This window comes from Aequorivita sp. 609, assembly GCF_014212065.1.
GTDB classification, from domain to species: Bacteria; Bacteroidota; Bacteroidia; order Flavobacteriales; family Flavobacteriaceae; genus Aequorivita; species Aequorivita sinensis.
Genome location: NZ_JACJVM010000004.1, coordinates 1 through 57671, shown reverse-complemented (window position 1 = coordinate 57671; position 57671 = coordinate 1). Strand labels below are relative to the sequence as shown.

At 35.8% G+C, this 57671-nt stretch carries 43 protein-coding genes, 5 tRNA genes and 1 pseudogene (1 of these 49 running past the window's edge); 42 read left to right on the top strand and 7 right to left on the bottom strand.

Annotated elements, in window-relative coordinates; translation table 11 throughout:
- The 3 genes in view from H4O20_RS02380 to H4O20_RS02370 are tightly spaced (each overlapping or abutting the next) and all read left to right on the top strand, a layout consistent with a single transcriptional unit that may run on beyond the window.
- Window positions 1–968: the 3' portion of a GNAT family N-acetyltransferase gene (locus H4O20_RS02380; protein WP_185098163.1), read on the top strand. It extends 40 nt beyond the left edge of the window; 968 of the gene's 1008 nt are visible here — the last part of the coding sequence; its start codon lies off the left edge, out of view; it ends in the stop codon at window positions 966–968.
- Entirely contained in the window at window positions 965–2065 is a 1101-nt protein-coding gene (locus H4O20_RS02375; RefSeq protein WP_185098162.1) for a DegT/DnrJ/EryC1/StrS aminotransferase family protein, read from the top strand. The genes H4O20_RS02380 and H4O20_RS02375 overlap by 4 nt, the downstream gene beginning before the upstream one ends.
- Window positions 2066–3358 (top strand): O-antigen translocase, encoded by a 1293-nt coding sequence (locus H4O20_RS02370; protein WP_185098161.1) that lies wholly within the window; start codon window positions 2066–2068, stop codon window positions 3356–3358.
- On the opposite strand, the gene H4O20_RS02365 is transcribed toward H4O20_RS02370, so the two are convergent.
- Window positions 3355–4494, bottom strand: a complete 1140-nt coding sequence (locus H4O20_RS02365) for a glycosyltransferase (RefSeq protein WP_185098160.1) — start codon at window positions 4492–4494, stop codon at window positions 3355–3357. The genes H4O20_RS02370 and H4O20_RS02365 overlap by 4 nt on opposite strands.
- A 92-nt stretch (window positions 4495–4586) precedes the next feature.
- On the opposite strand from H4O20_RS02365, the gene H4O20_RS02360 reads away from it, so the two are divergent.
- The gene (locus H4O20_RS02360) at window positions 4587–5423 is read left to right on the top strand and encodes a glycosyltransferase family A protein (protein ID WP_185098159.1); all 837 of its coding nucleotides are present in this window, start codon (window positions 4587–4589) and stop codon (window positions 5421–5423) included.
- Window positions 5407–5814 (top strand): FdtA/QdtA family cupin domain-containing protein, encoded by a 408-nt coding sequence (locus tag H4O20_RS02355; protein ID WP_139856245.1) that lies wholly within the window; start codon window positions 5407–5409, stop codon window positions 5812–5814. Before H4O20_RS02360 ends, H4O20_RS02355 begins: the two co-directional genes overlap by 17 nt.
- Here the strand turns inward: H4O20_RS02355 and H4O20_RS02350 are convergent.
- Window positions 5805–6743: a glycosyltransferase family 2 protein gene (locus tag H4O20_RS02350; RefSeq protein WP_185098158.1), complete on the bottom strand. Its 939-nt coding sequence runs from the start codon at window positions 6741–6743 to the stop codon at window positions 5805–5807. The two genes, H4O20_RS02355 and H4O20_RS02350, sit on opposite strands and share 10 nt — an antisense overlap.
- A complete protein-coding gene (locus H4O20_RS02345) occupies window positions 6736–7629 on the bottom strand; it encodes a glycosyltransferase family 2 protein (RefSeq protein ID WP_185098157.1) in 894 nt (297 codons plus the stop codon). The genes H4O20_RS02350 and H4O20_RS02345 overlap by 8 nt, the downstream gene beginning before the upstream one ends.
- 111 nt (window positions 7630–7740) lie before the next feature.
- Here H4O20_RS02345 and H4O20_RS02340 point away from each other — a divergent pair, with 111 nt between their 5' ends.
- Entirely contained in the window at window positions 7741–9372 is a 1632-nt protein-coding gene (locus tag H4O20_RS02340; protein WP_185098156.1) for a S8/S53 family peptidase, read from the top strand.
- 92 nt (window positions 9373–9464) lie between these two features.
- On the opposite strand, the gene H4O20_RS02335 is transcribed toward H4O20_RS02340, so the two are convergent.
- Together H4O20_RS02335 and H4O20_RS02330 are read right to left on the bottom strand one after the other, a co-directional pair.
- A complete protein-coding gene (locus H4O20_RS02335; protein WP_139856241.1) occupies window positions 9465–10148 on the bottom strand; it encodes a cell division ATP-binding protein FtsE in 684 nt (227 codons plus the stop codon).
- Window positions 10149–10258: 110 nt separating this feature from the next.
- A complete protein-coding gene (locus H4O20_RS02330; protein WP_139856240.1) occupies window positions 10259–10720 on the bottom strand; it encodes a hypothetical protein in 462 nt (153 codons plus the stop codon).
- Window positions 10721–10949: 229 nt separating this feature from the next.
- On the opposite strand from H4O20_RS02330, the gene H4O20_RS02325 reads away from it, so the two are divergent.
- The 4 genes from H4O20_RS02325 to H4O20_RS02310 all read left to right on the top strand — a co-directional run bounded on the left by H4O20_RS02325 (window position 10950) and on the right by H4O20_RS02310 (window position 18067).
- Window positions 10950–13964: a tetratricopeptide repeat protein gene (locus tag H4O20_RS02325; protein WP_185098155.1), complete on the top strand. Its 3015-nt coding sequence runs from the start codon at window positions 10950–10952 to the stop codon at window positions 13962–13964.
- Window positions 13965–14065: 101 nt separating this feature from the next.
- Window positions 14066–15781: a TonB-dependent receptor gene (locus H4O20_RS02320; protein ID WP_185098154.1), complete on the top strand. Its 1716-nt coding sequence runs from the start codon at window positions 14066–14068 to the stop codon at window positions 15779–15781.
- Between the two features lie 84 nt (window positions 15782–15865).
- Window positions 15866–17503, top strand: a complete 1638-nt coding sequence (locus tag H4O20_RS02315) for an amidohydrolase (RefSeq protein WP_185098153.1) — start codon at window positions 15866–15868, stop codon at window positions 17501–17503.
- A gap of 69 nt (window positions 17504–17572) precedes the next feature.
- Complete coding sequence (locus H4O20_RS02310) at window positions 17573–18067, top strand: YkgJ family cysteine cluster protein (protein WP_165150434.1); 495 nt, start codon at window positions 17573–17575, stop codon at window positions 18065–18067.
- 84 nt (window positions 18068–18151) lie between these two features.
- Here H4O20_RS02310 and H4O20_RS02305 read toward each other — a convergent pair whose 3' ends face one another.
- Window positions 18152–19429, bottom strand: coding sequence for an exo-beta-N-acetylmuramidase NamZ domain-containing protein (locus H4O20_RS02305; protein WP_185098152.1), 1278 nt, complete (start codon window positions 19427–19429; stop codon window positions 18152–18154).
- Window positions 19430–19438: 9 nt separating this feature from the next.
- On the opposite strand from H4O20_RS02305, the pseudogene H4O20_RS15095 reads away from it, so the two are divergent.
- From H4O20_RS15095 to H4O20_RS02155, 31 genes and pseudogenes are all read left to right on the top strand, one after another.
- A pseudogene (locus tag H4O20_RS15095) lies at window positions 19439–19594 on the top strand (ABC transporter permease); the annotation flags it as partial.
- 142 nt (window positions 19595–19736) lie between these two features.
- Window positions 19737–20900 (top strand): C10 family peptidase, encoded by a 1164-nt coding sequence (locus H4O20_RS02300; protein ID WP_185098151.1) that lies wholly within the window; start codon window positions 19737–19739, stop codon window positions 20898–20900.
- Window positions 20901–20904: 4 nt separating this feature from the next.
- A complete protein-coding gene (locus tag H4O20_RS02295) occupies window positions 20905–21387 on the top strand; it encodes a hypothetical protein (RefSeq protein ID WP_139856233.1) in 483 nt (160 codons plus the stop codon).
- Between the two features lie 230 nt (window positions 21388–21617).
- A complete protein-coding gene (locus tag H4O20_RS02290) occupies window positions 21618–22853 on the top strand; it encodes an ABC transporter permease (RefSeq protein WP_139856232.1) in 1236 nt (411 codons plus the stop codon).
- A gap of 80 nt (window positions 22854–22933) precedes the next feature.
- Window positions 22934–23923 (top strand): PLP-dependent cysteine synthase family protein, encoded by a 990-nt coding sequence (locus H4O20_RS02285; RefSeq protein ID WP_185098150.1) that lies wholly within the window; start codon window positions 22934–22936, stop codon window positions 23921–23923.
- Between the two features lie 235 nt (window positions 23924–24158).
- Window positions 24159–24536 (top strand): DUF202 domain-containing protein, encoded by a 378-nt coding sequence (locus tag H4O20_RS02280; RefSeq protein ID WP_185098149.1) that lies wholly within the window; start codon window positions 24159–24161, stop codon window positions 24534–24536.
- A 39-nt stretch (window positions 24537–24575) separates the two neighbouring features.
- A complete protein-coding gene (locus tag H4O20_RS02275) occupies window positions 24576–25871 on the top strand; it encodes a DUF2851 family protein (protein ID WP_306785636.1) in 1296 nt (431 codons plus the stop codon).
- A 60-nt stretch (window positions 25872–25931) separates the two neighbouring features.
- Window positions 25932–26162: a PspC domain-containing protein gene (locus H4O20_RS02270; RefSeq protein WP_139856226.1), complete on the top strand. Its 231-nt coding sequence runs from the start codon at window positions 25932–25934 to the stop codon at window positions 26160–26162.
- Window positions 26159–27166 carry a TrkA family potassium uptake protein gene (locus H4O20_RS02265; RefSeq protein ID WP_139856225.1) on the top strand — a complete coding sequence of 336 codons (1008 nt, stop codon included), beginning with the start codon at window positions 26159–26161 and terminating at the stop codon, window positions 27164–27166. The genes H4O20_RS02270 and H4O20_RS02265 overlap by 4 nt, the downstream gene beginning before the upstream one ends.
- Before the next feature lie 102 nt (window positions 27167–27268).
- Window positions 27269–28894, top strand: a complete 1626-nt coding sequence (locus tag H4O20_RS02260) for a sodium:alanine symporter family protein (protein ID WP_139856224.1) — start codon at window positions 27269–27271, stop codon at window positions 28892–28894.
- An 11-nt stretch (window positions 28895–28905) separates the two neighbouring features.
- Window positions 28906–29790, top strand: a complete 885-nt coding sequence (locus H4O20_RS02255; RefSeq protein ID WP_185098148.1) for a helix-hairpin-helix domain-containing protein — start codon at window positions 28906–28908, stop codon at window positions 29788–29790.
- Between the two features lie 116 nt (window positions 29791–29906).
- A complete protein-coding gene (locus H4O20_RS02250; RefSeq protein WP_185098147.1) occupies window positions 29907–31070 on the top strand; it encodes an acyl-CoA dehydrogenase family protein in 1164 nt (387 codons plus the stop codon).
- 244 nt (window positions 31071–31314) lie between these two features.
- Window positions 31315–32733: a carboxypeptidase-like regulatory domain-containing protein gene (locus H4O20_RS02245; RefSeq protein ID WP_185098146.1), complete on the top strand. Its 1419-nt coding sequence runs from the start codon at window positions 31315–31317 to the stop codon at window positions 32731–32733.
- A gap of 176 nt (window positions 32734–32909) precedes the next feature.
- On the top strand, window positions 32910–33104 hold the full coding sequence (gene rpsU, locus H4O20_RS02240) for a 30S ribosomal protein S21 (protein WP_139856220.1): 195 nt from the start codon (window positions 32910–32912) through the stop codon (window positions 33102–33104).
- Between the two features lie 180 nt (window positions 33105–33284).
- Entirely contained in the window at window positions 33285–34169 is an 885-nt protein-coding gene (locus H4O20_RS02235; protein WP_185098145.1) for a tyrosine-type recombinase/integrase, read from the top strand.
- A gap of 57 nt (window positions 34170–34226) precedes the next feature.
- Window positions 34227–34529, top strand: coding sequence for a ribosome-associated translation inhibitor RaiA (gene raiA, locus H4O20_RS02230; RefSeq protein WP_185098144.1), 303 nt, complete (start codon window positions 34227–34229; stop codon window positions 34527–34529).
- Window positions 34530–34653: 124 nt separating this feature from the next.
- Window positions 34654–34727, top strand: a tRNA-Thr gene (locus H4O20_RS02225).
- Window positions 34728–34971: 244 nt separating this feature from the next.
- Window positions 34972–35053: transfer RNA gene (locus tag H4O20_RS02220), tRNA-Tyr, on the top strand.
- A gap of 199 nt (window positions 35054–35252) precedes the next feature.
- Window positions 35253–35325, top strand: a tRNA-Gly gene (locus tag H4O20_RS02215).
- A 108-nt stretch (window positions 35326–35433) separates the two neighbouring features.
- Window positions 35434–35505: transfer RNA gene (locus tag H4O20_RS02210), tRNA-Thr, on the top strand.
- A gap of 56 nt (window positions 35506–35561) precedes the next feature.
- Window positions 35562–36749, top strand: coding sequence for an elongation factor Tu (tuf, locus tag H4O20_RS02205; protein WP_185098143.1), 1188 nt, complete (start codon window positions 35562–35564; stop codon window positions 36747–36749).
- A gap of 135 nt (window positions 36750–36884) precedes the next feature.
- A tRNA-Trp gene (locus H4O20_RS02200) sits at window positions 36885–36957 on the top strand.
- Between the two features lie 89 nt (window positions 36958–37046).
- On the top strand, window positions 37047–37235 hold the full coding sequence (gene secE / locus H4O20_RS02195) for a preprotein translocase subunit SecE (protein ID WP_139856216.1): 189 nt from the start codon (window positions 37047–37049) through the stop codon (window positions 37233–37235).
- Window positions 37236–37238: 3 nt separating this feature from the next.
- Window positions 37239–37793, top strand: a complete 555-nt coding sequence (gene nusG / locus H4O20_RS02190; RefSeq protein ID WP_139856215.1) for a transcription termination/antitermination protein NusG — start codon at window positions 37239–37241, stop codon at window positions 37791–37793.
- Between the two features lie 64 nt (window positions 37794–37857).
- A complete protein-coding gene (gene rplK, locus H4O20_RS02185; protein WP_139856214.1) occupies window positions 37858–38295 on the top strand; it encodes a 50S ribosomal protein L11 in 438 nt (145 codons plus the stop codon).
- 20 nt (window positions 38296–38315) lie between these two features.
- Window positions 38316–39011 (top strand): 50S ribosomal protein L1, encoded by a 696-nt coding sequence (rplA, locus tag H4O20_RS02180; RefSeq protein ID WP_139856213.1) that lies wholly within the window; start codon window positions 38316–38318, stop codon window positions 39009–39011.
- A gap of 12 nt (window positions 39012–39023) precedes the next feature.
- Window positions 39024–39545, top strand: a complete 522-nt coding sequence (rplJ, locus tag H4O20_RS02175; protein WP_139856212.1) for a 50S ribosomal protein L10 — start codon at window positions 39024–39026, stop codon at window positions 39543–39545.
- Window positions 39546–39602: 57 nt separating this feature from the next.
- Window positions 39603–39980 carry a 50S ribosomal protein L7/L12 gene (rplL, locus tag H4O20_RS02170; RefSeq protein ID WP_139856211.1) on the top strand — a complete coding sequence of 126 codons (378 nt, stop codon included), beginning with the start codon at window positions 39603–39605 and terminating at the stop codon, window positions 39978–39980.
- A 147-nt stretch (window positions 39981–40127) separates the two neighbouring features.
- On the top strand, window positions 40128–43940 hold the full coding sequence (rpoB, locus tag H4O20_RS02165) for a DNA-directed RNA polymerase subunit beta (RefSeq protein WP_185098142.1): 3813 nt from the start codon (window positions 40128–40130) through the stop codon (window positions 43938–43940).
- A 92-nt stretch (window positions 43941–44032) separates the two neighbouring features.
- A complete protein-coding gene (gene rpoC, locus H4O20_RS02160; protein ID WP_185098174.1) occupies window positions 44033–48331 on the top strand; it encodes a DNA-directed RNA polymerase subunit beta' in 4299 nt (1432 codons plus the stop codon).
- A gap of 94 nt (window positions 48332–48425) precedes the next feature.
- Window positions 48426–48743, top strand: coding sequence for a DUF3467 domain-containing protein (locus H4O20_RS02155; RefSeq protein WP_139856208.1), 318 nt, complete (start codon window positions 48426–48428; stop codon window positions 48741–48743).
- Between the two features lie 98 nt (window positions 48744–48841).
- Here H4O20_RS02155 and H4O20_RS02150 read toward each other — a convergent pair whose 3' ends face one another.
- On the bottom strand, window positions 48842–50458 hold the full coding sequence (locus tag H4O20_RS02150) for a peptide chain release factor 3 (protein WP_185098141.1): 1617 nt from the start codon (window positions 50456–50458) through the stop codon (window positions 48842–48844).
- A 998-nt stretch (window positions 50459–51456) separates the two neighbouring features.
- On the opposite strand from H4O20_RS02150, the gene H4O20_RS02145 reads away from it, so the two are divergent.
- Window positions 51457–57671 (top strand): DUF11 domain-containing protein (locus tag H4O20_RS02145; RefSeq protein ID WP_221442684.1); only part of this gene is annotated, 6215 nt, incomplete at its 3' end.

Genomic DNA, 57671 nt, shown 5'->3' with positions numbered 1-57671 from the left:
TTACCGTAAAAAAATATGCGCCTGAAGATAAAGCTTTGTGGAACAACTTTGTGATGTCTTCAAAAAACGGCACATTTCTATTCCATAGAGATTTTATGGACTATCATTCCGATCGTTTTGAAGACTACTCGCTTATTGTTTACAAGAAAAACAAAGTAGTAGGCGTATTCCCTGCCAATGTGATAGAAAACAAAGTTTACTCACATCAAGGGCTAAGTTACGGCGGGATAATTCTCAAGACTTCGGTTAAGTTTAAAGAGACGGCTCTTATTTTTAAAAGTATTTTAAAGTATTTGTATGAAGCGGAGATTGTTGAGGTTGTCATAAAGCAAACGCCTAGAATATATCATCGGGTGCCTTCAGACGAATTAGATTGGTTGTTTAATATTGTGGAAGCAAAGCCTTATCGCGTAGATTTACTTTGTGTAATTGATAATAGAAACCCGATTAAAATTGCGTCTAATAGAATGGAAGGGGTTAAAAAAGGAATTAACCAAAACCTTAAAATTGAAGAGACTGATGATTTTGAAGGGTTTTGGAATCAAATTCTTACTCCAAACCTCTCACTGAAACACGGAGCTTCGCCTGTTCATAGTTTGGCGGAAATTAAATTATTAGCTAATTCTTTTCCTAAAAACATTAAGCAATTTAATGTTTATAAAGATACTGTAATTGTTGGCGGCGCAACTATCTTTGAAACAGATACAGTTGCACACGCGCAATATATTTCGGCTAATCAGGATAAACAACAACTGGGCACTCTGGATTTTTTATTTGAATACTTGTTGCGAGAGCGCTTTGCTAAAAAGTTGTATTTTGACTTTGGAGCTTCCAACGAAAATCAAGGAAAAAATATTAACGAAGGTTTACTTTATTGGAAAGAATGTTTTGGCGGTAGAAGTATCGCGCAATCTTTTTATAAAGTGAAAACTTCAAACTATAAAAACTTAGAATCCATTTTTGTATGATTCCATTTCTAGATTTAAAAAGTATAAATCAACGCTTTGAAACAGCCTTTCAGAATAGCTTTCAAAAGTTTTTAGATTCAGGCTATTATATTTTGGGAAGCCAAGTAAAGCTCTTTGAAGCCAATTTTGCGCGCTATTGTGGTACAAATCATTGTGTGGGTGTAGGAAATGGATTGGATGCCTTACGATTGATTTTAGAAGGGTACAAGGTTCTTGGGAAGCTAAAAGAGAACGATGAGGTGCTAGTAGCCTCCAATACATATATAGCCACGATACTCGCCATTAAGCAAGCGGGATTAAAACCTGTACTTGTAGAAGCAGATTTAGACACTTACAATTTTGATTTAATTTCCTTACAAAATTCAATTTCAGGTACCACAAAAGCAATTATGCCTGTGCATCTTTACGGGCAGATTTCAGCTATAGATGAAATTTTAACGATTGCTAAAGAAAACAATCTTTTGGTGATTGAAGATGCTGCCCAAGCCCATGGGGCAATAGCAAATAATGGAAAGCGAGCTGGGAATCTTGGGGATGCTGCGGGGTTTAGTTTTTACCCAACCAAAAATCTTGGCGCTTTAGGCGATGGGGGAGCGGTTACCACGAACGACGATGCCTTAGCCGAAGTAATTACTAAACTTCGTAATTATGGCGCTACCACTAAATATGTAAATGAAATTTCAGGGTTCAATTCTCGACTTGACGAGCTTCAAGCCGCTTTTTTGAATTGTAAGTTACCTTACTTAGACGATGATAATGAACGCAGAAGAACGATTGCGAAAAAATATACAGCTGAAATTAGCAATAAAAAGATAGTCCTTCCAAAATACGACGGAAGTGATAGTCATATTTTTCACTTGTTTGTTGTTCGCGTTGATAATAGAAACGGATTTATAGATTACTTGGATAGAAATGGAATTGGTCATTTAATACATTACCCAATTCCACCCCATAAGCAAGAAGCCCTTTCAGAATATTCACATTTGAGTTTTCCAAATACTGAAAAGATTCATGACGAAGTGATAAGTATTCCAATAAGTCCGATAATGACTGATGCTGATGTGGAAAAGATTATAAAAACTTTAAACGCATACTAGTTGAAGATTCCAGGTTTTATAAAGAGGAATTTATTGTTGAAGATGACCTCTTTGAATGCAGGGGTGATCTTTATTAGATTGGTTGTTTCTGCTATCATCCAACGATTATTGACCGAGTATGTTGGGCCTGTCGGGCAGTACAAAATAGGGCAACTCAGAAGTTTCTCGCAGCTTTTAACTTCGGTTACTTCATTAGGGACATTTAATGGAATTGTAAAATACATTGCAGTATATAAAAATGAGGAAATAAAGTTACAACGTTTATTTTCTACGGTTTTTGTATTTTTAATTATAGGTGTTTCGACAACAAGTACAGTACTGTTATTGTTTTCTTCAGAAATAAGCACGTATTTATTTTCAACTACAGAGTTTTCATTTTTAGTGAAATTAATTGCTGTAATCGTTCCATTTATAGCTGTTCAAAGAATCTTTAATGGTATAATCAACGGTCTTTCCGAATATAAGAAATTTGCTAAAATTGAATTGTTTAGCTATCTGTTAAGTACAATTTTAACAGTTTTTTTTCTCTTTCAGTTCAATCTAGAGGGGGTTTTAGTGTCAATTATAATTACTCCTGTTATTCAGGTTTCGGTAATGTTGTTTTTTTTTATTAAGGTTCTCAGGGAATATATTCAGTTTAAAAGCTTGAGAATAAAAGCTCCCATGGCAAGAGCACTCTTGGCTTTTACCTTAATGTCTTTTGTTTCGTCAGTTCTAATCCCTCTAGTAGATATTGATATTCGCGCCATGCTGGAAGATAAAATTTCGGGACGGGAGTCTGGTATCTGGACTAATATGACTTTTATTTCCAATAATTACATGGTTTTTTCAGCTTCAATTTTTACCCTGTACGTAATTCCGAAATTTGCTGGAATTCACAGTGCCGAAAATTTTAAAAAAGAAGTGCTGTCTATTTATAAAGTGCTTCTGCCTCTTTTTGCAGGAGGGATGGTATTGGTTTTTTTATTTAGAAATATAATTATAGAGTTAATTTACCCGGGGCAAGTCGAAATGGCCGAACTTTTTAAATGGCAATTGATGGGTGATTTTGTTCGGTTAGCTTCTTTGGTTTTGGCACATCAATTTTTGGCTAAAAAACTAGTAATAAACTATGTATTCACTGAAATACTCTCCATTGCTTTGTTTTATGGATTTGCCAATTATTTGGTTAATAGTTATGGAATGGAGGGGATTGTTATGGCACACTTCTTTAGATATGTAATTTACTTTTTGGTAGTTTTATTTTTAATAATACGTTATTTCAGAAAAAATAAAATAAAAGCTGAGGTTTAAGTAGATTTCCAAACATCGAGATATTTTTCAGCAACTATTATATAGTTGTGTTCTTTTTCAATAAACTTCCTTGCATTAAACCCAATGCTTTCAATTTTGTCAGGATTTAAAACTAGATATTCAAGTTCTTCAGCAATTTTTTTAGCATCGGGTAGTGCATTTATGGCTACTCTTTCCTTAAGCTTAAAATGCTCCATAAATTCTTTTTCGGCTCCTCCAAACACTACTTTACCACGAGACATAGCTTCCAGGGCATTATAACCCTGATCGTAAGCGTAAACATTGTCCATTAAAATATCACAATGCTCTAATTCTTTTACATATTGGCTAAACGGCAAGTTTTTGGAGCGTTTAATTTCAACTAGATCAGGATATTTCTCTTCGATTATATCTAATGCTTCATCAAAAAATCGATATCCCTTCTTCTCATAGTTCATTGTGTTTATTCCAAACAGGATTCTAATTTTTCTGTTTTCAATTTTAATGGGAGTATATTCTTCTGAAATTATAATTGGATTCGGAATAAGTGCTGCAACCTTGTCCCAACCTCGCCAGGGAATCACATAATCCATATCGCTTGGGATAACAGCTTTTGCATTTTTATATACAAAGTGAAACAGTTCTTTGTAGGGTTCGGTAAGGTATTTTAAGGCAAAATCTGCCTTCATTTTTGAATTTGGCTCTAAATAGGGCGTAAGCATATGGTAGCGCATACTGCCTTCTAGATATGAATTTATAACCGGATAATCATCGCCACAACCCATTAAAAACACCTTTCCATTCTGTGCAAATAGTGTTTTTAGAAGCTTTATTTCAGATTCAGGATAGGTGCCAATACTATGCGAATTTATGAGTTGAACAACATCATAATCTTTAAGTTTCGGCAGTAATTTTTTAAAACGATAGCCTATTTCCCATTGTGCGGGATCTTTTTTAAAGAGACGTAACCATATTTTTCTAAACAATAAAGGGAAAGTTTTATCACTTAGCCATTCTGCTCTAATGCTTTCATCTACAGGAAATTTTTTAAACATATCGCCAGTACCCACAAGCGTTACTTCGTGTCCTAAAACCTCTAATCCTTTTTTTAATGAATTGTGCAGTCGGCTATATTCACCTATTAATAAAACTTTCATCGGTATGTAATATTCTCTATTTTATTATTTCGATTTCGATTTCAACTTCGATTTCGATTTCATTTTCGATACATTTGCTTAAACGAAAATTGATGCCCGAATATACATATAAAACCACAGATTTGGAGATTTTGGTGGCGACCATGCGCCGAACATCCTTGGACTTTCTAAATGCTATGTTTGCGGAATCTGGAATGGACGGGTTTAAAGTGTTGATTGTTAATCAAACGGATGAAAACTCAATTTTAGAATCTAGTAACCCAAACATTCGTGTAATCAATTCTTTTGAAAAAGGACTTTCAAAAAGTAGAAACCTAGCCATTCAAAATGCAATTGGGCCATTGTGTTTTAATACAGATGATGACGTAGTGTTTATGAAAGGCTTTGCAGCAGTAATTGTAAAAGCTTATAATACACATCCAAATCCAATTATTACGTTTAAAACGCTTACCACCGAAGGAAAAGATTATTGGGAGTATCCTAAAAAAGGGATGGATCATAACAGGTTTGTAACTCAGAAAACACTGTCTATTGAAATATCATTTAAGCTTTCTGAGGTCTTAAATAAAAAATTGTTTTTTGATGAACGATTTGGACTAGGAGCACAATTTGAAGATGCTGAAAACTTTGTTTTTCTTACCGATGCAAAAAAGCTTGGATTAACGCCATTTTTTTATCCTGAATATATAACCATACATCCTCCACTATCTTCTAGTGATGATGTAGAAAGTGATAGACTGCTGTATGCTAAGGCGGCCATTAAAACATATGACTATGGAATTTTCAGTTATATTTGGGTGTTCAAATTTGTGTTCTTTATCTATAGAAAAAAATATATTTCACTGTCGGAGATTCCTCATAAAATAAAAGTTGGATTCAAAAGTATAGCCGATTACAACAAAACAAAACCAAATGAAAAATACAATTGATAATTGCCAGGTGTTAGATATTCCTAAAATTGCCGATCATCGTGGAAATTTGGCGGTTATAGAAGGAGACACCTTACCTTTTGATTTTAAGCGTGTGTATTATTTGTATGATGTTCCTAGTGATGCCCATAGAGGAGGACATGCCCACAAAGAACAACAAGAGTTCCTAATAGCAGTTAGCGGAAGTTTTGAGGTAATACTGGACGATGGAATAAATAAGAAAACAGTTACTTTAAACAAGCCCAATAAAGGATTGCTTATTCCTACAGGTATTTGGCGTGAACTTGGCGATTTCTCTTCAGGAGCGATTTGTGTGGTGTTTTCTTCAGATGTTTTCTTAGAGTCGGATTACATCCGTGAATATTCAGAATTTGAGAAATTTTACCGATAAGTACTGAAATAGAAGCCAGATTGATGTAAAAACTCTTTAAACGCTTTCGACTTTATTAAAACTTGCCTTGGTAGGGAAAGTAATAATTTTTGTTTGGCGTTTAATTCTTCCAAAATCAATTTGCTTTTATACTTTTCAAAATTTGCTTTATCTCCTGCTAGCTTATACTGCATTGCAATAGAATATCTGTGTACATTTAAATATTGCTTTAGTGCCGGATTGGTTTCTGCTTCTTTGTCATAAAGATCGAAGTCTGGGTAAATTCGTGATTTTAAGCTACTGTGATTAAGGCGATTGTTCGAATCTAAATTTATAACAGTAGATACTTTATTTGAAAAAGCCAAAGGTGCTTTTAATGCAGCTCGTATCCATAAATCGGTATCTTCAGAGAAAGTTATATCGGTATTATGACCTCCAAGGCTCTGAAAAAACCGCTTTTTAAACCCGACACTTGAAGGATGTGCTGCAGAATCGGCTAGGCTATATTCAAAAAAGTTTACCTGCCCAATCCAATCATCAGTCATATCAGAAAAAGGAGTGATTATTCTTCTTTTTAATTTGGTGTTGTATTTTACTTCGTGAGCAGTTGAAAACCACATAGCATCAGGGAACTTAGCTAAAATAGCATCTATATTTTCTAAGTGCCAAGGCAACCAATAGTCATCTGCATCTATCCATACAACATTTTCTGAAGTGGCTTTTGCTACAGCATAATTTCGTGTGGCTGCTAGACCTTCATTTTCTTTGCTATATATTTTTATGCGACCATCTTTAATGGATTCTGCTACTGCTAAACTGTTATCTGTAGAGCCATCGTTAACTATTATCACTTCAAAATCTTTGAAGGTTTGACTCATAACGCTTTTTAGAGTGGATGGAAAATCCTCTTCTTTGTTATATAGTGGTATAATTACAGAAAATCTAGGCATTTTGCTCTTTCTTAAGTTGAATGTAATAGTTTAATCTATAAAGATCGAACCAGAATAAATTTGGATTATCAGAATTGAAATTACGCTCCATGGTTTTTCTAAACCTAGAAACTATGAAACTAAAACTATTTACTAAATGATACTTTTTTAGTTTTATAAATGCTTTTTGAATTGGCATTATATCATTTTCTAAAAACGCTTTCTTTTCAAGTGTAACAATAGTTTCAACGGCTTGTAGTGCTTTCTTAATGAATTTGCCATTATCTTCTAATCCATAATGAATTACAGGGTTGTCTATATGTATAACTTTTATCTGCTTTTTCTTAATGTTACTCGATAACACTAAATCATCTCCGTAAAGGTTATCCAGCATTGTATTAATTTCTAAAAAGCATTTTTTTAAAATAAGAATATTAGCAGATACTATAAAATGCGATTCATTTTGTCTTTTAGAAACAGATTTTTGTTCTCTATTTACACCATAAATATAACGGAGGTTCTCGTTTTTTTTAGGTTTTACTCCATCGTAAGTAATTCCCCCACATATTATCTCTGCATCTAGATTTAACTTCGAAATATATTCATCAATAAAGTCAGGCCTCAAAGGCATTACATCTGCATCTAGAAATAGTAAACTTTCAGCAGCTGCATTTTGAGCTAATAGATTGCGTATTGCGCTGCGTCCAATGTTTTTCTCTAAAGTTTGAAATTTACAGTTTCTTAAGAGATTAATTTTTAAGTTTTCTTGTAAATATTGCTTGTCGGTAGAAGCGTCATCCATTACCAAGATTTCAAAATCAATATTTGACTTTTCGCACTGTAAATACAAGTTGTTTACTAATGGAAATATATTGCAATTGAATGTAGGTATTAAAATGGATATCATTTCGCTAATCGCTTTTCAACTTGCTAAAATACGCTAAAGACTTTTAGAAATTAAGTAACTAACGGCAAAAGTCAAACGAACTTCTTATCTTGTCACTAATTTTGCTAAACTATGAAACATTACCTGATAGTTATATTTTGTTTAATCATCTCCATACCCTCCATAGCGCAGAGTGATTCTTGGTTTTATTTAACCGCAAGAGATTCTACCGTTGAGGTGCCTTTTGTAAAAGAAGGGAATTATTTAAAATATAGCGGCAACAATTCAAGGTTGAAATCTGTCCTCAAAAACTATAAGATTTCTGAATTCAAAAAAACCTATCGAAAAGCTAAAAAGGAAGATTTGAATGCAACATTTTTTGTAATTGCAGACAATTCGTTTTTACTTGAAGATTTACTTCAAACTTCTGGAGGTTTATTTAAAAGAGGGGAAATAATTCCTGACGAACAAAAGAAAATTTTTGAACCTAATGATTATGGGCTTACAAGTACGATAGGAGGGAATGAGGGGTTTGCGGTTAACCTTGATTATTTAGATTTTCTCGGCTTGCCCGAAGCTTGGTACTATACTACAGGAGATAGTAAAACTGTTATTGGTATATCAGATGGAGCTATTGATACCACTAATATAGATTTAAAAGATAAAACAACGATATTCCACAAATCTCCCGATGTTGATGGTCATGGTACTTCGGTAGCAGCGATAGCCGCAGCCCAAGGGGATAACGGTTACGGTATTCCAGGCGTTTGTTATGATTGTGCTATCTACGGCACTACTTATGGCAGATTTAGAACTTTTGAAATACTGCAAGAGTTATCAAAAGCAGGGGCAAAAGTTATTAATTGTAGTTGGGTAGGTAGTTATAACACGCCAGAAGTGCAAGATGAGGTTAATGAAATGTTTGCGCGAGGTACCATACTAGTTGCAGCTGCCGGGAATCGTGGATGGGAAAGAAATAAAGGCGAAATGAGTTACTTTCCAGCTTCCTATGATAATGTTATTTCAGTTTCTTCCGTAAATTATAAATACGAAAATATTGAAGACAATATTTTAAAAAGCGATAATAATAAATTTTATATTGAAAACATTCGTGGATATGTAGGGAGAACAGGAGGGTTTAAAAATAACGACATTACTCAAGCCGTTAGCACTTACCCTGTTTCAGTAACTACTTTAAATAAGGATGTGGATATTTTAGCGCCATCTAATGGGCAATTGCGTTTTACTCATAGTATTAAAGAAGGAAAACCTGTTTATATTACTATTGAAGCAACTTCACCTGCAGCGCCATTAGTTTCAGGAACTATAGGGTTGATGTTTTCGCTTTACCCTTGTTTACCAGTTACAGAAGTTGAAAGTATTTTAAAGATGACATCTACTAATATCGATCATATTGAAGCTAACAAACCTTTTGCCGGAAAATACGGAGCAGGGATGCTACATACTGGACGGGCTGTAAAAATGGTATTTGATATGTTTGCTGAAAAAGGCCCTGTTACAATTGAAAACCAAAGTTTTAATCGATGGGATTTTAAACTCACTTCTCACGCTGAAGTAATACTGCAAAATCAAACTTTTAAAGAGGATGCCAGTTTAAACTTAACGTCTAAAAAAGGAATTACAATTGGAAAAAATACTGTGCTAAAGCCAAATGCGAAAGGGAAAATCCACCTAAAAATAGATCCAACACTTCAAAAAGAGTGTGAGCTTCAATTACGCGATCCAAGTATTCTGAAGGATTGAATTTGAATTGACGTTTTGTATAACGTCGTTGAGAACCATGACTTTTACCCGAAACTTTACTTCCAACTAAAGACTACCAACTACCAACTTTTTTATACTGTTTTCTGCACAACTTCAAAAATCTGATTTTCGTCGCATTTTAGCGTTTTTGAAGGGTATTTTAGTAGTAAGGCATAATCGTGAGTTGCCATTAAAATAGTATTTCCGTTTTTGTTTATTTCACGTAAAACCTCCATCACTTCAACACTTGTTTGAGGGTCTAAGTTTCCCGTAGGCTCATCGGCAAGAATTAGTTCAGGGTCGTTTAAAAGAGCTCGAGCAATTGCAATACGTTGCTGCTCTCCACCAGAAAGCTGATATGGGTATTTAAAAGCTTTGGTTTTCATCCCTACTTTGTCAAGCACTTCGTTTATTCTATTTTCCATAGCAGCCTTATCCTTCCAGCCGGTTGCTGTAAGTACAAAATGCAAATTGGCGTTTACCGTACGGTCGTTTAACAACTTAAAGTCTTGAAAAACTACCCCTAACTTTCTTCTTAAAAATGGAATGTCTTTTTCTTTTAAAGTAGCCAAATCGTATCCAACAATATCACCCTGACCTTCCTTAAGCGGTAGATCTCCGTAAAGTGTTTTCATAAAACTACTCTTTCCTGTCCCTGTTTTTCCGATTAGGTAAACAAATTCACCTTTATCTACAGAAACAGTAACGTCTGAAAGCACCAAATTATCTCCTTGATAAATTACGGCATCTTTTAATTGTAATACGTGGTTGGACATTTTTAAGTTGTATGTTAAGCGTTAAGAGTAATAAGTGTTTAAGGTTTCCCATTGAAGCCGAGAGACAAAAGTAATTTGAATTACCGCAAACTGCAACAGATTACTACTACTTATTTATTATCTGAAATTTTTTCTTTTAAAGCATCAATTTCTTTTTGCTGCTGAAGTGTGTACAGCGTTAATTCCTCAATTTTTTGAAGAAGTAGCAAGTTCATTTCTTTTAACGAAATGCCTTCCGCTTTCATTGTATCGGCTGATGGGATATTTGGCAAGTGGTTGTTTTCTTTTAAATACAATTCTAATTCTTCTAATGAAATTAAGTTGTATTCTGGCATCAAGCTAGAAGTGCCTGTAAAGTATTTTTCAAAAACATAATCAGGTGCGACCGCTCCATCCAAATCTACTAAAACCTCTTGGGTGTGTATTTTTCCTTTTACAGTTAATAATTCGTCTGGATTTGAAGTGCCAATACCTATTTTGCCGTTTTTCTCGGTTAAATTCTTAAAAGGATTGCGTTGGGCAGTGGCGGAAACTGTCAATAAAACCACACTTATAATTAATAACTTCTTCATAACAACAGGATTAATGATTTAAAAAATTTAAAATTACAGTATTTTTTTCAAGTGTTTTAATCAATGTTAAATTCTCTTTTAGCTTTACATACTTATTTCTCATTTACTGCGTTATCTTCTAAGGAAAATCACTCTTAAAATTATTCGTTAATTAAACCTTAAAAGTTACAGTATAGAAGAAAGCTACACTTAAAGTTAAATATCTTTACGCATTCAAAAACTGTAAATAATGATTAAGAATTTTCTAGTCTTTTCGCTTTTTCTATTCCTTTCATTTTCATCTTTTTCACAGCAAACAGCCGTGTTTACAAATCACCTGGCAGAATTCAACCAGGCTTTGGAGATGTATAATAATGGGCAGTACTTAGCAGCCCAAAGTCTTTTCGACAAAATAAAAAATAGTTCAGATGATGAAACAGTGCAAAGCGACTGTGCTTACTACATTGCTAATGCAGCTGTTCGCTTAAATCAACAAAATGCCGATCAATTAATGGAGTCGTTTGTCGAAAATCATCCTACTAGTTTAAAACGAAACTCTGCGTATATAGATGTTGCAAATTACTATTTCGACAATGGAAAATATTCTCACGCTCAAAAATGGTACAACAAGGTTGATGAATTTAGTTTAAGCCGAAGTGAGAAAGAGCGTTTTAACTTTAATAATGGATACGTTTATTTTAAAGCGAAACGTTACGACGAGGCAAAAAACTACTTCAATAGAGTGATTACATCACAAGAATACGGTTCGCAAGCAAAATACTATTTAGGGTTTATCGCTTATGAAGGTGATGATTACGAGGAAGCAAATAAAAACTTTGAAGATGTAAAAGGGGAGGAGCGCTATTCGGAAGACTTAAGCTACTACCAAGCCGATATGAACTTCAAACTTGGCAACTTTCAGAAAGCAATAGATATGGGAAAGGAGCAATTTAATAATTCTTCTCCTGCTGAAAAAAGCCAACTTTCAAAAATTATAGGTGAAAGCTATTTTAACCTAGGGCAATATTCCGAAGCTATTCCTTATTTAAAGGAATACAAAGGAACCCGTGGTAAATGGAATAATACAGATTATTACCTGCTAGGTTATGCGTATTACAAAGAAGGAGATTTTGAAAAAGCTATTGGTGAATTCAATAAAATTATTGACGGAAAGAATGCAGTTGCACAAAATGCTTATTACCATTTAGCTGAGAGTTATTTAAAACTGAACAAAAAACAAGAAGCATTAAACGCTTTTAAAAATGCTTCAGAAATGGATTTCAGTGCCGAAATTCAAGAAGATGCGTATTTAAACTATGCAAAACTGAGTTACGAAATCGGGAATAGCTACAAAAGCACGCCACAAGTTATTCTTTCTTTTATAGAAAAATATCCAAACAACGCTAATAACGATGAGCTTAAAAAATTACTGATAGACAGCTACATCACTTCAAAAAACTATAAAGAAGCGCTTGAGTTATTGGAAAACAACAAGAATTTCGCAGATAAGGCGGCTTACCAAAAAGTTGCTTTTTTTAGAGGAATAGAGCTTTATAACGAATCGAATTACAACGAAGCTATCGTCTATTTCGATAAGAGTTTGAAAGAACCACAAGCCCAAGATTTCACTGCTCGCGCAACATATTGGAAGGCAGAAAGTGATTATCAATTGGCAAACTATGAAAAGTCTTTAAGTGGTTATAATAAGTTTGCAAAGTTAGCAGGCTCTCAAAATACTTCAGAATATAAAAATTTGAAGTACAATGTGGCTTACAATCAATTCAAACTAAAAAATTATGCTGATGCTATCTCAAACTTTAAAAGTTATGTAAGTTCATCTTCGACCGAAAATGTAAGAAAGAAAGATGCTTATTTACGTTTGGGAGATAGTTATTTTGTTACAAGCCAATACTGGCCGGCAATGGAAAATTACAATGCTGCAGTTGAATTAGGCGGTAACAACGACTATGCAGAATTCCAAAAAGCTATAAGCTATGGTTTTGTAGATAGAAGCGAAAAGAAAATAGAGGAGTTAATTGCCTTTTCTAAGAAATATCCAAAGTCGGTTTACCGTGATGATGCTTTATACGAATTAGGAAATACGTATGTAGCTCAAAATAAAAACGCAGAAGCTATTTCGGCTTACGATCAAATGATTCGCGATACGCCAAACAGTATCTTCGTTCCGAAGGCATTGCTTAAAAAAGCGCTTATTTACGACAACACCGGAAGGAGTAATGAGGCCTTAGCTATTTTTAAACGAGTAGCGAAAGATTTTCCATCTACACAAGAAGCTTTACAAGCAGTATCATCTGCAAAAATCATTTATATAGACCAAGGTAATGTAGATGAATATGCACGTTGGGTAAAAGATTTAGAGTATGTGCAAGTTGGCGATACAGAACTTGACGATGCCACTTATCTCGCAGCGGAACAACCTTATCTAGAAAACAAACAGTCACAAGCACAAGGTCGTTTTCAAGAATATTTAAAGGAGTTTCCAAATGGTCAACACGCTTTAAAAGCGCACTTCTATTTAGGTCAGATTTATTTTGCAAACAAAGCTTCAGAAAAAGCTATTCCACATTTTGAATATGTTGTAAATCGTGAGAGAAGCGAATTTACAGAACAGGCATTATCGAGAGTTTCAGAATTGTATTTAGGGAAGCAAGATTATAAGAGTGCTTTAAAATACTTAACAAGATTAGAGGCTGAAGCAGATTTTCCACAGAATATCATCTTTGCGCAGACTAACAGTATGAAGGCTTCTTACGAGTTGAAGAAGTATGCTGAAGCAGTAAACTATGCTGAAAAGGTTTTACAGAATTCAAAAATTGATAACTCTATTAAGAGTGATGCGCAAGTAATTATTGCACGTTCTGCGATGAAAACAAACAACGAAACTAAAGCTAAAACAGCCTACGCCGAAGTTCAAAAAATTGCAACAGGCCAGCTTGCTGCTGAATCATTGTACTTCGATGCCTATTTCAAAAACAAAGAAAGAAATTATGAGGCTTCAAATGCATCGGTTCAGAAATTAGCTAAAGATTATTCAGGATATAAGCTTTATGGAGCAAAAGGTTTGGTGCTAATGGCTAAAAACTTTTATGCGCTAAACGACGCGTATCAAGCAACTTATATTTTGGAAAGCGTTACTAAAAACTTCACTGAATATCCAGAAGTAGTTGAAGAAGCAAAAGCAGAATTAGCACTGATTAAAAACGCTGAAGCAAAAACAAATTCATCTGTAGAAACCGGAAACTAAAAACCTCTGCGCTTTCTGCGACTTTGCGGTGTAATTTTTACCGCTGAGACGCCAAGGACACAAAGAAATCATTAAAACAATAAATATAAATTTTTGCAAATATGTCCATAAAACAAATAGTTTTATTTTCAATCCCAGCATTATTTCTTTTTCATTTTTCTGCAAATGCACAGGAAAAGGAATTAGATCCTGAAGTGGTGAATGTTGTAAAACCATATACTCCAACTATATCAGATGCTTTTAAAGTAAAGGAAACCCCGTCCTTAAACGATTCGGTTTCTACCGCTAAAAAAGATGTGAAGTATAGTATATTTTCTGTTCCTGTAGCATCAACATTTACTCCTGCAAAAGGAAAAGCTACAAATGTAGAAAAAGCGAAACCTGTTAAGTTGTATGATAATTATGCCACCTTAGGTTTTGGGAATTACACTTCAATTTTAGGGGAATTATACAGTAATTTCGAAATAAGCCGTACAGATAATGCTGGTTTCTTTTTCAGACATAATTCTTCACAAGGAGATATAAAAGACGTGAAATTAGACAACCACTATTACGACACTAGCCTTGACGCAAATTACACAAGTAGGCAAAGGGATGTTACCTATAGATTGGATGCAGGAGTTGAACATCAATTATTCAACTGGTATGGAGTTCCAAAAGGATATTATTCAGATGAAGACCTTGCTAGAATTGATACGAAACAAAACTATTTAAGCGGATATGTGGGAGGTAGTATTGCTTTAGACGATTCATTTTTTGATAAAGCAGCGGCTTCTATACGTTATACCGGAGATTCGTTTTCTTCTTCTGAACTAAATGCTAAGTTGAAACCAGAATTCTCTTTTCCTTTAGAAAATGTAACCTTCAAACTTGATGGGGATTTAGATTATTTGATGGGGAGTTTTGATAGAGATTATTCAAATTCAACCGATATAAAGTACAGTTATTTAAATGTAGGACTAGCACCATCTATCAACTTTGTAAATAACGAGCTTAGTGTTTCTTTGGGGGTTGCAGGATATGTGAGTTTAGACACTGAAAATAGCGACACCAACTTTTCACTTTATCCAAAGGTGAATGTTTCGTATAGATTGCTTGACGAAACTGTAATTGCATATGGTGGTGCAGAGGGTGGAATTAAGCAGAATACCTATTATGATTTTAAAGAGGAAAATCCATTTGTTTCCCCAACCTTAAATATTGCACCTACTAAAAAATTATATGAAGCATTTGGAGGGGTTAAAGGAAAGCTTTCTAATGCTTTCGCTTACAACGCGAGAGTATCTTATGGTAAAGATGAAAACAGTGCTTTATTTCAATCAAACGATATAAACTTTACTACTTCACAAAATGAAGGATATCATTATGGAAATTCATTTAATGTAGTTTACGACGATATAAATACATTAGCGTTTTTTGGAGAAGTTAAGGTTGATGTTTCAGGACAATTTTCTGTTGGGGTTAATGCTAACTACTACAGTTATAGTACCGATGTGCAAAGTGAAGCATGGAATTTACCAAGTTTAAAAGCTTCTGTATTCTCTAATTTTAATATTACTGAAAAACTGTATGGTAGTGCATCCTTATTTTATGTTGGAGAGCGCAAGGATATATCAAACGCCGGATTCATAGGAGAGGAAATTACCTTAGACGGATTTGTTGATGCTAACCTTAGTTTTGGCTACAGATTTACAGATAGGCTTTCAGCCTTTGTAAAAGGAAGCAATTTATTTGGCGACAACTATAAAAAGTGGATGAATTATCCAGTTCAAGGAATTCAAGGCCTAGCTGGAGTTACGTATAAATTTGATTGGTAATCACTTTTAAAATAACACTTTGAAAACATCCGTCTTTGGCGGATGTTTTCTATTTTTACAGCTTTACTAAAACACTTCATTCCGATGAAAAAACTATTACTTCTTTTACTTACCGTCTCAATTTTTTCCTGTGCGCCTGAGAAAATCCCTGCCGATTTACTCATTAAAAATGCGACAATTTACACAGTAGATAAAGATTTTAGTGTGGCGAACGCGCTAGTTGTAAAGGATGGGAAAATCTTAGAGATAGGCCTAAAGCCTGAACTAGAATTAAAATATAAAATCAAGGAAACCTGCGATGCAAAAAACAATACTATTGTTCCTGGGTTAATCGATGCACACGCACATTTATATGGTCTAGGTTTAGGCTTACAAAGAGTAGATTTAATTGGAACTAAGAGTTATGATGAGGTGTTGGAACGAGTTGTTACATTCCAATTGGAGCAGAAAGTAGATTACATCATTGGACGCGGATGGGATCAAAATGATTGGGAGGACAAAAACTTTCCAACTAAGGAAAAATTAGATTCACTTTTCCCAGATACTCCTGTGGCATTACGACGAATTGATGGTCACGCCCTTTTAGTAAACTCTAAAGCATTGAAATTGGCTGGAATTACAGCAAAAACTAAAATGCCAGGTGGGGAAGTTATTTTAGAAAATGGCCAGCCAACTGGAGTGTTGGTAGATAGCCCAATGGAATTGGTTTTTAAAACGTACCCAGAAATAACAAAAGAAGTTTCCATTGAAGCGCTTTTAGATGCAGAAAAAGAAGCTTTAAAATATGGGCTAACTACTGTAGATGACGCAGGCTTAGATAGAAATATTATTGAATTGATTGATACACTTCAAAAGCAAGGAAAATTTAAGCTTAGAATGTACGCAATGGTGAGTAATAGTCCAGAGAATTTAGATTATTATTTAGATAAGGGGACCTATAAAACCGACAGGCTAAATGTGCGTTCGTTTAAAATCTATTCCGATGGAGCATTAGGTTCAAGAGGAGCTGCAATGCGTGAGCCTTATAGTGATATGCCGGGCCATTACGGAGCAATGATGACTTCTTCTGAACAGTTAGACTCTATAGCAACCAAGTTGGCTAATTCAGAGTTTCAAATGAATTCACACGCAATCGGTGATTCGGCAAATATTGCTGTTCTACGTGCCTACAAAGAGGCATTAACTGGAAAAAATGATAGGCGTTGGAGGGTAGAACACGCTCAGATTATTTCGATGGAAGACTTTGAATATTTCAACGACCATAATAATGTACTTCCTTCTGTACAGCCAACACATTGTACAAGCGATATGTATTGGGCAGAAGATAGAATAGGAGCAGAGCGAATGCAAGGGGCCTATGCTTACAAAGGTTTGTTAGACAAAGCTGGAAGTATTGCTTTAGGAACCGATTTTCCTGTTGAACACGTAAATCCGATGTATACATTCTATTCGGCTGTAGCGAGAAAAGATTTAGAACACTTTCCAGAAGAAGGTTTCCAAATGAAAGATGCGTTAACACGTGAGGAAGCGTTAAAAGGAATGACTATTTGGGCAGCTTTTGCAAATTTTGAAGAAGATGAAAAAGGAAGTATAGAGGTAGGTAAGTTTGCAGACTTTACGATACTAGATAAAGACATAATGACTGTTGATGAAAAAGAATTACCAAACACTAAGGTGGTTGCAACTTTTATTAATGGCGAATTGGTTTTCGAAGCTGAATAAATAAAGACTATGCGGTAAGAATGCACCGCAGAGGCGCAAAGAGTGCAAAGAGCGCAAAGAAACATTGAAATGAAGAACATTCTAAATCAACTTCCACAAAAAGCAAAGGAAGCCGAAGCCGAAAACAAGAAGTTTTTTGCCAAACTAAAAAAGAAGCCACCCAAGCATCTCGATACTTTGATGCAAGAGCTACACGAGGAAGAGTTTGAACGAACAGATTGTCTTACTTGTGCCAATTGCTGTAAAACCACAGGGCCGCTTTTCACCGATAAAGATATCGAGCGTATTTCTAAGCATTTTAGAATGAAACCGCAACAGTTTATTGAAACCTACTTGCGGATTGATGAAGATAAAGATTACGTACTGCAAAGTGTTCCCTGTACCTTTTTAGGTGCGGATAATTACTGTAGCATCTACGACGTACGCCCAAAAGCCTGTCGCGAATTTCCACATACCGATAGAAAAAAGTTTCAGCAGATTTCTAACTTAACAATGAAAAACGTAGCTATCTGTCCAGCAGCTTTTAATATTGTAGAGGAAATGAAGAAACGCTTGCCTAAGTAAATAGTGGCTTCGACTTCGCTCAACCACCAAAACCGGCCTTTTAACGGAGATTGAATAGGGTCATTGATCGGAGTCGAAATAAAATTATTTATACAACAAATACTTCTCTCTTACTTTTCCAAATTCATTAAGTCCTTCCTTCCAAGTTGCTCGAATTTCTTCGGCAGTAAGACCTTGTTCAATTTGTTGTTGTAGTTTTTTAGTACCTGCTAGTTTTACGAAAAATGAATTAAAAAAATCTTTCTTTCGGCCATTGGCATTGTAGGCATCAATCAACCACTCTAAGTTGATTTTTTCAAGTTTAGGCTCATTTCGTAAGTCTTTCCCGTAACAAAGTTCTCCTTTAAATTTTGGGTTTTTTGCACCTTCATTAGATTGTGGAGTATATGTGAAATTATATTTTGAAGCAGGTAAGCTCGGCGCTCCAAATATTTGAAATTGCATATCGGTACCGCGACCAGCATTTATAAATGTACCTTCAAAAAAACAAAGACTAGGGTAGAGGTTTATGGACTGAGCATTCGGTAAGTTTGGTGAAGGTTTTATAGGAAGTGAATACTCCATTTTATGATTGTAATTTTTCATAGTTACCACACTCAACTCACATTTCACACTGTTTTTTAACCAGCCCTCGCCATTTATCATTTTTGCGTATTCGGCTATTGTCATTCCATGTACAATAGGAATTGGGTGCATCCCTACAAAACTTTGATTTTCCGCTTCTAAGATTGGGCCGTCAATAAAATGTCCATTAGGATTTGGGCGGTCGAGAACGATTACTGGAATTCCTAACTCCGCGCAAGCTTCCATTACATAATGTAGCGTAGAAATGTAGGTGTAGAACCGCGCGCCTACATCTTGTATATCAAAAACCACAACGTCAATTCCTTTTAATTGTTCCTGCGAAGGTTTTTTATTGCTGCCGTAAAGTGAAATTAAAGGAACGCCAGTTTTAGAATCCACGCCATCCTTCACGTGTTCGCCGGCATCTGCAGTACCTCGGAAACCGTGCTCTGGTGCAAAAACTTTTTTTACAGAGACTTTTTTCGAAATTAAAAAATCTACTAAATGGGTGTTTAAAACAAGATAACTTATATTTCCGGTAATCTCTGCGGGATTTGTTTTTTCGTGAACAATAGAAGTCTGATTTGCAACCACGCCCACGTTTTTACCTTTCAAAATTTCAGAATAAAGCTGAAATTGCTCCGCACCAACGATGATTTGTCCGTCTTGAGTCTTGAGTTCTGTTTCTAGTCCCTCTTTTTTCTTTCCTCTTTCTTCTTTCTTCTCTGTAGAACTTCCGCAGGAAAAAATAGTCAAAACAACCAATAAAACTGTATTTTTGAAAAAAGTTAAGCCCATAAAATCATAGTGAATTTCGAATTTTTCATCGCCCGGCGCATTATTGCTTCCAAGGACTATAAAAGTAGTATTTCGGCACCGATAATAAAAATTGCAATTACTGCAATTGCGCTCGGTATTATTATGATGTTAATCTCTATTGCTACGGGCGTTAGGCTTCAAAAAAATAAGTTTTAAAAATTTAACTAAAAAATTTCCTACAATTCGTTTTTTTTTTTTTCATTTACACCGTATTAGTAAATGTACTGGTGCGCACCTACTTTACGGTACAAAAATTTTACCTACCATCCTTTTAAATTTTTGTATTATGAAAATCAAACCCCGAATCTGGCAATATACTTTCATATTGCTTTTTATCTTTACATTATTGTCTTGTCAAAAGGAGGAAGCTTATGATAAGTCGCCCCTGCAATACCAACAGATTGAGCATTTCATTGATCAATCAAAAGCTACAAAAATTGGATCGGAGATTATTCCTAATTTATTTGAAGGGAGTTCAAAGGGAATTGGAAACTCCGCTAATATCCAAATTAGTCAAATTGTACCTATTAATGACAAAAGGAATGTTGCTGCATTCTATGTTATAAATTATCAAAATGGAGGGTTTCTTTTACTCTCGGCAGACAACAGAGTTAAACCTATTTTAGCTTATTCTGAAAGTGATTTTTTTGACGTAGATTTAGATGATAAGCCATTAGGTATAATTGATTGGCAAACAAATGTTACTAAGAATATTGAATACATTCGAGAAAACAATTTGGTACAATCAAATGAAATAAAATACCAATGGGATCATTTAGTATATTTTAACAAAGAAGACCCAGATGACGGTTGCGTAAACGAAAATTATCAATTTGGACCTTTAATTAATACAACTTGGGGGCAGGGTTGCGATTACAATACATATATGCCATATTCTTCCTGTACGGGTCAATGCAATAGATATTTAGCGGGTTGTGTTCCCATTGCTGTTGCACAAGTGATGAAATATCATCAGTATCCCACAAACTATAATTGGTCAGCAATGCTTCCAGGAAATGGAACCAACACCACAGCATTATTTATCAAAGATATTCATAATGCTATTCCAGTAATTACATATAATTGTAATGCCACTAGTGTAGTCAATACTTTTAATTTTGTCGGAATTTTTAAAAACTCTTTCGGTTATTCAACTGCAAACCAAGCAAATTATAATAAAGATATAGTTAAGCAAGAATTGCAATCCAGTAGACCAGTTATACTTTCCAGTACCGGAGGCACAAATACAGGAGGTCACATGTGGGTGTGTGAAGGAACTAAAAGTACTAAAATCTGTATTCCTGGTGGTGGTGCCGCTTGGTATCTGCAATTTAGAATGAATTGGGGGTGGAACGGAACATATAATGGCTGGTATTCATTCGATGATTTCAGTCCAGGGCCTTATAATTTTACTAATGAGTTAAAAATGATATATAATATAAAACCTTAAAATTATGAAAGCAATTGTAACTTTAATAGTGTTAACCTTTTTAACGGCATGTAGTAAAGACAATGAGACCGAAAAGGTGGCTGTTTTTTTTGATACGGCTGTAGAGATTTCCTTGAAAGACCACAGTGGAATAGATATGCTAAACCCAAATAATCAGAATGCCTATAGAGCCGACGAAATTAAAATTTACTACTTAGTAAATGGAGAAAAGCAGGAAATTTTTGATCCAAATATGGATTATCCTCGAAATTTTTTAATTTATCAAAATGAAAATGAGTATAGAATAAGAATATTTCAAAACAGTGTCGAAACGGAAGAGCTACCAATAACATATGTTGAATGGAATGAAAATGAAACCGATACGTTGCAAGCAGAATATGACAGGACTTATAATAATCAACCAAGGGTTCAGAAAGTTTGGTTTAATGGAGAGTTGAAATGGGACGGACAAAATGGAGAGAAAGGTTTTTTCACAATTATTAAATAAATTCCTATCTAAGCTTAAGCAGTATATTAAAGACCCCAAAGGTTTCTGATAACCTTTGGGATTTTTTTTTGCAATAAATTATATCCCCATCTTTCATATTTCAATACTTTGCGGAGAAGCTTCTTTTAAAAAAAACTATGTAATGCTCATAGTATGAACTTGTAAAATTAAACTATAAGATTGTCAAAGAAAACCGTATTTTTGAAAAAAGTTAAGCCCAAAAAACTTCCGTGAATTTCGAATTTTTCATCGCCCGGCGCATCATTGCTTCCAAGGACTATAAAAGTAGTATTTCGGCACCGATTATAAAAATTGCAATCACTGCAATCGCCATCGGGATTATTATGATGCTCGTTTCAATCGCCACGGGCGTTGGACTTCAAAAGAAAATCCGCGAAAAGGTTTCTGCATTTAACGGCGATATAATTATTACGAATTTTGACACCAATTTTTCCAACGATTCGCAGAATCCCATTTCCAAAAACCAAGATTTTTATCCCACATTTAAAACTATTGAAGGAATAAAACACGTGCAGGTTACGGCTTCAAAAGGTGGCGTAATACGTACCGAAAATGATTTTGAGGGGGTCGTGGTAAAAGGTGTTGGCAGCGATTACGATTGGAGTGCTTTCGAAGATTTTTTGGTTGAAGGGAATTTACCCGATTTTAAAGGTGATTTGAATGAAGATATTTTAATTTCGGAATATTTGGCAAATCGGCTTCAATTGAAGTTGGGTGATAAAGTGACCACTTTTTTCTTAAACGATGAGGTTTCAAAAACGCCACGGAGTCGTGGTTTCGATATTGTTGGAATTTACAACAGCGGCTTTCAGCAGTTTGATGAACAGTTTATTATAACAGATATTCGCCACATACAACGTTTGAATAAATGGGAAGATGACCAAATTGGCGCTTTCGAAGTCTTTGTAAACGATTTTGATAATATAGTTCCTATCGGAAACGAGGTTTATAATGAAACCAGTAGCACGCTAGACACACAGACTATCCGTCAGAAATACGCCTCTATTTTTGAATGGCTTGATCTTTTCGACTTTAATATTATTATGATTATCGGGATTATGATATTGGTGGCGGGCATTAATATGATAACAGCTTTATTGGTCTTGATATTAGAACGCACCCAAATGATAGGAATTCTAAAAGCGCTGGGTAGCAGCGATTGGAGTGTTAGGAAAGTTTTTCTTTACAACGCGATGTATTTAATAGGGGTTGGTCTTTTCTGGGGAAATGTGATAGGAATTGGCTTACTGCTAATTCAGAAGTATGGTAAAATCTTCAAATTAAACCCGGATACTTATTACGTAAACGAAGCTCCCGTTTATTTAAGCTTAGACTATATTCTTATTTTAAATGCAGGTACTTTTCTACTGTGTTTAATAATGCTTTTAATTCCTTCATTTATTATTTCAAAAATATCTCCTGTGAAGGCTATTCGGTTTGAGTAAAGTTTTGAATTATTTAATTAATATTTCATAATTCTGATTTCTGAATTAAGAATCTTACCTTTGCACTCTTAAAATTTGTTATGGAATACGCAGAAAATATACTAGGTACTATTGGGAATACACCCATGGTAAAAATCAACAAAATAATTGGAGACATTCCTGCTTTGGTACTTGCCAAATACGAAACTTTTAACCCTGGAAACTCGGTAAAGGATAGAATGGCATTAACCATGATTGAAGATGCTGAGGCTGATGGTAGGTTAAAACCAGGCGGAACAATTATAGAAGGAACTTCTGGAAACACCGGAATGGGTCTTGCACTTGCCGCAATCGTTAAAGGCTACAAAATGGTTTGTGTAATTAGCGATAAACAGAGTAAGGAAAAAGTTGATATTCTTAGAGCGGTAGGTAGCGAAGTGGTAGTTTGTCCAACAGATGTTGCTCCCGAAGATCCACGCAGTTATTATTCTGTTTCAAAAAGATTAGCAGAAGAAACACCTAATAGTTGGTATGTAAACCAATACGACAACCCAAGTAATGCAAAAGCACATTACCAAAGTACAGGGCCGGAAATCTGGAATCAAACGGATGGAAAAGTGACTCATTTTGTAGTTGGTGTTGGTACTGGCGGAACAATTAGTGGTGTAGGTAAATACCTAAAAGAGCAAAATCCAAATGTGAAAGTTTGGGGAATTGATACCTACGGAAGTGTTTTCAAAAAATATCACGAAACGGGGATTTTTGACGAAAACGAAATCTATCCGTATATAACCGAAGGAATTGGTGAAGACATTCTACCGAAAAATGTAGACTTCAGTATTATCGATGGTTTTACGAAAGTAACCGATAAGGATGCGGCAATTTATACTCAGAAACTTGCTAAAATGGAAGGTTTCTTTTTAGGGAATTCTGCTGGAGCAGCGATTAAAGGGTTGCTTCAATTAAAAGAGCATTTTACAAAAGATGATGTGGTTGTAGTTCTTTTCCACGATCACGGAAGTCGTTACGTTGGGAAAATGTATAACGACGAGTGGATGCGTGAGCAAGGCTTTGTGGAGGACGAGGGATAAGTAGCTAAGATTATTCCTTGATTATAACTGATTAATCGGTTTTAAGGCTATAAGTTTTATTTTTGTATCTTAACTGAACTGCTCTAGAGAGTCTACTTAAGTAATCACCATAAAGAGATTCCTTTTAGGTGTGAACTATTGTGGATTAGGAAAAAGCCTACGACTAAGTATATCTTGACAAAGTTCAGGCAAACGGAATTCTCGGAGTAGAAAAAATTAAACTTTAACTGTAATAATGAAAAACGAAGCTAAAAAACTTTTCCGCTTTCTACGTACTAAGCCTGTGCCAAAAAATACCAATGAGATTTTAGCATTGGAGCGCACAAAGTTAGCCAACGAGCGAACGTTACTTTCATATATACGCTCCTCGTTATATTTGCTAATAGGGGGGATTGGAATTTTACAGTTAAAAGATTTTGAGAGTATAAAGTGGTTGGGATACGTAGCCCTTGGAGTATGTGTTATTTTTTTAGCTGTTGGTATAATCCGGTATATGCTACTTATGCGTAGGCTTTATAAATGGAATCGTATTTTGTTTGTCGATACAATTCCTGAACCAGTAGAGAAAAAGCAACAACCTAAAGACTCTAGGGTTGAAGTGGAAGCCAAGTAATATTTCAGTATATTTACTAAGGCTTATTTAAAATTCTTAATGATTTTTGAAATGAACGAGGACTTTCTACATTATTTGTGGAAATTTCAGAAGTTCGATACATCTAAGTTTTACACTTCGACGAATGAGAAATTACACATTGTAAATCAAGGGAGCCATAACTTTAATTCAGGCCCCGATTTCTTTAATGCCCAAATTGAAATAGATAATCAACTTTGGGCTGGCAATGTTGAAATTCATATCAAATCTTCAGATTGGTATGCGCACAATCACGAATTGGATCCCGCTTATGACAATGTAATTCTCCACGTTGTTTGGATTCACGATGTTGAGGTTCATAGAAAAGACGGTTCAGTGATTCCGACTTTTGTAATTAAAAACCACACTCCAAAAAGTGCAATAACACAATATCAAAAGCTGTTTTCAAAATCTAAGAAATGGATTAATTGTGAAAACGACTTTGCTGATGTAGATGAGTTTGTGATTGAAAATTGGTTGGAGCGGCTTTATTTCGAAAGGCTACAAAAGAAAGAAACCTTAATTATAAGTGAGTTGGAAGATTCTCAAAATCATTGGGAAAGCTTGCTGTTTAAAATGCTGTGTAAAAACTTTGGCCTAAAAATTAATGGCGATTCGTTTTTTAGCATTGGAAAGTCGGTAAACTTTTCAGTTGTAAAAAAATGTAGTCAGGATTTAGAGAGTTTGGAAGCGTTGCTGTTAGGGCAGGCAGGAATGCTTGAGGGCGATAAGGAAGATCATTACTTTAAAGCTTTAAAAAGTAAATACGAATATTTGAAACACAAATTTAAACTTGAAAATAGTAGTGTGATAATACCAAAATACTTCAGGTTAAGACCTCCTAATTTTCCAACTATTAGGCTATCGCAATTGGCTAATTTGTATGCTAATAAAACAAATCTTTTTTCAAAGGTAATTGCTTCAGAAAAGCTAGATGAGTTATATAGGCTCTTCGATATTCAGGCAAGTTCCTATTGGAATAATCATTATAACTTTGGAATTCCTTCCGCTAATAGAAAAAAGCAAATAACCAAAAGTTTTATAGATCTTCTTATTATCAATACTATTATTCCTATTAAGTTCTGTTATGCTAGACGAGAAGGAAGGGATGCATCAGAGGAGATAATAAATTTAACTTCTGAAATTGCTTCAGAAGAAAATTCCATTGTAAAAAAGTTTAATTCTTTAAAGTCTGTTTCCATAAACGCTTATCAAAGCCAAGCCTTACTTCAGCTTAAAAATGAATACTGCGATAAAAATAAATGTTTACAATGCGCAATTGGAAACTCGATTATGAATTCAGAAGAAGGGAAATAATAAACTTTTAATTTTGATTCCGTACTACTGTATTTAACTACAAAATTGTAATTTGCGAATATGTTGCAAGCCGTTTATAAATTACGTCACTACCTTGAAAAAAGAGGTTTTTATGTGTCTTCACGATTGGCAGACCGTTTAGGGATGCGTGCCAAAAGCGTTAGGCTATTCTTTATATATGTTTCGTTTGCCACATTAGGTGTTGGCTTTGCTATATATCTTACCATGGCATTTTTATTAAAACTTAAGGATCTTGTTAATACTAAGCGTACTTCAGTATTCGATTTATGATTAAAAAATTCAATTCAAAAATAACCGTCGCCCTGCTTTTGCTACTTATCGTTTTTATGTCGGGTGTTTTTGGATTTCATTTTATATCTGAATACAGTTGGATAGATGCTTTGTATATGACCGTTATTACAATTACAACGGTTGGTTATGGAGAGGTTATGCCTTTGAATCCTCAAGAGAAAGTTTTTGTTTCTCTTTTTATCATTTCGAGTATCTTTATTGTAGGTTACGCCATTTCTGTAATTACGGAATATTTAATAAGCAAAAATTTGGGACGTTTTAGAGAGAAAACGGTTCTAAAAAAATTAAAATCTATGAAAGACCATATAATAGTTTGTGGATACGGTAGGAATGGAAAACAAGCTGCTCAAAAACTTCTAGCTTATAATAAGCAATTTGTGATAATAGAAAAAGATGAAGAAGTGATCGATCGTTTTTCTAATGAAAAAATACTTTTCGTTCAAGGGGATGCAATAGAAGATGATGTTTTACTGAAAGCTGGAATTGAAAAAGCTTCTACACTAATTTGTGCCACTCCTAATGATGCCGATAATCTATTTATGGTTCTTTCTGCCAGGCAGATGAATAAGAACTTGAAAATTATAAGTCGTGCTAGTGAAGAGACAAGTTATAAAAAGCTAAAGCTTGCTGGCGCTGATAATGTAATAATGCCAGATAAAATAGGAGGCGATCATATGGCTTCGTTAGTTGTGGTGCCAGATTTAGTTGAGTTTTTAGACAATCTTACGGTATCTGGAGAACAAGATAGTATTAACGTAGAGCAAATCCCTTTCGAAAAAATGTGTCCTGATGGAAAAGAACAAGCTATAAAAGACTTAGATGTTCGAAAAAAAACCGGATGTTCTATTATAGGGTATAGGGCTCCTACAGGTGAATATATAGTAAACCCAGAACCATCCTTATTGATACAAAAAGATTCAAAATTAATTTTGATTGGGCGTCCTGAACAAATTGAAAGTCTTAAAAGAGAATACGGGGTTTAGGAAAGCCTTAACAATTTATAGGGTGATTTTTTGAAATTCTAATTTTTTTTAAGCATCTTGCTTCGTTTTAAATATAACAATGTTAAATTTTAAAAATCCACTATGAAGAAATTTCTTCTTTCACTTATCACTTTTATCATTCCATTTTTCACTTTCGCACAAGAACTTTCCACTTCTGAAAGGATAGATTTAAATTTTAAAAAATATACAGGTTGGTTTGTTGATGGTATTTTTTACGAAATTCCATTTTCTGAATCCTTTCAAATTCCTTGGGTATTAATAGTACTTATTGGAGGGGCTCTTTACTTTACTATTTATTTTAAACTTATAAATGTTACTGGGTTTTACACGGCTGTGAAAGTTGTAATGGGTAAGTATGAAGACATTGAAAAACACGGGGTGGATACCTTATACGGTGATGTAACTCCTAACGAACAAGAAAACCTTATAGAAACAATTCGCGATGATAGTGCTGATGGTGAAGTTTCACACTTTCAAGCATTAACGGCTGCGCTTTCTGCTACTGTTGGTCTTGGTAATATTGCTGGAGTTGCGGTGGCACTGTCTATTGGTGGTCCAGGTGCAACTTTCTGGATGATCTTAGCTGGTATACTAGGTATGGCTTCCAAGTTTGCCGAATGTACTCTAGGGGTTAAATTCCGAGATGTAGGTCCAGACGGAACTGTATATGGTGGTCCGATGTACTATCTTAAAAAAGGCTTAGCTCAAAAAGGGATGGGCGGACTAGGAAAAGTACTCGCGGTAATATTCGCAATTTTTGTTATTGGTGGTTCTTTTGGTGGAGGAAATATGTTTCAAGCCAATCAAGCCGCAGCGCAATTTGTTCAACTCTTCGACCTTCAAGGTACAAGTGCTTCGATATGGTTTGGAATTGTAATGGCTATAATTGTAGCTTTTGTTATAATTGGTGGTATTAAAAGAATTGCAAAGGTTACTGAAAAAATTGTTCCTTTTATGGCCGGTATTTATGTACTTGGCGCACTTATTATTCTAATAGCAAACTACAATCATATTGGGGATGCATTTGCTCTTATTTTTGAAGGAGCTTTTTCTGGACTTGGTATTGCAGGTGGACTTGTAGGTGTTATGATTCAAGGTATTCGTCGTGGTGCATTTTCTAATGAAGCGGGAGTTGGATCAGCGGCTATTGCTCACTCTGCAGTACGAACTAAGTATCCAGCCTCTGAAGGTATTGTAGCACTTTTAGAACCGTTTATCGACACAGTGGTTATTTGTACTATGACGGCTTTAGTGATTGTAATTACAAATTTCGACAACAATATAATTCAATACGGAGTAGAAGTTAAGGAAGGGGTAGAGCTTACAGCAACTGCTTTTGATAGTGTAATCCCTCACTTTTCAATCGTCCTTACAATTGCTGTAATAATGTTTGCTTTCTCTACGATGATTTCTTGGTCCTATTACGGAATGCAAGGTTGGGTTTATCTTTTCGGAAGAGGAAAAGTAACAGAACTTGTATATAAACTGCTATTTTGTATCTTTATTTGGATTGGTTCGGTTATTAGCCTTGGATCGGTAATTAACTTTTCTGATGCAATGATTTTCGCAATGGTAGTTCCTAATATTATTGGGGTGGTGATACTAACGCCAGTAGTACGGAAGGAACTTAATCGATATATGAAAGCCATAAAAATTAAACACCAGGCTATTGACGACGGACTAGAAGATATGTCCAAACATTTATAACTAGAATTATTATGGAATTTAAATCCCACTTCACGTTCTCGAAACAGCAACGAAATGGGATTTTGCTTTTGTTGTTACTTATAGTCACTTTGCTATGCTTGTTTTGGTTTGTCGATTTTTCAGAATCGGAAAGTTTTGATACTTCTTCTGAAGAAATTACTTCCATAAAAAATGAAATAGATTCACTTCGTCTAATTGAAATAGAGAAACGTAAAACAAAGAGGTCTGAGTTTAACCCTAATTTCATTACAGATTATTCCGGTTATGTTTTGAGGTTGTCTAATGAAGAAATAGACAGGTTGCTTCAATATAGAAAGGAAGGGAAATGGATAAATTCTGCTGCAGATTTTAAAAGAGTAACGGGAGTTTCTGATTCTTTATTAGCTGAGATAAGGCCTTATTTTAAATTTCCAGAATGGGTGAATAATTCTGCTTCAAAAGTAAGTGCTACCTCATTTAACCAAAATAAAGGTTTTGTAGCGCGACCATTCAGTCAAAAAATAGATTTAAACCAAGCAACCGAAACTCAATTACAACAGGTGAGCGGAATTGGAGAAGCGCTAAGTAAACGAATTGTTTCTTATCGTGAGTCAATAGGTGGTTTTAGCGACGAAAAACAGCTTTATGCGGTTTATGGTTTAAGCCCCGAAGTTGTAGAACGAACATTAAACGTCTTCACTGTAAAAACACCAAAAGAGATAATTAAGATTAACGTAAACAATGCTTCGGCATCAGATATTGCGACTATTCCAGGAGTATCCTTTGAGTTGGCTAAAAAGATATGGGAATATCGAAGACTACGTGATAAAATTACGAACGTGGAAGAACTAAATAAAATTGAAGGTATGAGCCAAAGAAAGTTACAGCTAATTCAGTTATATTTGTCTGCTGAGTAAGGCTTAGAAATGCTGCCACATCACTCTACATACAGTAAAAGTGTATTTGTAGAACCTTGATTAGTGGGTGTCACTCAATAATTTCAAACATAATAATTTCAAGATAAGATTTACAGATGAATTTACATTTTACAGAAGAACACGATTTTTTCAGAAAAAGTTTTCAGGATTTTCTTCAAAAAGAAGTAGTGCCTCACATTGAAAAGTGGGAAAAAACAGGTACCATCGACCGTTTTATATGGAAAAAATTTGGTGAAATGGGTTACTTTGGAATTTATCAGCCTGAAGAGTACGGCGGATTAGATTTAGATCTTTTCTATACGGTGATTTTCTTAGAAGAATTACAAAAAGTAAACAGTGGTGGTTTTGCTGCAGCAATGTGGGCACACGCTTATCTTGCAATGACGCATCTTAAAAAAGAAGCTAATCACGAACAAAAAGAAAAATATTTAGCACCGAGTATTTCGGGTGATAAAATTGGCTGTCTGTGTATCACTGAACCATTTGGAGGAAGTGATGTTTCTGGAATGCGTACAACTGCGGTTAAAAAAGGAGATAAATATATAATCAACGGTTCTAAAACCTTTATCACAAATGGAATTTACAGCGATTACCTTGTAGTTGCCGCTAAAACGGCTCCAGAATTAGGTAACAAAGGAATTAGCATTTTTGTTATGGACCGTGATATAAAAGGTATTTCTGCAACAAAACTCGACAAACTTGGATGGAGAGCAAGTGATACAGGAGAAATAGCATTCGATAATGTTGAAATCCCAGCATCAAGCCTAATGGGCGAGGAGAACATGGGGTTCCCATATATTATGCAACATTTCGCATTAGAAAGACTTATAATGGGGATTAACGCACACGCACGTAGTGAGTTTGCATTAGATTACACCATTCAATATATGAAAGATAGATTTGCTTTTGGTAAGAGTATTTCGAAGTTTCAAGCACTACGTCATAGAGTTGCACAACTAGCAAGTGAAGTGGAAGTTGCAAAAACATTTAACTACGTAACCGCACAACGTCTAAACGATGGGGAATACGTTGTAAAAGAAGCCACAATGAGTAAACTTATTTCGACTAAAGTAGCAGATGAGGTGATGACGGAATGTCTTCAGTTTTTAGGAGGATATGGTTATATGGAAGATTATCCATTGGCAAGATTATTACGCGATAGTAGATTAGGTCCTATTGGTGGTGGTACTTCTGAAATTCTAAGAGAAATTATTTCTAAAATGGTTATTGAAGGAGTATCATACAAGCCAGCTACATAACCTAAGCTTTAGATTTGGAAGTTGCGAAAGAAGACGTTTTAAAACTGATTGAAATTGAATCAAAAGATACTATTTACAATCATTTTTTAAATGTCTTTTTTATTGATTACCGTGCCTAGTTTTAGTAGGGTTGTATTTAGGTGTAGACTTAAAGCTGATATTTAAAAATAATATCAAATAGCGCCTAAATGTTAATGTATAATGATGGATGTTCAAAGTTTAAAATTTTAATCTTTTCAAAATAATGAAGCACTTTAAATTAAAGCATTTATTAAGTGTGATCGTAATGTTCATAACTGCGACCACCTTTTCACAAACCAACCTAAATGGGAAGGTTGCAGATTTCTTAACTTTTCAGCCTATAGAAAGTGCTAGTGTGTATATCAAAAATACTACCATTGGAACTATTTCTAACAGTGATGGTAATTTTGCCTTAAAAGTTCCCAAAGAACATTTAAATGATACCTTGGTAATATCTTCTATAGGTTATAAAAGCTATAAGGTGGTAATTGAAGGCTTTGAAAATGGTTCCGATATTTTTCTTGAAGAAGATGTTGCTTCCCTAGATGAAGTTGTAATTGTTGCCGATCCACGGCCAACTACTGGTAATGGAATAGTGCAAAAAGCTATCGAAAGGCTTCCGGCAAACTTACCAGAACAGGCCTATCTTCAAAAAGGATTTTTACGTCACAAAGAACGAAATAAAAAGGAATACAAGTGGCTTATAGAAAGTGCGATTACATTATACGATTCTAGTTATGCCGCTGGAGCAAAAGATTTTATAAAAATAAACGTAGATGAAACCCGAAAAAGTTACGATTTAAGGGATATCGACAGTCTTTTTACGTATTCTGCTTACTTAAAAAGTATAGGGTCTAATGCTGGTAATGTAAATTTAAATTCTGTTAAGAAGTCAGCTTTGATTAATGCTATTAAATGGAATGATAGTCGTGTAAATGGATTAGAAAATCTATTTAAAGGAAAGTTAAATCTATTGAGGAATAGTAATACAACAGGGGCTTTGTTGGGGAAAAATATGTTAGAAAAACATGAGTTTAACCTCGATACGATTTTAGTAGATAACGGAAGGAAAATTTATAAAATTAAAATCACAAAAGGCAAGGATTTTGTCGGTTTGAATACGCCTAACATCTATAACGAAGGGTTTGAGCCGAAAGGGTGGATTTACATCTATTATGATAATTACGCGATTAAAAGAGTGGAGTATGAGTTGACAGCAGCTTCTGATGTTCAGAAAAGAAGAAGCAAGAGTTTGTTTGATACTCAAACCATACATAAGTTAACCATGACTTATATGGAGTATAATGGAAAGATGTATCCTAATTATATTTTTTATGAAACTCCAAAACTTGTAAATACAGGAGATAGGTCTTCCGATAGAGTTAAAACTGAAGCAGAACCTGGTTTTGATAAAGGAGAACAATATTATTATACTGTTCAGGAAATACTGTTTACCGATATAATTCAAGATACCGAGCTTGTAAAAGAAGAATTACAGCAAAATGACTGGTCTGCCGATATATTTTCTAGCAAGCCTTACAATGAAGCTTTTTGGAAAACTTATAACGTATTATTAGAAAGTAAAGAAGAAGAAAAGTTGATTTTAGATTTAAGCAAAAGAGCTTCATTGTATAAAAATTAATCTAGTCTTATTTAGGTTTTAACTAATTTCGTCATTATCCGAAAAATAAATTATGATATTTTAATTGGGCAATTTTGGCTGTAAACTGCTTTTTTATAAAAAACCTTGTAAGTTGTTATTTATAAATCAAAACTTTTTATATCTTTGCCGCCCTAAAGAGAGGAGGTGATGACACTATGTTAATTATACCAGTTAAAGACGGAGAAAATATCGACAGAGCACTGAAGCGTTTCAAGCGTAAGTTTGATCGTACAGGAACAATGCGCCAGTTGCGTGCAAGACAAGCTTTTACAAAGCCATCTGTTAAGAAAAGAGCGCAAATGCAAAAAGCGCAATACATCCAGAATCTTAGAGATCAGGAAGATATTTAGTATTCTTTTTGATTCTATATCATATAAATCCGTTGGAATTTTTTCCAACGGATTTTTTTATGATTAAAAATTATTAGTTTGTGGGGTAATTGAGTTATTTTGTAGAACCACTGTTTGAGATAGAGATTAACGTCGACTTCTAATTTAATGTGCAGTTGGCTACAACCTAAAAACCTGCAAATGCCATTTTCTTCTTTTAAAAACTATTTAGAGCTTGAAAAAAAATACTCACCACATACGGTTGTAGCATATTTAAAAGATCTAGATGGATTTCAGCAATTTGCTTCAGAAGAGTTTCAGCACGGGGATATACTAGATGTAAACTACTCGGTAATTCGAAGCTGGATAGTGTCTTTGGTTGATTCTGGTATTTCAAATAGAACTGTAAATAGGAAAATATCTTCTCTTAAAACCTATTATAAATTTCTTTTAAAAACAGGACAAATACAGGTTAGTCCGTTGGCGAAACACAAAGCATTAAAAACTTCAAAAAAAATACAAGTTCCATTTTCTGAAAATGAAATAGTAAATGTAATGGAATTGCTTCAAGGCAACGATGATTTTGAGGGATTGCGAGATCGTCTTGTGGTCGAGTTGTTTTATTCAACAGGTATTAGAAGGGCAGAGTTAATTAATATTAAGATTGACGGTGTTTCCTTCGCTCAGAAAACAATTAAGGTATTAGGTAAGCGTAATAAGGAGCGGATAATTCCTTTGTTGCCAGCAGTGCTTGATACTATTCGTGCCTATATGTCTGTACGAGATGAGCTTGAGAATATAATAGATGATGAGTATTTGTTTCTCACGGCAAAAGGTTTGAAAGTGTATGAAACTCTTGTGTATCGCATCATTAATGTCTACTTTAGTAAGGCATCTGAAAAAGTAAAAAAGAGTCCTCATATATTAAGACATTCATTTGCAACTCATCTTTTAAATGAAGGTGCTGATATAAATTCGGTTAAAGAGTTATTAGGTCATTCTAGTCTAGCATCTACTCAAGTTTATACTCAAAACAGTATCGCTAAATTGAAAGAGGTTTATAAAAACTCACATCCTCGTAGTTAATTTTAAATGGCATTTATGGTGTAAAACTACTTAGCAATTAAATAAAATTATAGTGATATGAAAGTAAACGTACAAGCGCCAAATTTTACGGCGAAAGAAGAGCTGTTGTTTTTTGTTAAAAAAAGGTTGTCGAAGCTTGAACAATTTTACGACAAAATTGTGTTCGCAGATGTCTTTTTGAAGGTTCAAAAAACGAGTGAAAAAGAAAATAAAATAGTAGAGGTGTTATTAAGTGTGCCTGGAGATGATATTATGGTGAAAAAGGAAGCTAAGACCTTTGAAGCCGCTACTGACGAGGCTTCACGAGCTTTGGAGAGACAATTAAAGAAGCGCAAACAGAAAGAAAAATCGTATTTATAGAAATTTTTTTAAAAAAGTTTTGAAAAAGTTTTGTTTGAAACGAGAAGTTTATATACATTTGCACTCCGTTAGAAATAACGAGCTTTTTTACGAGTTAGAAAGCAACTCATAAAAAGTAAAAAAAGCCGATGTAGCTCAGCTGGCTAGAGCAGCTGATTTGTAATCAGCAGGTCGTGGGTTCGAGTCCCTCCATCGGCTCTGAAATTTTGAAAAGTGAATCAGGAATTAAACTAGAGTTTTAAAATTAGAGCTTGGTTTAATCGGGGCGAGAAGTTTATCCTGAGCGCAGTCGAAGGGAGTCCCTCCATCGGCTCAATAATTCAGAATTGTATATTCGGAATTATGAAAAACAAATAAGTAGATTTTTAAATCTACAAGTTCATTAGAATTATTGAAAGTTTTAGTTGTGAATTTTATATTCTTAATTCATAATTGAAGAATTGGGGAGATACTCAAGCGGCCAACGAGGGCAGACTGTAAATCTGCTGACTATGTCTTCGCAGGTTCGAATCCTGCTCTCCCCACTACTATTTTTTATTTTCAATAAAAAATTGAAAATTTCAAACGTAATAAGTAAAATTATGTTAGTTTTGCGCAAAGTTTGAAGTAGTTCATTTATAGATTGAATAATCTTTTGATTAGATTCTCTAAAAAGTTTCGATTTTCGTCTCTGGATATGAAACAGTCTCGACGCTTGTCGGGGAGGGAATTTGCTCATAAAATGCGGGAGTAGCTCAGTTGGTAGAGCGTCAGCCTTCCAAGCTGAATGTCGCCGGTTCGAACCCGGTCTCCCGCTCTAAAATGGTTTCTAGTTTAGGGTTTATTGTTGTTTTTTAAAAAACAGCATTGAGCTTTAAGCTTTTGAACTGTTTACCCTGAGCAACGTTGAAGGGCTAGTTAAAAGGCCGATGTAGCTCAGGGGTAGAGCGTTTCCTTGGTAAGGAAGAGGTCATGGGTTCAATTCCCATCATTGGCTCAAGTTGCAAATACAATAGAACACTAATATATAACTAAGATTAAAATTAATACAAAATGGCAAAAGAAAAATTCGATCGGTCAAAACCACACTTAAATATTGGTACAATTGGACACGTAGATCACGGAAAAACAACTACGACTGCAGCTATTACTAAAGTTTTGGCTGATGCAGGTTTCTCTGCAGCAACATCATTTGATCAAATTGATAATGCGCCAGAAGAAAAAGAAAGAGGTATTACAATTAACTCTTCTCACGTAGAATATCAAACAGCAAAACGTCACTACGCACACGTTGACTGTCCTGGTCACGCGGATTACGTAAAGAACATGGTTACTGGTGCTGCTCAAATGGACGGTGCTATTCTTGTTGTTGCTGCTACTGATGGTCCTATGCCACAAACTCGTGAGCACATCCTTTTAGGTCGCCAGGTTGGTATTCCTAGAATTGTTGTATTCATGAACAAAGTTGACTTAGTTGATGATGAGGAATTACTTGAGCTAGTAGAAATGGAGATCAGAGATCTTTTAAGCTTCTACGAGTATGATGGTGATAATGGTCCTGTTGTTCAAGGTTCTGCTTTAGGTGCACTTAACGGTGAGCAAAAATGGGTAGATGCTCTTCTTAAATTAATGGAAGAAGTTGATAACTGGATTGAAGAGCCTGTTCGTGATAACGAAAAGCCTTTCTTGATGCCAATTGAAGACGTATTCTCTATTACTGGTCGTGGAACAGTTGCTACAGGTCGTATCGAAACTGGTATTGCTAAAACTGGGGACCCAGTTGAAATTATCGGTATGGGAGCTGAGAAATTAACTTCTACTATTACTGGTATTGAAATGTTCCGTCAAATCCTTGATAGAGGTGAGGCTGGAGATAACGCTGGTATCCTATTAAGAGGTATTGAGAAAACTCAAATCTCTAGAGGTATGGTAATCGTTAAGCCAGGATCTGTAACTCCACACGCTAAGTTTAAAGCTGAGGTTTATATCCTTAAGAAAGAAGAAGGTGGACGTCACACTCCATTCCACAACAATTACCGTCCACAGTTCTACGTACGTACAACTGATGTAACTGGAACAATTACGCTTCCTGATGGTGTTGAAATGGTTATGCCTGGAGATAACTTAACAATCAATGTTGAGTTGTTACAGCCAATCGCAATGAACGTAGGTCTTCGTTTCGCAATCCGTGAAGGTGGACGTACTGTAGGTGCAGGTCAGGTTACTGAAATTATAGAATAATCATCTAATATATATAAGCTATAGGTGTCCTGAATTTAATTCGGGATACCTTGGCTTTTTTAACTAGGTAAGCTCTAAATGAGTTGACAAAAAAATTCAGAAGTTAGGTTTTAAATTCTATAATCTGAATTAAATACGGGTTTAGCTCAGTTGGTAGAGCACTGGTCTCCAAAACCAGGTGTCGTGAGTTCGAGTCTCTCAACCCGTGCAATATTCCTGCATAAGCTTCAAAGTAGATTTACAGCTAAAATAGGAAACTTCACCTCTCTGGAGGAATAATATTAATACGACAACAAAATGGTAAACTATATTACAGAATCGTATAAAGAACTTAAAAACCACGTAACCTGGCCAACTTGGGCAGAGGCTCAGAAATTAACCGTAGTTGTTGCGGTTTTTTCTATTGTATTGGCCTTAGCGGTTTGGGGTGTAGATACCGTTTTCAGCAAAATGGTTGGTTTATATTTTGATTGGATCAAATCGTAAGAAATGACCGAAACAACAAAAACAAAAAAGTGGTATGTAGTCCGTTCAGTTAGTGGACAGGAAAACAAAATCAAATCGTATATCGATACTGAGATAAAACGATTAGAGCTTGAAGATTATATTGATCAGGTTCTCGTACCAACCGAAAAAGTTATTCAAATCCGTAATGGAAAGAAAGTAAATAAAGAACGTGTTTATTTTCCAGGTTACATCATGATAAAAGCAAATTTAGGTGGTGAAATTCCTCACATCATTAAGTCTATTAATGGTGTTATTGGCTTTTTAGGTGAGGTTAAAGGAGGTGATCCTGTACCGTTGAGACAATCTGAAGTAAACAGAATGTTAGGAAAAGTTGATGAGCTTTCTGTTAAAGAGGATAGTGTAAACATTCCATATACTGTGGGAGAGACTGTAAAAGTTATTGATGGTCCTTTCAATGGATTTAATGGAACTGTTGAAAAAATAAATGAAGAAAAACGCAAACTTGAAGTAATGGTTAAGATTTTTGGAAGAAAAACACCATTAGAATTAAGTTATATGCAAGTTGAAAAAGTTTAATTGTTACGCTTAATAGGTTCCTTCTAAGGCTTCCACTTTTGAAGAACCACACAAAAATTTAGAAATGGCAAAAGAAATTAGTAAAGTAGTTAAGTTGCAAGTTCGCGGAGGTGCTGCTAACCCATCACCACCAGTAGGACCTGCTCTTGGTGCTGCCGGTGTTAATATCATGGAGTTCTGTAAGCAGTTTAATGCTAGAACTCAGGATAAGCAAGGAAAAGTATTGCCAGTAGCGATTACAGTTTATAAAGACAAATCTTTCGATTTTGTTATTAAGACTCCACCCGCTGCAGTTCAAATACTTGAAGCTGCTAAAGCAAAAAAAGGCTCCGGTGAACCACATGCAAAAAAAGTAGCCACAATCTCTTGGGAACAAGTTAAAGCGATCGCGGAAGATAAAATGCCCGATCTTAACGCATTTACTGTTGAGTCTGCTATGAAAATGGTAGCTGGTACTGCACGTTCTATGGGAGTTAAAGTAAAAGGTGACGCACCTTTTTAATCTGAAAAAAGAATCTATAAATGGCACGATTAACAAAAAAGCAAAAGGAAGCCAAGCTTAAGGTAGAGGATAGAACCTATACCGTTGCCGAAGCTTCTGCTTTAATAAAAGAAATATCTAACGTAAAGTTCGATCCTTCAGTTGACCTTGCGGTACGTCTTAACGTGGACCCACGTAAAGCGAACCAAATGGTAAGAGGCGTTGTAACCCTTCCTCACGGAACTGGTAAAGACGTTAAAGTATTAGCATTAGTAACTCCAGATAAGGAAGCTGAAGCTAAAGAAGCTGGAGCAGACTACGTTGGTCTTGATGAGTACCTCGATAAAATTAAAGGAGGATGGACAGATGTTGACGTAATTGTAACTATGCCAAGTGTAATGGGTAAATTAGGTCCTTTAGGACGTGTATTGGGTCCTCGTGGTCTTATGCCAAACCCAAAGACTGGTACAGTAACTATGGACGTTGCTAAGGCAGTTTCTGATGTGAAAGCTGGTAAAATCGACTTTAAAGTTGATAAAACAGGTATCGTACACGCAGCAATAGGAAAAGCGTCTTTTGATGCTGAAAAAATTGCAGGAAACGCAAGAGAATTATTAACAACCCTCGTTAAACTAAAGCCACAAGCGGCAAAAGGTGTTTACATAAAGAGTATCTATATGTCTAGCACAATGAGTCCAAGTGTTGAGATTGACACAAAAAGGTTTACTGAGCAGTAAAAACTGGAAATTATGACTAGAGAAGAAAAATCACAAGTAATTGAAACGTTAACTGCGCAGTTATCTGATAATGAAAATATCTATTTAGCAGATATTTCAGGCTTAAACGCAGGGACTACTACTAACTTACGTCGTGCTTGTTTTAAAGCAGGAGTTCAGTTAGCAGTTGTTAAGAACACATTGCTTAAAAAAGCAATGGAGAGTTCAGATAAAGACTTTGGAAGCTTACCAGAAGTACTTAAAGGAAATACTTCCATTATGTTTTCTGAAACAGGTAATGCACCTGCCAAAGTAATTAAAGAATTCAGAAAAAAATCTGATAGGCCTTTATTAAAAGGAGCTTACATCCAAGAGTCAATTTACGTTGGCGATGAACAATTGGATAGCTTAGTAGAGCTTAAATCTAAAGAAGAGCTTATTGGAGAAGTTATTGGGTTACTACAATCTCCTGCTAAAAATGTTATTTCAGCTCTTAAGAGTGGAAGTACTACAATTGCAGGCCTTGTTAAGACCTTATCCGAAAGAGAAGGATAAAACAAACATTGCACTAATTAATTTATATAAACACAATTATTTTTAAAAACGATAGAAATGGCAGATTTGAAAGATTTCGCAGAACAATTGGTTAACCTAACAGTAAAAGAAGTTAATGAGTTAGCTACAATATTAAAAGACGAGTACGGTATTGAGCCTGCTGCTGCAGCTGTTGCTGTTGCTGCTGGTGGTGCTGCTGCTGGTGGAGACGCTGCAGATGAGCAATCAGAATTTGATGTAATTCTTAAAGGTGCTGGTGCATCTAAACTTGCAGTAGTAAAACTAGTTAAAGAATTAACTGGTGCTGGTCTTAAAGAAGCAAAAGAATTAGTTGATAACGCACCTTCTCCAATTAAAGAAGGAATTGCTAAGGATGAAGCTGAAGCATTAAAAGCGCAACTAGAAGAAGCTGGAGCAGAGGTTGAGCTTAAGTAAGCTTATTACGTTCCAAACCCTAAGGTTTAGGTCTTCCGTCCCGTTATTATCGGGGTCGGAAAGGCCTAAACCATTTTGCGTATATAATGGTTAACACCTTTTTTATACGTTTATTCAATATTATTTTAATTAAAATTCCGTCCATAGATGTCAGCAACGCAAACTGAAAGATTGAATTTTTCCTCTGTAAAAAATAAGCCGGATTATCCCGACTTTTTGGACATTCAGATAAAGTCCTTCCAGGATTTTTTCCAATTGGAAACCAAATCAGAAGAAAGAGGCCAAGAAGGTTTATATAAAACCTTTTTGGAAAATTTCCCAATTACCGATACTCGTAACCAATTCGTTTTAGAGTTCTTAGACTATTTCGTGGATCCGCCAAGATATTCCATCCAGGAATGTATTGAACGTGGTCTTACTTATAGTGTGCCTTTAAAAGCAAGGTTAAAACTATACTGTACAGACGCAGAGCACGAAGACTTTGAAACTATTGTTCAGGATGTTTACCTAGGTACTATCCCTTATATGACTCCTAGCGGAACTTTCTGCGTTAATGGAGCTGAACGTGTTGTTGTTTCTCAACTTCACCGTTCTCCAGGGGTGTTCTTTGGTCAGTCTTTTCACGCCAACGGAACTAAACTATACTCTGCCAGAGTAATTCCTTTTAAAGGATCGTGGATTGAATTTGCCACAGATATTAACAGCGTAATGTACGCTTACATTGATCGTAAGAAAAAATTACCTGTTACAACCCTTTTCAGAGCTATCGGTTTTGAAAGAGATAAAGATATTCTCGAAATTTTTGATCTTGCAGAAGAAGTTAAGGCTTCAAAAACAGGACTTAAAAAATATATTGGGCGTAAACTAGCTGCCCGTGTGCTAAAAACTTGGCACGAAGATTTCGTTGATGAAGATACTGGTGAAGTAGTTTCTATTGAACGTAACGAAATTATCTTGGACCGTGATACTGTTCTTGAAAAAGAACATATTGACGAAATTATAGATTCAGGAAGCAAAACTGTTCTTTTACACAAAGAAGAAAACCAGTTAGCCGACTATGCTATTATTCACAATACATTACAAAAAGACCCTACTAACTCTGAAAAAGAAGCAGTAGAACACATATATAGACAGCTTCGTAATGCTGAGCCGCCAGATGAGGAAACTGCTCGTGGAATTATCCATAAGCTTTTCTTTAGCGACCAAAGATATAATCTTGGTGAGGTTGGGCGTTATAGAATGAACAAAAAACTGGGTCTTGATATCGCAATGGATAAGCAGGTGCTTACTAAAGAAGATATCATTACCATTGTAAAATATTTAATTGAGCTTATTAACTCTAAAGCTGAGATTGATGATATTGACCACCTTAGTAACCGTCGTGTACGTACTGTAGGTGAGCAATTATCTCAACAGTTTGGTGTTGGTCTTGCTCGTATGGCGCGTACTATTCGCGAGCGTATGAACGTTCGTGATAACGAGGTGTTTACACCTATCGATTTGATTAATGCAAAGACATTGTCTTCTGTAATTAACTCATTTTTTGGTACAAACCAGCTTTCACAATTTATGGACCAAACAAACCCACTTGCTGAGATTACGCATAAGCGTCGTCTATCTGCATTAGGGCCAGGAGGTTTATCACGTGAAAGAGCAGGTTTCGAGGTTCGTGACGTACACTATACACACTATGGTCGTCTTTGTCCTATTGAAACCCCTGAAGGACCAAACATTGGTCTTATTTCATCACTTTCGGTTTATGCAAAGGTTAATAACCTTGGGTTTATTGAAACTCCATACCGAAAAGTAAATGAAGGAAAAATAGATTTTAAAAATGAGCCAATCTACCTTTCTGCTGAAGAAGAGGAAGATATGCACATTGCACAGGCAAACATTCCATTAACAGACGATGGTGTTATCGATACCGATAAGGTTATTGCGCGTATGGAAGGTGATTTCCCACTTGTGGATCCTGTAGCTTTAAACTATGCCGATGTTGCGCCTAATCAGATTGCATCTATTTCTGCATCTCTAATTCCATTCTTGGAGCATGATGATGCTAACCGTGCATTGATGGGATCTAACATGATGCGTCAGGCTGTACCTTTATTAATTGCAGATTCTCCAATCGTTGGAACTGGTCTTGAAAGACAAGTTGCTTCTGATAGCCGTGTTTTGATTAACGCAGAAGGAGATGGTGTAGTTGAATACGTTGATGCAAACGAAATTACTATTAAATACGACCGTACTGAAAACGAACGTATGGTAAGTTTTGATAGCGATTCTAAAACATATCAACTAGTAAAATTCAGAAAGACAAACCAAGGAACTTCTATTAACCTTAAGCCTATTGTAAGCAAAGGGGATAGAGTTAAAAAAGGACAGGTTCTTTGCCAAGGTTACGCCACTGAAAAAGGTGAACTAGCGCTAGGGCGTAATATGAAGGTTGCCTTCATGCCTTGGAAAGGTTATAACTTTGAGGATGCAATTGTAATTTCTGAAAGAGTAGTACGTGAAGATATATTCACCTCTATTCATATTGACGAATACTCATTAGAAGTTCGAGATACTAAGTTAGGTAACGAAGAATTGACAAATGATATTCCAAACGTTTCGGAAGAAGCTACTAAAGACTTGGATGAGTATGGAATGATTAGAATTGGTGCCGAGGTAAAACCTGGTGACATTCTTATCGGAAAAATTACTCCAAAAGGAGAAAGTGATCCAACTCCGGAAGAGAAACTTCTTCGCGCTATTTTTGGTGATAAAGCTGGTGATGTAAAAGATGCATCGTTAAAAGCTTCACCTTCATTAAACGGTGTAGTAATAGACAAGAAATTGTTTGCTCGTGCTGTTAAAGATAAGCGCAAACGTGCGAAGGATAAAGAAGACATCGCAGAACTTGAAGCCAAATACGAAAGCAAATTCGTAGCCTTACAAGATAAGTTAGTTGAAAAACTATTCACAATCGTAGGAGGTAAAACTGCTCAAGGAATAAGCAATGATTTAGGTGAAATAGTATTCCCTAAAGGTAAAAAGTTTACGTTAAAGATGCTTAACTCTGTTGACGATTACACCCACTTAACTGGAGGTACTTGGACAACCGATGATGAAACCAATGCGTTGGTTGCAGATTTAATGCACAACTATAAAATTAAGGAAAACGACCTTCAAGGTAACTTGCGTCGTGAGAAGTTTACTATCTCTGTAGGAGATGAGCTTCCTTCTGGAATTTTAAAACTAGCAAAAGTTTACATCGCTAAGAAGCGTAAACTTAAAGTTGGGGATAAAATGGCAGGACGTCACGGAAACAAGGGTATTGTTGCACGTATTGTACGTGAAGAAGACATGCCATTCCTAGAAGACGGAACTCCTGTAGATATTGTATTGAACCCACTTGGTGTACCATCTCGTATGAACATTGGGCAGATATACGAAACCGTTCTTGGATGGGCTGGTCAAAAATTAGGTCGCAAATTCGCAACCCCAATTTTTGATGGTGCAGTCATCGATCAGATAAATGAATATACTGATGAAGCTGGAATACCAAGATACGGGCATACTTACTTATATGATGGTGGAACTGGTAAGCGTTTCGATCAACCTGCAACTGTAGGTGTGATTTATATGTTGAAACTAGGTCACATGGTAGATGATAAGATGCACGCGCGTTCCATTGGACCATACTCACTTATTACGCAACAACCACTTGGTGGTAAAGCACAGTTTGGTGGTCAGCGTTTTGGAGAGATGGAGGTTTGGGCTCTAGAAGCATACGGTGCATCTAGTACGCTTAGAGAAATATTGACTGTTAAATCTGATGATGTTATTGGAAGGGCGAAAACCTACGAGGCAATCGTAAAAGGTGAAACTATGCCAGAACCAGGATTACCAGAATCGTTCAACGTACTTATGCACGAATTGAAAGGATTGGGTCTTGACATTAGATTAGAAGAATAAAGATAAACCCCTTCACAACCGTGAAGGGGAATCTTAAATTTCTTCCGAGGAATTAAACCCTCATTTAACAACAAAGTTTATTTTAAATCATGATGAACAGAAATAAAGAAAACACAGTACAGAAATTCGACAAGATTTCTATTGGTTTGGCCTCTCCTGAATCTATTTTGGCAGAATCACGTGGAGAAGTTCTAAAACCCGAAACAATAAACTACCGTACGCACAAGCCAGAGCGTGACGGACTTTTCTGTGAGCGTATTTTTGGTCCTGTAAAGGATTACGAGTGTGCCTGTGGTAAATATAAAAGAATTCGCTACAAAGGTATCGTTTGTGACCGTTGTGGTGTAGAAGTAACAGAGAAAAAAGTGCGTCGTGACCGTGTTGGGCATATCAACTTAGTTGTTCCTGTTGCACACATTTGGTACTTCCGTAGTCTTCCTAACAAAATTGGTTACCTTCTTGGATTACCATCTAAGAAACTGGACATGATTATTTACTACGAACGTTACGTAGTAATTCAACCAGGTGTAGCTAAATATGAAAGTGGAGAAGATGTTAAGAAATTAGACTTCCTTACAGAAGAAGAGTATCTTGATATTTTAGAAACAATTCCACAAGATAACCAGTACTTAGAAGATACAGATCCTAACAAATTTATTGCGAAGATGGGAGCAGAGTGCTTGATCGATCTTTTGCAAAGAATTGACTTGGACACTTTATCGTACGACTTACGTCATAAAGCAAACAACGAAACTTCTAAACAACGTAAAACAGAAGCTTTAAAGCGTCTTCAAGTTGTAGAAGCACTTCGTGATGCTAATAAAAATCGCGATAACAAAGCTGAGTGGATGATTATGAAAGTAGTTCCGGTAATTCCACCAGAACTTCGTCCATTAGTACCCCTTGATGGTGGTCGTTTCGCGACTTCAGATTTAAATGATTTATACCGTCGTGTAATTATTCGTAACAACCGTTTGAAGCGATTAATGGAGATTAAAGCTCCAGAGGTAATTCTACGTAACGAAAAACGTATGCTTCAAGAAGCGGTAGATTCATTACTTGATAACACGCGTAAATCTTCTGCAGTAAAAACTGACAGTAACCGTCCGCTTAAATCACTTTCAGATTCATTGAAAGGTAAGCAAGGTCGTTTCCGTCAAAACTTACTTGGTAAACGTGTAGATTATTCAGCACGTTCGGTAATTGTTGTAGGACCAGAACTTAAATTATTTGAGTGTGGTATTCCTAAAGATATGGCTGCCGAGCTTTACAAGCCTTTTGTAATCCGTAAATTGATTGAAAGAGGAATTGTAAAAACCGTAAAATCTGCAAAGAAAATTATAGATAAAAAAGAGCCTGTAGTTTGGGACATTCTTGAAAATGTATTAAAAGGACACCCAGTAATGCTTAACCGTGCTCCTACTTTGCACAGGCTAGGTATTCAAGCTTTCCAACCTAAATTAATTGAAGGTAAAGCAATACAACTACACCCATTAGTGTGTACTGCGTTTAACGCGGATTTCGATGGTGACCAGATGGCTGTTCACTTACCACTAGGGCCAGAGGCAATTTTAGAATGTCAGTTATTGATGCTTGCATCTCACAACATTCTAAACCCTGCAAATGGTTCGCCAGTTGCTGTACCTTCTCAGGATATGGTTTTAGGTCTTTACTATATGACCAAACTAAGAAAATCTACTGAAGATGTTAAGGTAAAAGGTGAAGGTCTTACTTTCTATTCGGCTGAAGAAGCAATTATTGCTTACAACGAAGGACAGGTAGATTTGAACGCTGAAATTAAAATTAGAACTAAAGATTTCAACGAAAATGGTGAGTTAACAATGCAAATTATCACTACCACTTTAGGTAGAGTAATCTTTAACGAAAAGGTTCCTGCTGAAGCTGGTTTTGTTAACGAAGTATTGACTAAAAAATCTCTTCGTGATATTATCGGGAAAATCTTAAAAGTAACTTCAGTACCTGTTACTGCAGACTTCCTAGATGAGATTAAAACTTTAGGATATAAATTCGCTTTTGAAGGCGGACTTTCATTCAGCTTAGGTGATATTATTATCCCTGCTGAAAAACAAAGTATGATTGATAATGCAAACTCACAAGTTGACGGAATTATCAACAGTTATAACATGGGTCTTATTACCAATAACGAACGTTACAACCAAGTTATTGATATTTGGACTGCAACTAACGCAGAGCTTACCGAGCTATCTATGAAGCGTATACGCGAAGATCAGCAAGGATTTAACTCGGTGTATATGATGCTTGATTCTGGTGCGAGGGGTTCTAAAGAACAAATTCGTCAGTTAACAGGTATGCGTGGATTGATGGCAAAACCTAAGAAATCGAACTCAGGTGGAGGTGAAATTATTGAAAACCCAATTCTTTCTAACTTTAAGGAAGGTCTTTCAATTCTTGAATACTTTATCTCTACTCACGGTGCTCGTAAAGGTCTTGCGGATACCGCACTTAAAACAGCAGATGCGGGTTACTTAACACGTCGTCTAGTTGATGTTTCACAAGATGTTATTGTTAATGAAGAAGACTGCGGTACATTACGTGGTATTGAAGTTTCAGCATTAAAGAAAAACGAAGAAGTTGTAGAGACTTTAGGAGCTAGAATTGTTGGGCGTACTGCGCTTAACGACGTTATTCACCCACTAACTAAAGAAGTATTAGTAAGTGCTGGAGAACACATTTACGAAGAGATAGCAGATGCTATTGAGGCATCACCATTAGATAGTGTAGAAGTTCGTTCTGCATTAACTTGTGAGGCTAGAAAAGGTATATGTGCACAGTGTTACGGTCGTAATCTTGCAACCAATAAAATGGTACAACGAGGTGAGGCAGTTGGTGTTGTAGCAGCTCAATCAATTGGAGAACCAGGAACTCAGCTTACACTTCGTACTTTCCACGTGGGAGGTATTGCAGGTAACATATCTGAACAAAATAACTTAACGGTTAAATTTGACGGAAAGGCTGAAATTGAAGATCTTAAAACTGTAAAAGGTGAAGATAATCAAGGAAATCCTGTGGATATTGTTATTTCTCGTACTTCAGAATTGAAGTTAGTAGATAAACAAACAGGAATTACGCTTAGTACAAATAATATTCCTTACGGTTCAACATTACTTGTTAAGAATGGTGATTCAGTAAAAGCAGGCGATGTAATCTGTACTTGGGATCCATATAATGGTGTAATTATTTCAGAATTTGCTGGAAAAATTAAATACGAAAACATCGTTCAAGGTGTAACGTATCAAGTTGAGATTGATGAGCAAACAGGATTCCAGGAAAAAGTAATTTCTGAATCAAGAGATAAAAAACGTATTCCAACCCTACAAATTCTAGGTAAGAAAGACGAAGTAATTCGTTCTTACAACTTACCAGTTGGTGCACACATTATGGTGGACGACAACGATAAGATTAAAGTAGGAAAGGTGCTTGTTAAGATTCCACGTAAATCTGCAAAATCAGGAGATATTACAGGAGGTCTTCCACGTGTTACCGAGCTTTTCGAAGCGCGTAACCCTTCAAACCCAGCTGTAGTTAGCGAAATTGATGGTGTGGTTTCATTTGGTAAAATTAAACGAGGTAACCGAGAGATTATCGTTGAGTCTAAATTAGGCGAAGTGAAAAAGTATTTGGTAAAATTATCAAGCCAAATTCTAGTTCAAGAAAACGATTACGTTCGAGCAGGTATGCCATTATCTGATGGTTCTATTACTCCAGAAGACATTCTTCGTATTAAAGGCCCATCTGCAGTACAGCAATATCTTGTGAACGAAGTTCAAGAGGTATACCGTCTGCAAGGGGTGAAGATTAACGACAAGCACTTCGAGGTTGTTGTTCGTCAAATGATGCGTAAGGTGAGAATTGAAGATCCGGGAGATACTACTTTCCTTGAGAATCAATTAGCTCATAAAGATGACTTTATCGAAGAAAACGATAAGTTATTCGGAATGAAAGTGGTTACAAATTCAGGTGATTCTGAAAACTTGAAAGAAGGTCAAATTCTTTCTCCTCGTGCCCTTCGTGATGAAAACTCTTTATTGAGAAGAAATGATAAAGAGCTTGTAGAGGCTCGTGATGTTGTTACTGCAACTGCTACTCCTGTACTTCAAGGTATTACGAGAGCGTCGTTACAGACTAAGTCATTCATCTCTGCAGCTTCCTTCCAGGAGACTACTAAAGTATTAAACGAAGCAGCTGTAGCTGGTAAAGTTGATACATTAGAAGGCTTGAAAGAAAACGTTATTGTAGGTCATAAGATACCAGCCGGTACAGGTATGCGTAGATATGACACTATAATAGTGGGATCGAAACAAGAATTGGAAGAAATGAATAAAGCTAAAGAAGAAGTTAATTATAACTAATTTTTATATAAAGGTGCGTTTTTAGAAACGCACCTTTTATATTTTCAGTTTTTATTCATTAAATAACATATTATAAAACAGCAAATTTTTAGCAATGTCAGATCAAAAGAAACAACCCAAACAAGGCCAGATAAATATTGAGTTAGACGAAGGTGTAGCCCAAGGTATATACAGCAATTTAGCTATCATTAATCATTCTGTTTCTGAATTTGTGGTTGACTTTGTAACTATAATGCCAGGAGTTCCTAAGAGTAAAGTGAAGTCTAGAATTATCTTGACACCACAACACGCTAAGCGATTTTTAAAGGCATTAAACGATAATGTTAAACGATTTGAACAAGCCCACGGCGAAATCAAAGACTATGAGCAACCGCCTATGCCTTTGAACTTTGGCCCAACAGGCGAAGCATAAAAAAAGCCCCAATTTTTGGGGCTTTTTTATGCTTTAATTTTTAATAAACCTAAACCTATATTTCTACTTAAAATAAAGGCAACATACGTTGCTTCGTATTAAGCTTTTGAAGGCTTTTTATTCGATTTCTCAAACTCACTTACAAAATGCAATTTCACATTTGGATATTTAGATTGGGTCATTTGTAGTGTAAATGCTGAATCGGCGAAGAATACAAGTTGACCGCGTTTATCCTTTGCTAAAAATTTGGATTTAACTCTTTTGAAATCGGCGAATTCAGCGCTTTTAGGATCTTGCGCTTCTACCCAACAAGCTTTGTGTACATTCAAGTTTTCATAAGAACAACTTGCGCCATATTCGTGTTCAAGTCTGTACTGAATAACTTCAAACTGAAGAGCACCAACAGTTCCTATTACTTTACGTCCGTTTAATTCAAGTGTAAATAACTGTGCAACACCTTCGTCCATTAATTGGTCAATACCTTTTTCAAGTTGCTTGCTCTTCATAGGATCAGCATTGTTGATATATTTAAAGTGTTCTGGTGAAAAGCTAGGAATTCCTTTATAAAGCATTTCTTCACCTTCAGTAAGCGTATCGCCAATTTTAAAGTTACCTGTATCGTGTAGTCCTACTATATCGCCAGGGTAGGAGATATCTACTATTTGTTTCTTTTCAGCAAAGAAAGCATTCGGGCTACTAAATTTCATTTTTTTACCATTGCGAACGTGTAGATAAGGTGAGTTTCGTTCGAAAGTACCTGATACAATTTTTACGAAAGCCAATCTATCGCGATGCTTAGGGTCCATATTTGCGTGAATTTTAAATACAAAACCTGAAAAAGCTTTTTCATCTGGATGGACTAAACGAGTATTGCTTTCTTTTGGACGTGGAGTAGGAGCTATTTCAATGAAGCAATCCAGCAATTCACGAACACCAAAATTATTTAAAGCAGATCCAAAAAATACAGGTTGTAACTCTCCATCTAAATACTCTTGCCCGTCAAAATCCGGATAAACTTCTTGTACTAACTCAATTTCTTCACGAAGAGTTTCAGCTGCTTTTTCACCAACTAATTTGTCTAGTTCTGAACTATTTAAGTCTTCTATTTCAATCGTTTCCTCTATGTTTTTTCTACTATCACCACTAAAAAGGTTTATATTTTTTTCCCAAACGTTATAGATTCCCTTAAAGTCGTAACCCATTCCAATTGGGAAACTAAGAGGCGTAACACGTAAGTGAAGCTTTTGTTCAATTTCGTCTAACAAATCAAAAGCATCTCTTCCTTCTCTATCAAGTTTATTCACGAACACAATCATTGGGATGTTTCGCATTCTACATACTTCTACAAGCTTTTCAGTTTGTTCCTCAACCCCTTTTGCAACGTCTATAACAACAATTACGCTATCCACAGCAGTAAGTGTTCTAAATGTATCTTCAGCAAAATCCTTGTGTCCTGGAGTATCGAGAATATTAATCTTTATACCTTCATATTCAAATGCCAAAACTGAAGTTGCTACAGAAATACCACGTTGTCGTTCTATTTCCATAAAGTCACTAGTAGCACCTTTTTTTATCTTGTTGTTTTTTACAGCTCCAGCTTCATTAATAGCTCCACCAAAGAGTAGAAGTTTTTCTGTAAGTGTAGTTTTACCAGCATCGGGATGCGCAATAATACCGAAAGTTCTTCGGCGCTTAATTTCTTTTGTTAAAGACATAATCGTTTTTCGTATATGTTGCAAAGATAAAGTTTGTTATTGGAGAAATAAACTCATGAGGTACTAAAAAGAGGCTAATTATTACTCAGCAGTGAATAGCAAAAATTTAAAAGTGGTGATATTTATGCGAAAAGGTTGAAAATTATCTATAACAAATCGGGTTTCAGCTATAAGAATTATACTTAATAAATCAACGACTATAGTTTTAGGTTTATTCGTTATATAAAAACCTTATAATGGGTTTTGATTTAAAAAAAATACAAAAAAGTATTAAAAAGAATGACGTTAATTAAATTGTTGGTGGTTTTCTAACCTATTGAAAACATGTATGTTAGGTGTTTTGGTTTTTGACAGTGCTAAATTTATTTTTAATGAAATTTTAAGATATACGTGTTAGTACGTATATGATATTGTGAAAAATTATACTACGTTTGTTCTATCGTTAGATCATTTTTGTTCTTAAGAACTTATAAAGTGATTTATCTCTATCCCCAAAAGCTGGTATCAAGTAATCCCCACATAAATCTTGATAAAATATTAAAAGCTTAAAGACTGTCTCCCTAAAGTCTTAACGCAATAAAGTTATTTTAAACTCAAAAGGCTGTCCCCTATAAAGTCTTTTATTACAATATAGAAAATTAATTTTAATACTAAGATCCAACTCCTCACTGGGTATTTAGGATATATTTTATTTAAAGATATTTTTTGAACTCAAAGGCTAGTTCACTTTTCCCCACAAGCGCCTTTAGATTTTGTGTATAATAATTTATGTAGAAATTAATCAATCTGAGTTTTTACTTGAATAATTGAGTGGCTTTCTTGATTGATTAATGTTCTTACTATAAAAATGAAAATAAACGACCCATATATAATAAATACAGAATGTTTTATGGAAATGGAATTCACAATTTTCTTGTTCTAAAGCAGACTTGTTAATTACCTAATGCTAGCGTAGTAGCATTTTTCTTTTTAAAAAAGGATTAAAAAAAACTGAGGATATGTATAAAATTACTTCTTACAAACACATAAAAAGATTCTCTCTTTTTATACTTATATGTTTAATTTCAAGTATTGGGGTTTTACATTCGCAAACGGTTAATGTTACCGTTCCAACCGGAGGATTTCACATGGATGGAGATTTAGAGTCCAATACTCCAGCAACTGGTGTTGGAGATTGGGTACAGGGACCCATTGGTTTAGGTGGATTTGTATTAAACAATAACGGTACTCCTGTTGACCCCAACATTACTAGATTGGTACGTGATGAATATAACGGTGGAGATAATATATTAAAACAAGGGAAATTCAATGACGACCCTAATACTTGGACTTGGGCCTTAGGAAAAGCTACAGGTAAAGGAGATATTAATAACGTAATGTATCACCTAGGTAAGGAGCAGACTAGTGGGGATGAATGGATTTTTGTTGGGGGTGACCGTATGGAAACAAATGGTACTAGTTATATTGACTTTGAATTTTTACAGAATACAATAACCACTACAGGTGTTACTAGTGGAGGATTTAGTTCAGCTGGACCAGATGGTGGTCGTACTATTAATGATATACTTTTAACTGTTGAGTACGCTAACGGTGGATCAACGCCAACTGTTCATTTGTATTTATGGAAACATCTTGGAGGATCAAATTATGACTATGTTTCACAAACTTTAGGTTCTAATGGATTTGGAGCCACAAATACTGTAAATGTAAATGTGCCTTTTGGAAGCTTTGGATCCAATAATTATATTCCTTATCAATTTGCAGAAGCAGCTATAAATTTAACAGATTTTTTTGGCTCATTACCTGACCCATGTATTGGAGTTAGTATTAAAACTTTATTAGTAAAAACCAAACAATCTACATCTTCTACAGCATCATTAAATGATTTTGTTTCTCCAATTCAAGTTGAACTAAGTTTCGGGACTGCAGAAATTGATTACGGCGGAGATGGAAGTTTTTGTGAAGGTGGGGGTAATATTATGGTTAACCAAACTGGTATTACAGGAGGAACATATTCTGCATCACCAGCAGGTTTAAGCATTGATTCTACTACAGGAACAATTGATGTTCAGAATAGTAATCTAGGTACTTATACTGTAACTTATTCATATAGTACCAACGGATGTAATAAAACTGCCACAACTACTGTTAAAATAGTTAAAGCACCAGACCAACCAACTGCTGATGTAGTTCAACCAACCTGTGAAACACCTAACGGTAAAATTTCCATTACTTCACCATTAGGTGCAGGATATGAATACAGTATAAATGGCACGGATTATCAGGCATCAGTAGATTTTGATGGCTTAACCTCCGGTACTTATAATGTAACGGCTCGAAATACTTCAGATCCTACGTGTGTTTCTACAGCTTTATCAGTAACGATTAACGATGTACCAAATGCACCAGACCAACCAACTGCTAGTGTAGTTCAACCTACGTGTGAAACACCTAGCGGTAAAATTTCAATTACAGCTCCACTAGGTGCAGGATATGAATACAGTATTGATGGCACGAACTATCAGCCTTCCGTAGACTTTATTAACTTAACCTCTGGTACTTATAGTGTAACGGCTCGAAATACTTCAGATCCTACGTGTGTTTCTACAGCTTTATCTGTAACGATTAATGATGTACCAAATGCACCAGCTACACCAACTGCTGATGTAGTTCAACCAACGTGTGCAGTACCAACAGGTAAAATTTCAATTACAGCTCCACTAGGACCAGGATTTGAATACAGTATTGATGGCACGAACTATCAGGACTCAGAAAACTTTATTAACTTAACCTCTGGCACTTATAGTGTAACGGCTCGAAATACTTCAGATCCTACGTGTGTTTCTACAGCTTTATCTGTAACGATTAATGATGTACCAAATGCACCAAACGCACCTGTAAGTAGTGGTGATATTTCACAATGTAGTGAAGATCCAATTCAAGTTTTAGATGCAAATACTGTTATATCTGTAGGTCCTAATGAATCGGTAATTTGGTATGATCAAGAAATTGGAGGTAGTACAGTAAATCCAATTTGGAGCGCCATTGGTAGTAAAACATTCTGGGCGGAAGCTGTTAATGATTTTGATAATACTTGTATTAGCCCAAATAGAACACCGGTTGTCTTAACAATAAACGACTGTGGTATTAACATTGAAAAAATAGCAAGTCCGAATAATACACAAGGATGTACTCCACTAGCTGCTGGTGAGAGCATATCATATACTTTTAAAGTTACTAATAATGGAACTGCACCAATTAGTAATGTTGTAGTAATGGATGTGATGATTCCTACAATTTCTGGTCCAACGGGTGACACTAATAATGACGGCAAGCTTGATGTTTCTGAGATATGGGAGTTTACAGGTTCTTATGTTGTTACTGCGCAGGATATTATAAATGGGCAAGTTGTCAATACAGCAAATGTTACCGGTGAGGCTGAAGCATCAACTCCATTTCCGGTTTCAGGTTCAGATACGGAAACCGTAAACCTTTGTCAAAATGCTGAAATGTCTATCGTTAAATCAACTAGCAGCGCAACGACAGATTGTATCAACTTTAATGTTGGAGATACCATTGACTATGAGTTTGTTGTAACAAATGAAGGAGATGTAGATATTGAAGATGTTGTTATTACAGACCCATTATTTGAATCTCCAAACCCAATAGTTACTATTAATTTAGTATCTGGAGATATAAATAATGACGGCATATTAAATGTCGGTGAAGTTTGGACCTTTAAAGCTACATATACAGTAGACCAAGATAATATAGATGCAGGATCGATAGTGAATACCGCTACTGTTAACGGTAATTCTGCTTTAGGACCTGTAGATACTGCTACAAGTAATACAGTTACAGTATTAATCTGTACAGATGCAAGTATTGCCCTTATCAAAACTTCAGATGTTGAAATAGATCCAACCACAGAATGTTCAACACTAGAGGCAGGTGATATTATTACCTATAGCTTCTCTGTTAAGAACACAGGAAACGTTACCCTAACCGATGTTATGGTAAGTGATTTAATAGGTGGTGTTACCGTATCAGGAGGTCCAATCACATTGGAGCCAGGCCAAGAGGACACTACTACATTTACAGCAAGCTATACCATCACACAGGCTGATATTAATGCAGGTGAGTTTGAGAACACAGCTAAGGTAGTTGGTACAACGCCTAGCAACACCCAAGTGGATGATGAATCAGATAACTCAAGCTATACAGGCAACAACCCAACGGTTGTAACTATCTGTACTGATGCAAGTATTGCCCTTATTAAAACTTCAGATGTTGAAATAGATCCAACCACAGAATGTTCAACACTAGAGGCAGGTGATATTATTACCTATAGCTTCTCTGTTAAGAACACAGGAAACGTTACCCTAACCGATGTTATGGTAAGTGATTTAGTAGGTGGTGTTACCGTATCAGGAGGTCCAATCACATTGGAGCCAGGCCAAGAGGACACTACTACATTTACAGCAAGCTATACTATCACACAGGCTGATATTAATGCAGGTGAGTTTGAGAACACAGCTAAGGTAGTTGGTACAACGCCTAGCAACACCCAAGTGGATGATGAATCAGATAACTCAAGCTATACAGGCAACAACCCAACGGTTGTAACTATCTGTACAGATGCAAGTATTGCCCTTATTAAAACTTCAGATGTTGAAGTAGATCCAACCACAGGATGTTCAACACTAGCGGTTGGTGATGTAATCAATTATAGCTTCTCAGTTAAGAATACCGGAAACGTTACCCTGACTGATGTTATGGTAAGTGATTTAGTTGGAGGCGTTACTGTATCAGGAGGACCAATCACATTGGCACCGGGTGAAGAGGACACTACTACATTTACAGCAAGCTATACCATCACACAGGCAGATATTAATGCAGGTGAGTTTGAGAACACAGCTAAGGTAGTTGGTACAACGCCTAGCAACACCCAAGTGGATGATGAATCAGATAACTCAAGCTATACAGGCAACAACCCAACGGTTGTAACTATCTGTACTGATGCAAGTATTGCCCTTATTAAAACTTCAGATGTTGAAGTAAATCCAACCACAGGATGTTCAACATTAGCGGTTGGTGATGTAATCAACTATAGCTTCTCAGTTAAGAATACCGGAAACGTTACCCTGACTGATGTTATGGTAAGTGATTTAGTAGGTGGCGTTACTGTAGCAGGAGGACCAATCACATTGGCACCGGGTGAAGAGGACACTACTACATTCACAGCAAGTTATACTATCACACAAGCAGATATTAACGCTGGTGAGTTTGAGAACACAGCGAAGGTAGTTGGTACAACGCCTAGCAACACCCAAGTGGATGATGAATCAGATAACTCAAGCTATACAGGCAACAACCCAACAGTTGTAACTATCTGTACTGATGCAAGTATTGCACTTATCAAAACTTCAGATGTTGAAGTAGATCCGACTACAGAATGTTCAACACTAGAGGCAGGTGATGTTATTACCTATAGCTTCTCTGTTAAGAACACTGGAAACGTTACCCTAACCGATGTTATGGTAAGTGATTTAGTAGGTGGTGTTACCGTATCAGGAGGTCCAATCACATTGGAGCCAGGTCAAGAGGACACTACTACATTTACAGCAAACTATACCATCACACAAGCTGATATAGATAATGGAACATTTACAAATTCTGCAGAAGTAGTTGGTACGACACCAGCAGGTGCAGAAGTAACCGACATCTCTAACAATGATGGTTATGTAGGTGACAACCCAACAGTTGTAACTATTTGTACAGATGCAAGTATTGCTCTTATCAAAACTTCAGATGTTGAAGTAGATCCAACTACAGGATGTTCAACACTAGAGGTTGGTGATGTAATCAATTATAGCTTCTCTGTTAAGAACACTGGAAATGTTACCCTAACCGATGTAATGGTAAGTGATTTAGTAGGTGGTGTTACCGTATCAGGAGGTCCAATCACATTGGAGCCAGGTCAAGAGGACACTACTACATTTACAGCAAGCTATACCATCACACAAGCAGATATAGATAATGGAACATTTACAAATTCTGCAGAAGTAGTTGGTACGACACCAGCAGGTGCTGAAGTAACCGACATCTCTAACAATGATGGTTATGTAGGAGACAACCCAACAGTTATAACTATTTGTACAGATGCAAGTATTGCTCTTATCAAAACTTCAGATGTTGAAGTAGATCCAACTACAGGATGTTCAACACTAGAGGTTGGTGATGTAATCAATTATAGCTTCTCCGTTAAGAACACTGGAAATGTTACCCTAACCGATGTAATGGTAAGTGATTTAGTTGGAGGCGTTACTGTATCAGGAGGTCCAATCACATTGGCACCAGGTGAAGAGGACACTACTACATTTACAGCAAGTTATACCATCATACAAGCAGATATAGATAATGGAACATTTACAAATTCTGCGGAAGTAGTTGGTACAACACCAGCAGGTGCAGAAGTAACCGACATCTCTAACAATGATGGTTATGTAGGAGACAACCCAACAGTTATCGAACTTTGTCAAAACCCTGCAATAGCGATTGTGAAAACTGGAATCTTTAATGACGAGAACGGTGACGATTGTTCAGATGTTGATGAGACTATCACATACACTTTCACAGTAACTAACCAAGGAAATGTAAGTCTGTCTAACATCATAGTAGACGATCCATTATTAGGAGGTCCATTAGCCGGTCCAATAAGTGGAGACACTGATGGGGATGGAGAGCTTGATGTAACAGAAACTTGGATATATGAAGCCAGCTACACAATCACTCAGGCAGATATTGATGCTGGGGAAGTAGTGAACCAAGCGACAGCTACTGGAACAGCTCCAGACCAAAGTACAGTATCTGATTTATCAGGATCGACAATTGGAAACGACGAGCCGACAGTTATCGAACTTTGTCAAAACCCTGTAATTGCGATTGTAAAAACAGGAGTTTTCAATGATGAGAACGATGATGGTTGTACTAATGTTGATGAGACTATCACATATACTTTTACAGTAACTAACCAAGGAAATGTAAGTCTGTCTAACATCATAGTAGACGACCCATTATTAGGAGGTCCATTAGCCGGTCCAATAAGTGGAGATACTGATGGGGATGGAGAGCTTGATGTAACAGAAACTTGGATATATGAAGCGAGCTACGCAATCACCCAGGTAGATATTGATGCTGGGGAAGTAGTGAA

Excerpts from the sequence above, each read along its gene's own strand:
- H4O20_RS02265 (WP_139856225.1), top strand. The coding sequence starts at position 26,159 with ATGATTAAAAAATTCAATTCAAAAATAACCGTCGCCCTGCTTTTGCTA.
- H4O20_RS02295 (WP_139856233.1), top strand. The coding sequence starts at position 20,905 with ATGAAAGCAATTGTAACTTTAATAGTGTTAACCTTTTTAACGGCATGT.
- H4O20_RS02305 (WP_185098152.1), bottom strand. The coding sequence starts at position 19,429 with ATGGGCTTAACTTTTTTCAAAAATACAGTTTTATTGGTTGTTTTGACT.
- H4O20_RS02365 (WP_185098160.1), bottom strand. The coding sequence starts at position 4,494 with ATGAAAGTTTTATTAATAGGTGAATATAGCCGACTGCACAATTCATTA.
- H4O20_RS02315 (WP_185098153.1), top strand. The coding sequence starts at position 15,866 with ATGAAAAAACTATTACTTCTTTTACTTACCGTCTCAATTTTTTCCTGT.
- H4O20_RS02280 (WP_185098149.1), top strand. The coding sequence starts at position 24,159 with ATGAAAAACGAAGCTAAAAAACTTTTCCGCTTTCTACGTACTAAGCCT.
- rplL (WP_139856211.1), top strand. The coding sequence starts at position 39,603 with ATGGCAGATTTGAAAGATTTCGCAGAACAATTGGTTAACCTAACAGTA.
- H4O20_RS02275 (WP_306785636.1), top strand. The coding sequence starts at position 24,576 with ATGATTTTTGAAATGAACGAGGACTTTCTACATTATTTGTGGAAATTT.
- rpsU (WP_139856220.1), top strand. The coding sequence starts at position 32,910 with ATGTTAATTATACCAGTTAAAGACGGAGAAAATATCGACAGAGCACTG.
- H4O20_RS02330 (WP_139856240.1), bottom strand. The coding sequence starts at position 10,720 with ATGAAGAAGTTATTAATTATAAGTGTGGTTTTATTGACAGTTTCCGCC.
- rplA (WP_139856213.1), top strand. The coding sequence starts at position 38,316 with ATGGCACGATTAACAAAAAAGCAAAAGGAAGCCAAGCTTAAGGTAGAG.
- rplK (WP_139856214.1), top strand. The coding sequence starts at position 37,858 with ATGGCAAAAGAAATTAGTAAAGTAGTTAAGTTGCAAGTTCGCGGAGGT.
- H4O20_RS02235 (WP_185098145.1), top strand. The coding sequence starts at position 33,285 with ATGCCATTTTCTTCTTTTAAAAACTATTTAGAGCTTGAAAAAAAATAC.
- tuf (WP_185098143.1), top strand. The coding sequence starts at position 35,562 with ATGGCAAAAGAAAAATTCGATCGGTCAAAACCACACTTAAATATTGGT.
- rplJ (WP_139856212.1), top strand. The coding sequence starts at position 39,024 with ATGACTAGAGAAGAAAAATCACAAGTAATTGAAACGTTAACTGCGCAG.
- H4O20_RS02310 (WP_165150434.1), top strand. The coding sequence starts at position 17,573 with ATGAAGAACATTCTAAATCAACTTCCACAAAAAGCAAAGGAAGCCGAA.
- H4O20_RS02270 (WP_139856226.1), top strand. The coding sequence starts at position 25,932 with ATGTTGCAAGCCGTTTATAAATTACGTCACTACCTTGAAAAAAGAGGT.
- raiA (WP_185098144.1), top strand. The coding sequence starts at position 34,227 with ATGAAAGTAAACGTACAAGCGCCAAATTTTACGGCGAAAGAAGAGCTG.
- H4O20_RS02155 (WP_139856208.1), top strand. The coding sequence starts at position 48,426 with ATGTCAGATCAAAAGAAACAACCCAAACAAGGCCAGATAAATATTGAG.
- H4O20_RS02350 (WP_185098158.1), bottom strand. The coding sequence starts at position 6,743 with ATGCCTAGATTTTCTGTAATTATACCACTATATAACAAAGAAGAGGAT.
- secE (WP_139856216.1), top strand. The coding sequence starts at position 37,047 with ATGGTAAACTATATTACAGAATCGTATAAAGAACTTAAAAACCACGTA.
- H4O20_RS02325 (WP_185098155.1), top strand. The coding sequence starts at position 10,950 with ATGATTAAGAATTTTCTAGTCTTTTCGCTTTTTCTATTCCTTTCATTT.
- H4O20_RS02345 (WP_185098157.1), bottom strand. The coding sequence starts at position 7,629 with ATGATATCCATTTTAATACCTACATTCAATTGCAATATATTTCCATTA.
- nusG (WP_139856215.1), top strand. The coding sequence starts at position 37,239 with ATGACCGAAACAACAAAAACAAAAAAGTGGTATGTAGTCCGTTCAGTT.
- H4O20_RS02250 (WP_185098147.1), top strand. The coding sequence starts at position 29,907 with ATGAATTTACATTTTACAGAAGAACACGATTTTTTCAGAAAAAGTTTT.
- H4O20_RS02260 (WP_139856224.1), top strand. The coding sequence starts at position 27,269 with ATGAAGAAATTTCTTCTTTCACTTATCACTTTTATCATTCCATTTTTC.
- H4O20_RS02340 (WP_185098156.1), top strand. The coding sequence starts at position 7,741 with ATGAAACATTACCTGATAGTTATATTTTGTTTAATCATCTCCATACCC.
- H4O20_RS02375 (WP_185098162.1), top strand. The coding sequence starts at position 965 with ATGATTCCATTTCTAGATTTAAAAAGTATAAATCAACGCTTTGAAACA.
- H4O20_RS02245 (WP_185098146.1), top strand. The coding sequence starts at position 31,315 with ATGAAGCACTTTAAATTAAAGCATTTATTAAGTGTGATCGTAATGTTC.
- rpoB (WP_185098142.1), top strand. The coding sequence starts at position 40,128 with ATGTCAGCAACGCAAACTGAAAGATTGAATTTTTCCTCTGTAAAAAAT.
- H4O20_RS02285 (WP_185098150.1), top strand. The coding sequence starts at position 22,934 with ATGGAATACGCAGAAAATATACTAGGTACTATTGGGAATACACCCATG.
- H4O20_RS02150 (WP_185098141.1), bottom strand. The coding sequence starts at position 50,458 with ATGTCTTTAACAAAAGAAATTAAGCGCCGAAGAACTTTCGGTATTATT.
- H4O20_RS02300 (WP_185098151.1), top strand. The coding sequence starts at position 19,737 with ATGAAAATCAAACCCCGAATCTGGCAATATACTTTCATATTGCTTTTT.
- H4O20_RS02335 (WP_139856241.1), bottom strand. The coding sequence starts at position 10,148 with ATGTCCAACCACGTATTACAATTAAAAGATGCCGTAATTTATCAAGGA.
- H4O20_RS02320 (WP_185098154.1), top strand. The coding sequence starts at position 14,066 with ATGTCCATAAAACAAATAGTTTTATTTTCAATCCCAGCATTATTTCTT.
- H4O20_RS02360 (WP_185098159.1), top strand. The coding sequence starts at position 4,587 with ATGCCCGAATATACATATAAAACCACAGATTTGGAGATTTTGGTGGCG.
- H4O20_RS02355 (WP_139856245.1), top strand. The coding sequence starts at position 5,407 with ATGAAAAATACAATTGATAATTGCCAGGTGTTAGATATTCCTAAAATT.
- rpoC (WP_185098174.1), top strand. The coding sequence starts at position 44,033 with ATGAACAGAAATAAAGAAAACACAGTACAGAAATTCGACAAGATTTCT.
- H4O20_RS02255 (WP_185098148.1), top strand. The coding sequence starts at position 28,906 with ATGGAATTTAAATCCCACTTCACGTTCTCGAAACAGCAACGAAATGGG.